Here is a 56,066-nt window from a genome sequence, read left to right as displayed (position 1 = left end):
GGATTAGGAAAAGAAGTGACTCAGCAATGTATGGCTAGCGTCTCTAAAGAGACATCCATCATGCTAATCTCAACGGATGAAGGGAAACCGTTATATGAAAGCTTAGGCTTTAGAACGGTTGATGTTGTACATAAGTTTTTGTGTGAAAATTTTATCTGCGATTCGCTTAAAGATAATAATAAATTTACATTAGACACCTACAAAGTAGAGGATTTTCACCAATTGATTAAATTAGACTCAGCTGCCTTTGGTGATCAGAGAAGCAAATTTTTGTACAATCGAATTGAACAATCGAAACAATGTATCGTTGTAAAAGATCAGAACAGCCAGATTATTGGTTTTGGTCTATCTGTACAAGGCCCTATAAACCTAATAGTAGGACCGATTGTAGCGCCGGACTTTAATACAGCCACTTCTATCATGAAAGAATTAGCTACCAACCATCATGGAAATCTTAGGATTGATGTGCCATCAGGTCATCATGATTTCATGACTTTCTTACATACATGTGGTTATAATAAAGTTAATGAGCCTCCAATAATGATGAAGAATTCAAGCGCAATGCCAAACAGGAACCAAAAATTATATGCAATCGCTGCACAAGTTTTCGGATAAAAAAACAATAGCAAGCGAAAAGACTAACAGGCAAACAAGTGGAGCATTTCTTCAAGAAGGAGAAGTGCTCTTTTTATTGAAGTTAAGAATAAGACTAGTTGTATTGAAACGGAGGTTCTTACGATGAGTGATCTGAAGTTAATTGAAACTTATAAAAGCTTTTTACAAAACTATTCAAACGAACAGCTCAGTTATATTCCTGAACAAGGGGTTTGGTCGATAGGTCAAATGTATGACCATTTGATTGTTGTTGCTCATGAGTATTTGGATAGTGTTGACGATTGTGAGAAAGCAGTTGAAGAGCAACATCAGGGAAAAACCGAATTCGGAGAGTATCTATTTAACATTGGTGGGTTCCCTCCTATTAAAATTAAATTGCCGGAAGAACTAGATGCTCCACCTGACAACACCAAAAGTAAAGAAGAGATTGTGCTTGAGCTAGATCAATTAATGAATAGAATGAAAGACTTGGAATTAAAAGTAGAAGAGATAAACCCAAACTGCAAAATGAAGCATGGTGGCTTTGGGTGGCTGAATGCACAAGAGTGGTTATCTCTTATTGGTATGCATTTTCGTCATCACCTACGTCAGAAGTATGAGCTCGATCACACGCTTAACAATATAGGAGTTTTGTCTAGGGATTAGTTCAATTAATTTTTAAACTATGCTTTTTAGTGCGTGCAAAATTATGATTACGGGTACATACCTTCATATACAGAATGCAAGGATAGGAGAGAGTTAGTTTGATAAAAGCTGTACTGTTTGATTTGGACGGAACCCTATTGGATCGCGACACTTCGGTTAAGAAGTTCGTAGAGGACAACATACTCGGCTTTCATCCGTCCTGTCCCATATACCTAAAAAATTGTATGCGAAACGATTTATCGAGCTAGAAGAAAACGGATATGTGTGGAAGGACAAAGTGTACCAAAAGCTAGCCGAGGAGCTGGCGGTTAGAAGAATGCCTCCAGGAGAATTACTCGATGATTATTTAACGCAATTCAAGCACCATTGCACACCGTTTCCAAATCTTATTAGCATGCTGGAGGAGCTGAAGAAAAAAGGATATCGCCTCGGCTTGGTCACGAACGGTTACGGTGTGTTTCAGTATGACACGATACAAGCACTAGAGATAAAAGAGTATTTCGACACCATCCTTGTATCAGAGATGGAAGGATTGAGAAAGCCTGATCCACTAGTTTTCCAGAGAGCGGCAGAAAGATTAAACGTTAAGATGGAAGAGTGCATGTTCGTCTGCGACCACCCAAAAAATGACGTAGAAGCGGCTAGAAACGTAGGAATGGTTGCCGTCTGGAAAACGAGCCCTCACTGGAATGAAGCGAAGGCAGCCGACTATACGATAAGCGATCTGGCAGAGCTTAAGCTAATTTTAGAAACCCATGAAAAGGCAGTGCAACTTTCAAATTGAAGAGTAGAGTATTGTTCTTTTTTGGGAGATAAATATAATACGCAATATGGAGCACTAATCTTTAAAGGATTAATGCTCTTTTTTATTGAATTAAATAACGCAACAGATTGTTTACTGAATAGACATTTGAGAAATGAAGTGATTTCGAAATGAGATATCATCAAAGAGAGTTTTCAGATGAACTATGCAAAGAATCAACTATAACGAAACAGCTTTAACGACGATACTGAATATTTGGTATTAATGTAAACAATCAAGCTATAGAACAAGAGAATGGTGAAATACAATGAGATATTTAATTTTTATCATGTTATCCCTAGTCAGTTGGTGGATGTTCTTTGTTTGGATTTCTGGCAATATGTATTTTGTGGATCAAATGGAATATGGAGCTTTCCTGTATACTTCTGTTTTTGCTTTTAGTCCCTTTCTATCCGCTACCGTGACTTATTTAACTTACAAATTTTTTGTAAGTTCAAAGTTAATCTTACAAGTTCCAACCATGATCTACATACTTACATCCATTTATGGTATTGATCAATTTTATAAATATTGAGCATGAGTTGCTGCTAAATAAATGTCATTGATAATAGGAGTTATGTTTTGAAAACAAAACGACTGTTTTTCGTAATCTTTCTTTTTTTATTTTGCATGACGGGGTGTACAACTCCATTTGAAAGGAATGATCAAACAACAGAAGAGAGCGAAAATGAATTCCCACCAACGGTTTCAGGATTCATTAAAATCGAAGGTTTCAGACATGAGATGAAATCAGGAAATTATAGATGGGAAAGAAAAAAAGGATTAGAAACGGAAGCTGTAACAACGGATGCAGCATCACCTTACCAAATTGGTGAGGGGTTTGATGCTATAGAAGTAAAACCAGGCGCTGATATTGCAATCGAAACAAAAGACAAACCGAAACTATCTGTTTTTCCGTGGAACGAAGATGGTAGCGGTAAAGAAGTCATATTAGACAACAATCGTTTATCCGCCCCATCAAGTAAAGGTCGATACATCTATGAGGTATTAGCTAAATGGTCTAATGGTGAAGTATCCTACACATTTGTAGTGGAAGTTAACTAATTAACGATGGCAGATATGTAACGAGCAGAATTCAAGGTAAATAAGTTCATTAATTTAATAACTTTTAATCTAGGAGGTTACACGTAATATGACAGCTAAATTTAAACCTATGACGTTTGAGATGGAAACCGATCGACTGTCCCTTAGTCTGTGGAAGGAATCAGATGCATCATGGTATAGGGAGCTTGTTGCCGAACGGGGCAAAGGTATGCCAACTCTAGTTACTGCTCGTGAGAATGTCACAACTTTACGCAATCGAGCATTGGAAAGTGGGATCGCGTTACTCACGATTCGTCGTCGAGATGAAGGGGATTATATCGGATACTGCGGATTAATTATTGGTCGTTCTACACTTGAAGAGCCGGAGATTGCTTACGAGTTGTTCCAAAGAGTACACGGTAATGGCTATGCGACTGAGGCGGCAACCGTGGTCTTAGATGCTGCAGTTGCAACCGGTCGTCACAAGCTTTGGTCAACGGTAGGCGCTTGGAATACTGCATCCTTTCGCGTGCTAGAAAAGCTGGGATTTGAACGTCACCATAGTACGTGGAACGAGAGTGGAGAAATTGTTTGGTGCGTACGTGAACTTTAGAAGATTGGACCTATCTTAAAACTTCTTTCAGTGAATGATTGTTAGAAATTCTTTAATAAAGAAAACCCATAAGCGTACGGAGGATTGTAGAAATGCCAGAAATAAACCATAAAACTTATATTAAAGTACCATTAGAAGATGTGTATCGTACCATTTCAACAGCTCAAGGCTGGAATGCTTGGTTTACGGATGACACGTCTTTAGAGATCAATCCAGACGGAACTGGTGAAATTCGAATGAGGTGGCTGAACTTCGGTAGTGAAAATGTAACGATTGAAGATGGCGGAGAAATACTTGAAGCAATTCCAAACCAAAAATTTGTGTTTCAGTGGTCACCAGGAGAACAAAGTTCAACAGTAACCATTAAACTTGAACCTTATAAAGACGGTACATTAGTAGACCTTAATGAATCTGGCTATTCGAATTCAGAAAAAGACTTGAGTGCCTGCATTGGATGTGCTGCAGGTTGGGGGGAAGCTTTAACCCTGTTAAAAGTCTATTTAGAGCATGGAATAGTTTATAAACAGGACTTAATTCTATAAATGCCAGTAGTAGAGAGTTTTCAAGGAGGTTTAAATTAGATACTAACTGGAGGAAATGTCTCAACCGTACATCGTCTAGAAGATACGGTTCGACGGGAACTTAAACCAGAAAGCCCTAAAGTTCACAAGCTATTAAAGCACCTAAAAAACAAAGGATTCAGTTATGCTCCAAAGTTTTTAGGCATTGATGAAAAAGGGAGAGAAATTCTTTCCTTTATTGAAGGTGAAGCGGGTCATTACCCTTTGAAAGAATACATGTGGTGTAACGATGTGTTAAAAGAAATAGCTAAAATGCTTCGGCTCTATCACGATTCTGTAAGTGATTTTTCATTGGATGAAGGTTGGCAGCCTATCGATTACACTCCAAAGCCTTTTGAAGTACTTTGCCATAATGATTTTGCCATTTATAACATTATTTTTGATAATGAACGACCCGTTGGAATCATTGATTTTGATGTAGCGGGTCCGGGTCCAAGACTTTGGAACATTGCCTATACCCTTTACACGTGCGTGCCTTTAAGCAGATTTTATCTAGATGAAACTGGCAAGAACGTTACTTACAATCGTGAGCAACATGCAGACCGGATCAAACAAAGAGTCCAATGTTTTTTTGAAGCGTACGGTGAGAAAGTAGATAGTGGTTATTTGGAAATGGTTTTGCGTCGATTAGAAGGGTTATGTAGAACGATGATAAGAAAAGCGAGTGAAGGTGACAAAGCTTTTCAAATGATGATAGAAGAGGGGCATCTTGATCATTATCGAGACGATATTGGTTTTATTCAGAAATACGGAACAGAGTGGCTCAAAAAAACGAATGAATAAAAGATGCACAAAACAAAGCTGATCATTTTGATACGGCTTTTTTTATTTACATAAATTATCCAACCAACTCAATACTAACAAGAGAGAATGCAATCTAAGGAGTTGGAATCATGCCTGAGCTGCCAGAGATGGAAACGTATCGTGAGTTTTTAAACCACAATATCCGACATAAGCCGATTACGGATGTAGTGATCAACAGAGAGAAGTCCATTAACACAGGGGTTCAAACTTTTATCGACTATGTAAAAGGGTCCAATATCACCTTCGTCAAAAGAAGAGCAAAGCATCTAATCTTTGAATTAAGTTCGGGTAAGTTTCTATTGCTTCACTTGATGCTAGGAGGACTGATGTTTCTCGGAACTTCTAAAAACAGCCCAGATCGAACGAAACAGATCATTCTTTCCTTTGGAGAGCTACAACTTAACTTTATTGGTCTCCGACTAGGGTATCTACATTTACTAAGTAAATCGGAACTAGATGAAAAGCTGAGCGAAATTGGGCCAGAACCATTTGAACTGCAGCGAGAAGAGTTTTTGCAAAGATTAGAGCGGAAAAAAGGGGCACTCAAACCATTGTTAGTTGAGCAATCCTTTATAGCTGGAATCGGAAACTGTTATTCCGATGAGATCTGTTTCGAAGCGAAAATACATCCTTTTCGAAAAGCGAATGAGCTCTCTGATGGGGAAAGAAACAATCTCTTTGATAGCATCAGACCTGTTCTTGCAAGAGCGGTTCAATTTGGCGGATATATGGATTTTCCAATGTATGAAGGTGATAAGAAGACAGGTAGTTATAACGAAAACACGTATGTGTATGAACGTGAAGGAGAGAAGTGCCCGAGATGTGGAGGGACGATTGAGAGAGTGGATCATTCCTCGCATAAGTCGTTTTATTGTCCGAACTGTCAAAAGTAAATAAGACTCTTTATCAATCTAGATGGGCATTTTTTGTTACATCAAAAAAAGCAAGCAAGGCAAATGAGCGGTTTACTCACTCGCAAAAAACTGTAAAACGAAGTGTTCCGTTTTCTAATAGAAAAGGACAGGTTAGAAGTTATGATGGCTTCCTACCTGTCCTTTTTCTTTAGAATTGCTCCTTCGCTTTTGCTTCTTGAATCATTTTATATACATACAGCGCACCATAACCACCTGCTAAACCAAGAGGCAGGATGATGAAAGGGGCAAAGTTCTTCGTGTGCCATCCTAATAAAAAGAATATCCCATAAATGATCACCATCGACATAATGCTAAACGCTAACCGGATAAAATAAGCTTTCAAACTAACCGCTCCTTCAATACTCTATCTTTCACTTGCTTACGTTCAATGTTTTTTAGACGTTCTGTAACGATACACATACCACCCAATCCATCCTCCAGCTACTCCAAAGGGAATGATAATCTTGTTTGAACCATAACCATCATCTAAGTAAAACAGTATTAGAATTCCATACGTGAGGAGTCCAGTTCTCACAGCAAATAACAATCGAATCAAGAAGTTCTTCAGACAGACCCCTCCCCGTCATTTTCTTATCCCATTTTAACACAACACCGTTATGATATTTGTTTCGATCCAAAATAGAAGGAATTTCTTCAATGACAGAGAACCCCCTTTATAGAGAAGGAGTGTTGAAATATGTCGTATTGCCAAGTACAGAAAGCGAACATCTATTATGAAGAATACGGAAGTGGAACACCGATCGTGATGATTCACGGATTCTCACCCGATCACCGGTTGATGAAAGGCTGCATGGAACCCATCTTTCAAGAGAGGGATGGATACAGACGCATCTATATTGACCTGCCAGGAATGGGGCAGACGAAAGGCTATGAAACCATTCAAAACTCCGATGAGATGCTTCAAGCAATTATTCAATTTATCGATACGTTATTACCAGACCAATCATTCTTACTGGCTGGTCAGTCGTACGCTGGTTATATCATAAGAGGCATCATCGCGAAAAAACCAGAGCGAGTAATGGGTGCAGCGCTTATCTGTCCGATGATTTTACCCAATCACAGTGAACGAACATTACCAGAACAAACCAATATAGAAGTGGATCATGAATTCTTAGCCACACTAACAGAAGAAGAAAGAGAAGACTTTAAGGGCATTCATGTGAAGTTAAATGAATACACGTGGAAAAGGTACAGGGAGGAAGTGGTGGTTGGATTGAAGGTCGCAGATCCAGCGTTCTTAGAGAAAATCTCAGGAGCTTATGGGTATACGTTTAAGATCGACCAGGAAGTGTTTGAGAAACCGTGTGTATTTATAACAGGTAGGCAGGACCATGTTACGGGTTATAAGGATGTTTATGACTTACTTGATAAGTATCCGAGGGCTACTTTTTTGGTGTTGGATGTTGCTGGGCATAATTTGCATATAGAACAAGGTGAACTGTTGAAAGTACATATAAATGAGTGGTTAGATCGTTTAAGCTAAGTTTACTATTCAAAAATCCCGTATTGTTCAAATAATAGAATAAATAATCCAAATAAATCAGAAACTCTGGTCAAAAACTAGTGTTTCTTTTTTGTATAAATAAAGGTTTTATATTCGAATATTAGATTTTGTTTTAGGGGGTTATTTAGAAGAAAAACACATTTCCAACGAAAATTTTATTGAAATAATATTAATTAGACATTACTATTAAATCTGGAAATAAATGAAAAAGCAACAAAGGGAGATAGGGAACATGGGGAAGTATTTAGTTTTTATAATGGCTTTTGTGATATTAGTTCTACCTCACCAAGGGTATGCTCACTCAGGTAGAACTGACGGTAGTGGAGGACATAACTGTTCAGCAAAGTCTCAGGCAAAAGGATTATGTACAGGGTATCACTATCATAATGGTGGAGGTTCAAGCGGTGGATCAACTCCAGCACCTACGCCGGCACCAAAACAGGCTCCTGCAACACGCAGTGATAAAGACTGTACAGATTTTGCTAACTATGAGGAAGTTGTAGCTTACTGGAATGCAAAAGGCTATTCAGCTACAAATGATCCGGAGAGATTAGATGGCTTCGGTAATGCTGTAGATGATGGTATTCCGTGTGAAGTTCCAAGTGGATATGATACTGCGAAAATTAACGGCAGTCCAAAACAAATTGAACAGCAAGACACAGCAAAGGGTGAAAAAGCTGGCTATCAAAAAGGATTGAACGATGGAACAAAAGGTGCAGAAGAAAATGATTCTTCTACTGGTTCAGTAGCTTACCAATCTGGTTATGACACTGGTTATGCTAAAGGGTATTCTGAAGGAATGCAAAAGTTTGAATACCAGAAAGTAGCTGTTGAGAAGGAAGGATATGAAGCTGAAAAGAAACAGGGAAAGTTAGTTCTTCCTGCAAAGTATCAGAATAATGCAGCCTTAAAACAAGAATTCGAAAATGGTTTTAACAGAGCATTAAAAGAGAAAGAAGAAGCACAGATTGTTAGTTTTCAAGAAAAAGGTCTTAAAGATGGAACAAAGGATATTAAGAATACGCCTAAGAATGTAAGTCAAACTTTAATAAACGCATACCTATCTGGATACGAGAAAGGTCAGAATGAATTAAAAGAAAAGTATTTAAAAATGGGTTATAATGCCGCCTTTACCATGATTTCCTATAAAAAGCCTGCTCTTAAGAAAGAAAAATATATCAGTTGGTATAAAGAAGGATTCAAATCGAATAATGAAATTGGAAAAATTGCAGAAGAAGCTTATGAGATGGGTAGCAATGAAGAAAAATATGAAGTCCCTCAAAAATACATGAAAGCTGAAACAGTGTATGAGTATCATTACGGATTAGGAAAACAAGCTGCCCAGGAAGATGATGAAGCTAACACAATGATTTTTGGTTTAGGAATAGCTGCTTGGTTAGGAAGACGATTCTATGTGGCTCGTAAAATGGTAGCTTAAGGAGAGAGTAAGATGGGGATTTATCAAAGAATATGTTATAAAACAGAAGATTTATTCGTAAAGCTTTTAACTAAGAATCAAGATAATGTACTAGTAAAAGAAAAGGTTCAAACTTATCGAAGTAGTAAAGAAGCTGTGAAAGAACAAAAGCGTATGAAAAGAAAACATGCAGCTGAAGAACGCCAGCAACAACTTGAAGCTCAAAAAGCAAAAGAAAAACAAGAGGTTGAAAATCTATTAAAGTCAATAGTAATTGACTCTTACCCGACTTACGAATTTAACGAAGTAAGAAATAATAAGGCATTCTTTCAATCTCTTATCCGAAATGTGTTTGAGCCTGACGAAAGAGGGTTAACATTCTTATTTTGTGAGTTTGATAAAAGCAGTAAAAAAGAAATTAAAGGCTACTTAATCGCTACCAACAAACGAGTATGGTTTGTAGATAAGTCATTAAGCTTCCAACAAAAATTTCGATATCAAACTATTAGGGATATTAAATGGTTTAATGATGGAATGTTAGAAAAGGGTTTATACATGCAATATGGTGTTAAGCGACTTGAATTTGATGAGATCTTTGATAAAGAACAGATGATACGTGTTGCGAATAAGATACTTGCAAATATTTAGGAAGCATAAAATATAAACTTAGAAAGGCTAGAGCAGGTATTGTACTACCGGACTCTAGCCTTTTTATTATTAGGTTTATTGTTTGAACATAGTCATAGATATTCAGACAAAGGCCTTAATTAATAATTTCTACATCCTTAAGGAGCTTTTCTCCTTCAATATCCCTTCCTTAACCATATTCACAATCGTTCCTTTATTTTTGAATTTAAAGTACATAATCAGACGATCCAGGTCTTTCTTAGATAATTCTATATCATCAGATACCATCTCATAATGCTCTAAATTATGTATAAGAGACCTCGCGTATTCTTCTTGTTTAGGTGTAAGGGGAACTCTACGTGAGTCAATCGCTTCTTTAATTATTCCTTTATCGTTAATTGTATCCTCAATGAATCTTGAATAATTTCCGGTTCTTAACCATGTAAGATTCTCTGAACTAAGGGTATACCATTCACCTTTTACACGTTTGTTAGTGAAGTGATCATGAAAGGCAGCTTCTGTTTGATGTTGGTTGCCTGACTTTACAAGATAAATCAGCTCGTTTTTGAAAGATAAGTTCACAGTGAACCCATTCATTCGTTTTTCAATTTGTGTGGTTTTTCCAATCTGGAAATTACCAGTTTGTTGATCCTGTACGAAGAATACATAACCTGTCGCCTGACCTCTTGGAAATGGGCTATTTATTATTTTCTGTAACTCAGATTGATTTTGTTGATAGAGATGAAGAGATCCAGTACTAGGTGTTGTAGTTCCACTCTTAAATAAGGATACTAGGTATTTAATCACAATCGTCACTCCGTTTTCACGAGATATGTATAGGTATAGCATAATAAAATTTGGTAAAGTTTACAAACAATAGTTGATTTTTACTAGTTTTTTTAAGAGAATGATAGAAAGATGTCTAATATTGTAAAAAAATTTTGAATAAAAATGAGATAGGTGAATGTCATGGCATACATGGTTCCACTTACAATACGATCTTCTGCCACAGCCGGCGAACGACTATTATTCCATACACTTAAAAACTACTTACCTGATGATTATATCGTGTACTATGAGCCAGAAACCCAAGGACGGCGTCCAGACTTTGTTATTTTAGGACCAGATCTAGGGTTAATAGTGTTAGAAGTGAAGGATTATACAAGGAACACGTTATATCAACTTAATTCAGATGACTGGGTTATTTCAGCTGCGAATGGATCGCAAGCAACTGTGAAGAACCCTTTAAAACAAGCTAGAGAATACGCATTTCATATAAGTAATGTATTGAAAAAAGATAAAAGCCTCATTCAAACAGAAGGGAAGTATCAATTTCAGCTGAAGTTTCCTTTTGGTTATGGTGTTGTTTTCACCCGTCTCTATCAAAAAGATATGGTGAGAGATAACTTATATTCAATACTTGAACCAAGCTTAACGTTAGCAAGAGACGAAATTGATCCAGAAAATGAACACTTCTCAGAAGAGTTATTGATGGAGAAAATCCTTGATATGTTTATCGTGCCTTACCGGCTAAAAGAACCATTATCAAATGAAGAGATCGCAGCCATACGTTATCATTTGTTCCCTGAGGTGCGAATTAGTGCGGAATTTAAACAAGCCGTTCCTTATCAAGATCAGCTGTTGTTGTCTTTAAAAGATATTAAAGTCATGGATCTTCATCAGGAGAATCTTGCAAAACAATTAGGAGATAAGAATCGACTCATTCGAGGAGTAGCGGGTAGTGGCAAGACCTTAATCCTAGCTTCGAGAGCGAAGATGATTGTGAAAGAACATCCTGACTGGAAAGTATTGATTCTGTGCTATAACATTTCACTCGCTCAAAGCATTCGTCAAATGGTTCATGCTAAACTTTCGGAGCCTGAGGATCTTTTTGATTTTGTACAAATGCCTGAAGTAAAGGAAGTGAGTGACAACATTATGATTCGTAACTTCCATCAATGGTTGAAGCAAGATTTGAAGATTAATGAATATCAAATTCCGACTATACTTGAAAAGATCGATCAAAACGAAGCTATTTTACCCAAATATGATGCGGTGTTAATAGATGAAGGACAAGACTTTGAACCGTCATGGCTAGGATTGGTTAGCCGTTTGTTAAATCCGTATACACAGTCTTTGTTAATCGTAGAAGATCGTGCACAAAACATTTATAAAAGAAAAACAAGCTATGTCCAAGACACAGGAATGAGTTTCCAAGGGCGATCTAAAATTTTGAATATCAACTATAGAAATTCAGCTCAAATTGTAAAGTTTGCCTGGGATTTTTACCGAGAACATTCTCAGTTAAATACAAAAGTGATCCAAGGCCAGACTGAAGGCGTTGAAATTATTCATCCACAAGGAACGAAACGTAAGGGACCAGAACCATTTGTGTTGGAAGCTACCAATTTCACTGAAGAAATGGAAAAAGTAGCACGAACCATAAAGAAGCTTCATGAAATTCGTAAAGTACCATATTCCGAAATGTTGATTCTTTATCGAGTTAGAAAGACGAATAAGCTCGCTGTAACCGATACAATTATTCGCACATTTAAAAAGCATAATATCCCTTACTATTGGTTAACCGAACATGAAGGTTCCAAACGGAATTTTGTAAAAGAAGAAGAATCAGTAAAGATCAGTACAATTGAAAGCAGTAAAGGACTAGACTTTCAATCCGTTTTCGTAGTGAACACCGACAGCATGCCTTTCCCTCTAGAAGAAAGTAAAGAAAAAGAAGTGTCGTTGCTTTATATTGCTATGACAAGAGCACAAAACTACCTTTGTATTTCTTACTCAGGAGAATCAGAGTTTACAAGTTATTTTACAACATTTATTGCTGAATCAAAAAGCCTTAAGAAAAGTGAAAAAACAAGTATGATTAGATGAATAATTATCAAACTGACACTTGTTTGGTGGACAAGTGCTTTTCTTTTGGATTACTTTTTCTGGTATGCATTTACTGGTATTATTGAAATAAAACAATAAAAGGGGAAATAACTATGCCTACATACAACAAGCTTGTCCGTGATCGTATTCCAGAAATCATTGAAAGAACTGGTGCTTCCTTTAACACTACTATTCTATCTGAAACTGACTACATAAAAGAGTTAAAGAGAAAATGTTATGAAGAGCTAGATGAGTATGCTGCAGCTGATAATGACAAGGATGCTGTTGAAGAACTGGCTGACCTTCTTGAATTAATGTATGCATTAGCCAAAGTTCATGGAGTAGACTTCTATGAAATTGAAAAAGTAAGGCAGGAAAAAGCAGAAAAACGCGGAGGATTTCAGGAACGTGTCTTTCTAATCGATGCAGAATAAATCCTATTTACATTGTATTTAATTATACTTATAAATATTGCGATATTAAAGTCAAAACAGGGAAGAGATGTTGGCATTGAGCCACAAATTACAAGTAGGTGAAATGACAGTTAAATATCTGACTGACAAGGAAATCTGGGGACACTTCAATTATATCTTTTCTCCAAAATCTAAAAATTCCACAACATATAAATTCGTCTTGATTAAATCAATTTTGGAGAATCTTTATAATGTAAATGAAAAATTAGAATTAACCTATGATCTTTTATTTAACAGCTTTTCTAAAATATATTGGAATCTAGTAATTCACCATAACCTTAACCAAATTAATATGACTGGAAAAAAAGCTGAGGTACAAAAATTACTTATAGAGATTAAAGAAAAGTATAATGTACCAAATACATTTGTTTTTTATAAACTAGCTGAAGAGCTACAACTTGAAATCATTACAAAAGTAAAAAAGAAGGCAAAGTTGAATGTTATGGGTGCTATATACGGTGATACTAATAGTACAATCTATGATTTTGATAATAAGAAAGAATCTATTAAAATAAATCCTAGCTATTACTCGTTTATGCAACGGTTTCAGAAAGTGCTAACATATTTAACGAACTATCACCTTGTATTATTTTTAGAAAAGTTCAACCAAAAAGGTGATATTACTAATCTTCTTATGAAAGTTGAAAATGTATCTAAAAGATCTTCACTGAATGAATTTTACTTCCTTTTATCATCTTTTTATAATGACAAGTGTTTTTATTGTGGTAAAGAAATTAAGAAAAAAGGGTCTATCCATGTTGATCATTTTATTCCTTGGAGTTTTGTTCAAACTGATCAATTATGGAACTTGGTCATTTCCTGTAGTCCTTGTAATTTATCTAAAAATGATAAGTTAGCAGTAGATACATTTCTACACTTTCTCATAGATAGAAATGTGGAATTAAAAAATAATCCATCCTTAAATCAAAGACCAGACATGAAGGTTTATAATGAAAAAAAATTAATAGAGATTTATCAGTACTCTAAAGAAAATGGGTTTACTGATATTTGGACTCCTCAAAAGAATATTCAATTATAAAAGGTAAGGTTAAAAGAATAATTATCCTTAAGCTTAGGCTGTCGAGAGTTTCTCAACAGCCTGACCATCCGTTCTCACGAGTGGTATTTATTAAGGGGAACTAGGCAATTCCTACCTTCATCAACATACCATCCAACTGCCGTTCCATACTATGTTCTAGCCACTTAGCTGCTTCTACCAAACTCTTTAGGTCTGCCCCTGTCTCCACATTCATCCCTCTAAACATGTTAATCATATCCTCAGTACATACATTACCTACAGCTTTAGGTGCGAACGGACAACCCCCTAATCCACCGATTGATGAATCAAAGCGGGTGACACCAGCTTGATAGCCGGCAAGAATGTTGGCTAATCCCAGTCCTCGCGTGTTATGGAAGTGAAGTCCGAGTGTTAGTTCTTTACCGAATTCTTGCTGAAAGGCTGAAACGACGTTTTGAACTTGCAGGGGATTAGCCATTCCAGTCGTGTCTGCAAGTGTGATCTCGGTACACCCAGCTTTTAAGAATGATTCCGCAACATTTAAAACTTTAGAGAGCGGAACTTCACCTTCAAACGGACATCCGAATGCGGTTCCGAGCACACCAGCCACTCCTTTTGAAGTTGCACCTTCCTCGATGACCTTCGTCAGTTCCTCAACTGCCTGGTCCACCGTTCGTTTAGCATTTCGTAGATTAAAAGAGTCACTTGTTGTTGTGACGACATGAAGGAAGTCTACGTCTGTATGTAGCGCACGTTCAAGACCTGATCGGCTTAGGACAAGTCCTGCATAACGAACATCATCACGTTTCGGAACGAGACGCATTACTTCTTCGGCATCTGCCATCTGAGGGACGACTTTTTTGTTCACGAATGATACAGCTTCAATGATTCTGATGCCAGAGTCTATGAGCTTCTTGATGAGTTCAACCTTTGTTTCCGTAGAGACGAGCTTTGGTTCGTTCTGAAGACCGTCGCGTGGTCCTACTTCACAGATTTCAATCATGAGTATCCTCCTTCAATACATGGATTTTTTTTATTTCCTCCAGATGAGCAAGGACTTGATCACGACCTTGATAGATGTGCTCAGTCATCGCAACCCGTGCGCGTTCTGAATCCTGATTTTGAATCGATGAAAGAATCGTTTTATGAACCTCTAAAGAACGCTTCAGTTCAAATGATTCATACCAATAGAACGAACGGAACACCAGAGGTACTACGACTACTTTTGATAGATGAAAGTAGATGTGGGGGTTGTTGCATGCTGAAATGATAGCTTCATGAAACTGCTGGTTAAAGTTCACGATCTCTTTAATAGAATCTAGGTCTGCTTCCTTATAGCGCTCAATCGCTTCTTCGTATCGTGAATTTGCTTCTTTCATGTTTTCGATATCTTCCTCTGTACGGTGAAGAGCAGCCTGGCTTGCCGCGTATCCTTCTAAGAGTGTACGAAGGTCATAGATTTGCTGAATGTCTTCGCGTGTAAAGTTACGTACACTCACGCCGCGCTTTAAAGGAATCACAAGACCTTCTGATTCCAGCTGCTTAATCGCTTCTCTGATCGGAGTTCTGCTCAAGCTTAGCTCTTTCGCGAGAGACTCCTCTCCAAGCCTCATCCCAGGCTCGTATTTTCCGTGTATGATAGCTTCTTTTATATATTTATAGGCATCCATATATAACCACTCCTTAATCGTATTGTATACAAACATAAAATGAGTTGCAATAATTTTCTGAAAACTAATATTTTGAGTTCAGTAAAATCAAGGGTTTGTAGAAGTTTTTAAAATAAAATCAAAATTACCCATTGACTGTTTGTATACAAAGCGTTAATTTGATATAAATATTAAGAAAATTATGATTATTATAAAAATAATGCAATGGAGGGATAACATGTCCGATCAACTTCCTTTAGAAAACATTCGTGTAATCGAGCTTGGAACACTTTTGGCCGGACCTTTTTCGGGAAGACTTCTCGCGGACTTTGGTGCTGAAGTTATTAAGGTGGAACCCCCTGGAAAATCAGATCCGATGAGAAACTGGGGACAGTCCAAGGACGGCGTCGGACTATGGTGGCCGATTCAGTCACGTAACAAAAAGTCCGTCACGCTAAACTTAAGGGTCGAAGAGGGTCAGTCCATCCTAAAAGAGATGGTCAAAGACGCTGACGTAATCATCGAGAATTTCAGACCGGGAACGATGGAGAAGTGGAACATCTCCTATGAAGTGTTATCTGAAATCAATCCGAAGCTCATTATGGTCCGGACATCCGGATACGGACAGACTGGACCTTACAAACATCGCGCTGGTTTCGGAAGTGTCGGAGAAGCGATGGGTGGACTGCGTAATGTCACTGGTTTCCCAGATCGGCCGCCGTCACGAATCGGAGTATCCATTGGGGACACGCTCGCTGCACTCTTTTCAACGATCGGCTGTTTAGTCGCTATCCACGAAAGAGAGCGTTCAGGAGTGGGGCAGGTGGTAGACACAGCTCTTTATGAATCGGTTTTCTCAGTTATGGAAAGTCTGATTCCAGATTATCTGTTTGCCGGCTATATCCGCGAACGCATGGGCAACATTCTCCCAGGTGTCGCACCTTCAAACATTTATTTTACGAAAGATAAGACGTACATCGTAATTGGGGCGAATGCAGACGGTGTGTTCCGCCGGTTATGTGAAGCCATGGGAGAGCCGTATCTTGCCGATGATCCGCGTTTTGCGACCCATCATGCACGAGGCGAGAACATGAAGGTGCTCGACATGCTGATTGAAGATTGGACGAAATCGATGGACGCCCAAGATGCGTTAGATATTTTAGATGAAAAAGGCGTTCCATCCGGGTTGATCTATACAGCAAAAGAGATCTTAGAAGATCCTCATTATAAAGAACGCGAGATGATCTTGAACATCGAACATCCAGAACTCGGTGACTTCTCGATGCCAGGTATCGTACCGAAACTAAGCCGTACTCCAGGAAAAGTAAAGCATGTCGGTCCTGAAGTGATGGGTAAGCATAATGAAGAAGTATATCGAGATTGGCTCGGATACAGCGAGAACGAAATTCAAAGGTTGAAAGAAACGAACGTCATCTAAAAAAGGAAGGAGGAAAACATAATGGGGAAAACACTATACGATAAAATTTACGACAAACATGTGGTTTATTCAGGAGAAGATCAGCCTTCAATTTTGTACATTGATCTGCATCTTATCCACGAAGTAACATCACCGCAAGCGTTCGAAGGGCTCAGGCTGAACAATAGACATGTCCGGAGACCAGACTTAACCGTAGCAACGATGGACCATAGCATTCCGACAACAGATCGTTCGATACCGTTTCGGGATGACGTGGCGAAAAAGCAAGTAAGAACGTTAGAAGAGAACTGCCATGACTTTGGTATCCGATTGTTTGATCTCACTAGTGAGCATCAAGGAATCGTCCATGTGATAGCGCCTGAACTAGGGATCACACAGCCCGGTCAGACGATTGTATGTGGAGACAGTCATACATCCACACATGGTGCTTTCGGTGCACTTGCTTTTGGAATCGGAACGAGTGAAGTGGAACACGTTCTCGCTACACAGACGCTGAAACAAGATAAGGCAAAGACACTGGCGATCAATATCGAAGGAGAACTTCCAAAAGGAACGTCCGCAAAAGATCTGATTTTGTCTCTGATCGGAAAGCTTGGTCACGATTTTGCGACAGGGTATGTGATTGAATACCGAGGAGAAGTCATTCGTCACTTAACGATGGAAGAAAGAATGACTGTATGCAACATGTCAATCGAGATGGGTGCACGAGCGGGTCTAATCCAGCCGGACGACGTCACGTTTAACTATATAAAGAATAAGAAGTACGCACCAAAAGACGAGCTTTGGGATGACGCACTTATAGAATGGAGGTCATTGTACACAGATGATGATGCCGTTTTTGATAAGACGGTGGACTTTGATGTGAGTGTTGTCGTGCCTCAAGTCACGTGGGGAACGAATCCGGGTCAAGTAGCAGGGATTACAGATGTGGTTCCGTCAATAGATAGCCTTCCTTTCGACCAAAGAAAAGCAGGAGAAAAATCTCTACAATACATGGGGGTATCATCTAATACGCCTTTTGAAGAAGTTAAACTTGATAAGGTGTTCATCGGTTCATGCACGAACAGCCGTATCGAAGACCTCCGAAAAGCGGCTAAAATCGTAAGCGGTTACAAAGTAGCTGATTCTGTTACAGCACTTGTTGTGCCAGGATCGCAAAGGGTGAAACGGCAAGCGGAGGAAGAAGGCATAGATCAAATTTTTATAAAGGCTGGCTTTGATTGGCGTGAATCAGGCTGCAGCATGTGTCTCGGGATGAATGAAGATATTGTATTGGAAGGTGAACGTTGCGCATCTACGTCAAACCGAAATTTTGAAGGCAGGCAAGGAAAGGGAGCACGCACACATCTTGTTAGTCCTGAGATGGCTGCAGCGGCTGCGATTACAGGGCATTTTGTGGACGTTCGAAATTGGGTCACAAGAGAACGTGAGGAGGTGCGCTCATGGTGAAGCCATTTACATCATTAACAGGTACCGTTGCACCCCTTGATGTGGATAACGTCGATACGGATGCAATCATTCCAAAACAGTTTCTGAAACGAACAGAGCGAACAGGCTATGGCCAGTTTCTGTTCTATGATTGGCGGTTTGAGGACGGAGAGGAAAGACAGGATTTTGTCTTAAATGAACCACGTTATAAGGGTTCGTCCATTCTGCTTGGGAGGAAGAACTTCGGCTGTGGTTCGTCTCGTGAACACGCACCTTGGACATTAGCCGATTATGGATTTCAAGTAATCATCGCGCCATCATTTGCGGACATTTTTTATAACAACTGCTTTAAAAACGGAATGTTGCCGATCGTTCTTTCTGAAGACCAAATCAACCAACTGTTTCAGCTCGTAACAACGAAATCAGGTTATGAAGTCACCGTCGATCTAGAGAATCAGACAGTTACTGATTCCCATGAATTTCAAGCGCATTTCGAAGTGACTCCTTATCGGAAAAGGTTATTGCTAAAAGGGCTCGATGAAATTGGTTCTACGCTCGAACATCAAAGCAAGATTGATAGCTTTGAAGATCGTCACCGCATCTATTACAAATTAGAACACGGTTCAATCTGACACACTAAGCTTTGCATCATAGATTATCAGCTCCAAGGAACTCAAAAGTTAAAAGGAGGGTAATTTTATGAAAACCAAGTCTATCAAAGAACCGATCCGCAAAAAGTGGATATGGGTCTTACTCTTCATCAATGTTGTACTAATCGTCCCGTGGTATTTTCCTGAAGGTGCAGTGGAACCGTTCATCTTCGGTTTTCCACTTTGGGCGTTCATCTCTACATTCTTCACCCTTGTTATGGGAGCTTACTTGAGCTGGCTTTGCATCTCACAATGGAACATCGTGGAAGAGGAAGAAGAAGCGGCAAAGAGAGAGGAGGAGGTCAAGCATGGATAATTTAACGTTTGCCGGTATGGACGGCATCATCATATTAAGTGTATTCGCGATAGTTATGCTATTAATCGGGTATTTCTCTGGTAAAGGGGACTCGAACCTGCATCATAGTCTTTCAGGTTATTATTTGGCAGGACGAAATCTAGGATTCATCGCGTTATTCTTTACTCTCTATGCGACGCAGTACAGTGGAAACACCATTGTTGGGTATGCACCGACCGGATACCGGACAGGTTTCTCTTGGCTGCAGTCGATCTCCTTTATGACGATCATCATCGGAATCTATCTTTTGTTTGCACCAAGACTGTACGTGGTGTCAAAGCGCAGGAACTTCGTAACGCCTACGGATTGGCTGGAATTTCGTTTTAAGTCGAAAGCCGTAACGTTATTAAGTATCTTTCTCATGTTATGGGGGCTAGGAAACTATCTATTAGAACAATTGGTCGCGATCGGACAAGCGGTAGCGGGTATGACTGGCGGAACGATTCCTTATGAGATAGCTGTTGTTGTATTCGTACTGGTCATGCTTGCTTATGAGTGGATGGGAGGCATGAAGGCAGTAGCCTTCACTGATGTTATGCAAGGAATCGTGCTCATGATAGGAATATTTGTATTCTTAGCTGGTGCATTGTATTTAGTAGGTGGAAACTTTACCGAAGTAACAAAGTATATTGCCACAAACGAGCCCGATAAGCTAGGTGTGCCTGCAATGGAGGTATCGGTGAACTGGTTTAGCATGTTAGTGCTCGTTGGACTAGGGGCCTCGATCTATCCACATGCGGTTCAGCGGATTTATTCAGCACAAAGTGAAAAGACGCTGAAAAAATCATTCGCTCGAATGGCATGGATGCCGCCGATCACAACGGGTCTTGTATTTGTTGTCGGAATCGTTGGAATCATGCTTTTTCCTGGACTTGATGCAGCGGGATCTGAACAGCTCGTAGGGTTAATGGCAAATAAGATCGCTGCGATCAATGGCTTTTATTATTGGATGATGATCATTTTCTTCGGTGGAATAGTAGCGGCAATCATCTCGACCGCTGACTCTGTTCTATTAAGTTTCTCATCTATGTTATCAAACGATGTTTACGGAAAGTTTATCAGCCCTAACGCATCAGAACATCGAAAAGTGATGGTCGGGAAAATCGGAGGTATCATTGCGATCTTCTTTCTTTTATGGATTGCATGGAATCCTCCAGGAACGCTTTATGAAATCTTTGTTTTGAAATTTGAGCTGCTCGTGCAAGTGTTCCCAGGTTTCGTGCTCGGGTTGTACTGGAAGCGTCTCGCGGCAAAACCGGTTTTCTGGGGAATGCTTCTCGGTGCGATTCTTGCGGGACTGCTCACACTTACTGGGTATAAAACCATATACGGAATTCATGGTGGCGTTCTCGGGCTGACTCTTAACTTTATCGTCTGTGTAGTCGGCTCCATTCTTGTTCCAGTATCATCGGAACAAACATTGAAGAAAGATGAGTTAGCAGTATTGGAGCTAAAGGCATAATACTATAGACAAAAAGAGTTGAAGTAAACATGGCAAATTTGATTATGAATATGAAACGAATGCTAATCGAGCCACACTGGCAGATGTTAATTTGGCTATTGATTGTTCAAGTATTAGTTGCCTTTGTCGGAAGAGGCTTAGTCCCCCTTGGTGTATTGATTGGAGCTGATCTGTCACTTTCAAAAGCTCAGATCGGCATGCTCCCTGCGGGTCTCTTTTTAGGACAAGCATTAGCGTCCATTCCTGCAGGATTCTTAGTAGACAGGGTTGGATCTCGGAGACTCCTCCTCGTTCTGTCGACATGTTTAGGAACAGGGTTTATCCTCTCGACATTTTTCACCCACTTTTGGTCCATGCTCCTTTTCGTCGTAATAGGTGGTCTAGGTTATGGTGCGATGCATCCCGTCTCTAATAGAGGCATCATCTACTGGTTCTCGCAAACGCAGCGAGGCACAGCGATGGGGATCAAACAGATGGGGGTAACGCTAGGTTCGGCACTTTCAGCAGTTATCTTACTTCCTGTAGCTGTTTCATACGGGTGGCGAACGGCGATGATCGGTGCAGCAATGCTGCTGATCGTAACAGGTATTCTATCTTTCTTCCACTATCGTGACTCTGAGAACGCTCCTGCAAACAATAGTAAGCAGAGGTTGTCAGTATTTTATAGATCGATGTGGGGGATGATTCGTAACAAGTCATTGCTCCTCGTCAGTTTAAGTGCACTCGGGCTTAACGGAGCACAGATGTGTTTGAACACATATCTTGTTCTTTTCGCTTATGAAAAATTAGGAATTTCGTTGTTTCTATCCGGTTTGTTGCTCGTTATTTCTGAAGCGTTCGGATCATTTGGCAGGGTAGCATGGGGTGTGATTAGCGACAGGATTTTTAATGGAGAACGAATAATCATTATCATTGTCATCGCGATTGTTTCATCAATAGCTAGCACGACAATGGCGCTTCTGCCAAATCATACGCCATTCGGAGTTCTTGTTCCAATCGTAGCTGTCTTCGGTTTTGCTGTGTCTGGGTTCAACGGGATTTGGATGAATCTTGCAAGTGAACTCGTTCCACCAGAACAAGCTGGTATATCAAGCGGGTTAAGTATAACGATTGGTTCACTCGGTGTCATGGCAGCTCCGCCAATCTTTGGACTCATGGTTGATTTAAACGGAAACTATTCTTCTGGATGGTTATTCATAACGTGCTTATTAGGTGTTGTAATGGCGATCCTAATCGTTCTGCTTCAAATAAATAAAAACAAAAAAGCGAGGGTGAATGAACATGCAATTTGACCCAAAGGAGCTAAATGAAAAAGACGTATACAAACTCTTGATTGGTTCTGTTGTGCCAAGACCTATTGCTTGGGTATCGACCATATCAACAGATGGTATTGTAAATCTAGCGCCTTTTAGTTTCTTTAACGTAGCGTCTAGAAACCCTCCTATGCTTTGTATATCGATTGGACCTGGCGTGGGTGAGAGAGAAGGCACAGAAAAAGACACGCTTGTAAATATTCGGAATCAAAAGGAGTTTGTTATTAACGTCGTACCATCATATTTGGGAAATGAGATGCAAAAAACATCTGAAAATCTCCCAAGTGATGTAGATGAATTTAATGCAGCGGGACTTACTACAATGGATAGCACCATCGTCAAACCAAAGCGAGTAAAAGAAGCGCCTATCCAAATGGAATGTCAGGTAGACCAGATCATCAAACTTGGAAGCGATCATTTAGTGATCGGAAGAATGGTTCGCTATCATATTAATGATGACTATTACCTCGGTAACTATAAAGTGGATTTAGAAAAGTTACAGCCACTGGGTCGATTAGCTGGTAATTATAGCGAGAGCAGAAAGTTCTTTTCATTACCTAGATAAAAAAAGCTTAAGGAGCAAGTGTCTCCTTAAGCTTTTTTACGGGTTATTTATTTTCATCCACACTTTTTGAATGGGTGCGTTAAAGGTTGCGGTTTGTTTAATATCTGGTAGTGTTGACACAAGCATTCATCTCCTAGTCTGAATATGTAACCATTTGGTTGTATGCCAATTCATTCTGAGGTGATTGGATAAATATGCTAAAATATAGGAATACAACGTGTTCATGAAAAGAGGCTAACGGAATGACCCAAACGCAAACAAGAAATGAACCAAAACGTATACCTGAAGAAGTAAAGGTAGTATTGGACCTTTATTTTGAAAGAATAGAGAAGAAGCTGCCAAATAAATTAGAGTCCCTTTATCTATTCGGCTCTGTTTCCATTGGAGCTTATCAAGAAGGATTAAGTGACATTGACTTTTACGCGGTAACAAAAGAAAAGCTAACACAATCAGATGTTGAGAAATTAAAAGAAATTCACCATGAGATGAGAAAAGAGTATCTGAAGCCGAGCTTAGATGGCATGTATCTGACGCGAGAAGATCTAGAGAGTGAAAACAACGGTAATTCTTCATGTCCCTATTTTAATGAAGGAAAGCTTCAAAGTTATCGACCTTTTCACCGTAATTGGATCGACACGTACCAACTTCAGACATATGGCATCGTCGTTAAAGGACTGCCGATTGAAACATACAATCTATCTGTAGATTGGACAGAATTGAAATCAAACTTGGTCGAAAACATTAACGGTTATTGGCTGAACTGGGTGAAGAACGGTGAGCGTTTTCCGTCTCTTCAATATATAGGATTATACATGAGTGCGAACATGACCGAGTGGGGAGTGCTCGGTGTGACGCGTCTTTATTATTCGTTAAGAGAGGAAGATATTACTTCAAAAACGGGTGCCGGTGAATACGCACTCCAAAAGGTACCTGAAGAATATCATCAAATCATCCGAGAAGCGCTGCGCATCCGAAACGATAATAAATTTTCGCGTTACGGCTCTATGAGGAAGAGAAGAAATGATGCATTGAACTATATGAAGTATATAATTAAAGAATGTAATAACTTGTAAGATTCATAGAAAAGGATGGGACGAAAATGGCGAAATTAGTATTTAAGAGAGACAGTCAGTTCATGAACAAGATGAGAAAGTTTGATATTTACCTGAACGAGAGCAAGACAGAACAGATCAAGGACGGAGAAACGAAACAACTGGACGTAGCACCTGGCGAGTATATCGTGAAGATGCAGATCGACTGGGTGGAAAGCGCAACGCACAGAATTCAGGTCGGTGCAGATGACACGGTTCATTTTCAGTGCGGCAGCCGATTGAAGGGCATGAAGATCTTGAAAGCCTCTTCTGCTATGAACACGGTGGATGAGTACATCTATTTAGAAAAGAAGTAAGGGAAATGAGGAGGGATTTCCGATGAACAGACTGCAGCACCTGCTTTTTGGATTTCTAGTAGGTATTGTGTTTCTAGCATTAGGAATAGTGGATGCTGGACGTTATGGTGCATTTGGCGATCTGTTTTATTTTATAAATGCCATATTGTTCTATGTAGGTTACGGAGTTGTGGTCTTTCTCGGAGTTTGGATCCTGTTCATAGTCATGGGACAACTTGGGGATGAATCACAAAAGGAGCGGGAGTAGTGGATAGCAGAATACAAGCATTCGTAGATCTAGCCAAAACAACGTTCGGACTAGGAAACTACTATTTACATCATCATAGTCTCTGGCGGGACGTGAATCATTTTAGCGAAACGAGTTACACACTTTGTTTGGAGTGGTTTCCGAATGGAACGGAGTCTGATGAAGATGGTTCCAATCCAGAAGGTACAGCAAGCATTGAATACAACGTGAACACCGGAAAATTAAAGAATGCGATCTTTGTTATGGGTGAGACTTATGCACAAGATGGAATCACGTTTAATGGTGGAACAGAGGAAGTCATTAAGTGGATCGAACAAAAAACAGGTTTAACATATAACGAGCAGTTCCAACTACATAACGAAACAGAAAATGAAATAGAGTTTAGAGCTATTATAGACGGTATTCCAGTCTCACCGGCTGGTTACATTGAAGTGAAATGGAATGATAATCGAGAGCTGACCTTCTTTTCGGTTCATGGAGAGTTTCCGACATGTGATCAAGTAATACGTGAAACCTATAATCTTTCATTAGAGAAAGCGAAACACGTTGCTAAGGAACAAGTGAGGAGACTAGAATTTCCGTCTTTTGAACAAAAGAAGGTATTTTTCGTGTATGGGGTAGAAGAGATCTACATAAAAAACAAAGATCAGATAACCAAACCGTTTGAAATGCTTCAAGATGGCGGGACTTCTAAAAAAGTGAATCATATTTTGCATTGGGATGAACCGATCTCTGGTGCTTTTGAACGTAAAGAGATCGATTGGCAAGAAGAGATTACGGCAGATGAAGCCTTTTCCTGCTCGCCTTCTCCAACAACCCGACCTATTACGGAGGAAGATGAGAAGAAGTGTGTGAAAGCAGTAGAAGGCTTGTTAAGGCAGGAATACCCGGAAGACTCTGGGATATGGTGTGTGACAACTCTACATCGAGACAAGAAGTTTCTAGTTGCGACACTCGGAACGGATCAACATGAAACACGGGTTTTTAAAAGAAAACTGTCAGTATTCCTTGACCCTCATACCATGGATGTTGTGAACTACATCGACAACCAGTTCATGGTAGAGATGTATGATTCCTTTGAAGCACCTGGCGATGTAACGGTCACACAAGACGAAGCGTATGAGAAATTGAAAGGTTTGTTTGAGCTCCATCCTTTTTATGTGTATGACGATGATGAGAAGCAGTATATTCTATGTGGGAAATTAGACTGTCATCACGGAGTGAACGCTGAAACAGGTGAAGTGGTTTTGTTGGATAATTTAGAATAAGTTCTACTTTCTCTCAAGAAAAAGGTCTATATCATACAGATACAGGAGGTCTTACATATGTATATTACCATTGCGGACTTTATTCGAGAATGGAATCGCGAAGCAACGCTAACGCAAAAGGTGTTAGATGGTTTAACCGATGAATCGTTGGAACAAAAAGTTTACTCGGAAGGACGTACGTTAGGAAGAATCGCGTGGCATCTAACGACTAACATTCCAGAGTACTTAGCTCATTTTGGTTTAAAAGTTGATGAAGTAAAACATTCGGAAGAGGTTCCAACATCAGCGAAAGAGATTGCTGAGACCTTTAAAGGATTAAGCTCTGCTGCAAAGAGAGCTATCGAAGAGCAGTGGACAGACGAAACTTTGAAAGAAGTGCAAATGGCCTTTGGTAGAGAAGAGTCAAACGCTCAAATTTTAATGGGACTCATCAAGCACATTGTTCACCATCGTGGACAAGTAACAATCCTAATGCGTCAAGCAGGAATTAAGCCATTTGGGGTTTATGGACCACCGAAAGAAGACTGGATTCATTTAGGTGTAGAAAATCCACCTCTTTAAATAGAAAAAGCAAGAAACAGAGGATTGCTAGGAAATTTTATGACGAAACACAAGTGAAAGTGTATTTCACACTTTTTGGGCGAATTAGTCAATACGTATACCTTTAAACATTTAAAAGACACCGTATTCATGCCTGAGGATTGGTTGCGGAATTGGTTTCAGAAGATGAAAGCTGGAGTGTGAATTGAATAGTTTTATCGCTGTTTTCAGCATTATTATGGAAGGGTTTTTTCAATATGAGAAGATATTTGCAATCAATTGTTTGGGCACTAATCGCAATTGGTTTGTTTATATACTGGTACATAACAAAATAGTGGTTGAATAGATGTATATGAGGTGCCAAAATGATTAACTACTCAGGAACACCCGTAATAGAAACAGAACGCTTACTTCTTCGTCCTTTGAAACAATCTGACACTCAAAGCGTATTTGACCATTGGCTTTCAGACGAACGGGTCGCAAACAATCGAGTGAACGCAGCTCACACGAGCATCGCTCAAACAGAAGAGCGTGTGAAAAAGATTGTGAGTCATTATGAAAATAAGGACTTTTGTTATTGGGGAATCGAGTTGAAAGATACAGGTGAACTGATTGGAGAAATTGATATTTACGATTTTGATAGCTCGACAGATAACTGCGAGGTAAGTTATTCGCTTGGATTCAAGTGGTGGAATCAAGGATATGGGACCGAAGCACTGCAAGCTGTTGTAGAGTTTGGCTTTCGTCAGATGAACATCCACAAAATCTCAGCTGCACATAACACTGACAATCCCGCTTCTGGCAGAATTATGGCCAAAGTAGGAATGAAACCAGAAGGCGTAATCCGGCACATGATTCGAAATGCGAAGAATCAATATAAGGATTGTGCGGTGTATGGAATTCTTCGGGATGATTAATAAAGATTATAAGAAAAAACTATAAAGCACATCAAATTAATGATGTGCCCATTTCATTTTATCAATCGCTAATGGCTGTACCTGAAAAAGTTTCTGGTCCAATACGAATTGTGCCTAAAAGATTAGAAGAGACGAACATTGTGTAAATTTGTTGTGGACCTGCAGGTGGATTGAAGTCAGATGCGTTGAAAGATATGAGTTGAGGCGCTAGAACATCTAAATTAAATGTTTGAGTCGCTGAGAATATCGTTTCATCTGTAGGAAGTGTACCTCGAACAACTGTAATTGTAATCCCAAGAAGTGCCAATGGAAGTTGTAATGCGATCGTACCTTGTAAAACTACACGAAGGTTAGGACCAGCGTTCTCAGTGTTTAAGCCAATTTGTCCAACTAATTGTGGAGTATTAATTGCAAGAATCGGAATGGCAATAGAGTTGGCATAACTAGCATTCTGACTTGTTCTTAAATCTAGAAATTGAGTCAAATTATCACCCCCTTTCTAATACTAGTGTATGACGCTTTTGTATAAGTGCTTGTACATGTTAAAAAATAGGTTGATTAGTAAAAATAGTTACTTTTCCTAACAAACAGTTGATATAATGACATCTGGAGAAATGCAAAGCCTCCGTTTAAGATCTTTAAACCATGTTGCTGATCGGCTTTCTCATCCTATGGTAACTGGTATACCGCTGAGGAACCAGTTTTGGGTTCGAAGCCCTAAATGAAGCCATTCACAGACTTTTAGGATTGAACAATTTTGCAGGTAAGACCTCCATTGTTCTCTCCATGTCTGTTGGGTGGTTTCCTATGTATTAAGTAAGGGGAATTGGGATGAAATCATTTTTAGAATATCTTGTAGTCATTGGGTTTGTATCTATTGTTGTGTTTGCCATTCTATCGATTATCAAGAAATTTTTTGCTTCGGTTACAGTGTATGAGTATGAACGTGGTGTGAAGTTTCAACATGGAGCTTTTCAGAAGATTGTGGGTCCTGGTAAGCATAAGTATTCTCCGTCTTCTACGGAAATCATGGTTTTTGACATGAGACCAACAATTCTGCAGCTGAACGGACAAGAGTTATTAACGGCTGATCAACTTAGTGTAAAGATTAGTGTTGCCGTAAAATATCAAATTACAGATCCGCAGATTCTGATCTCTGAATATGAAGATTATGAAGAACACATCTATATGAACGTGCAGCTCAAACTGCGTGATGTTGTATCATCATTAGAATTAGATGATCTGTTAGGAAAGAGGAATGAAGTAAATGATGCGCTTCAACAACTGCTTGTTGATAATGCGTTTGCTGGTTTATCCATCCTCTCAGTAGACATAAAAGATATTATGTTATCTGCTGAACTAAAAAAAGCATTCCTTGAGGTAATCAAAGCGAAAAAAGAAGCTCAGTCTTCACTGGAAAGAGCAAGAGGAGAAGCAGCAACTTTAAGAAGTCTGGCGAATACGGCTAAAATGCTGGAGAATAACCCAGAGCTGGCAAAACTTCGCCTGATGAAGACGATCGAGAATGCGAAAGGCAATACGTTTGTAATCGATATGTCAGATGGTAATCATAGTACGAAAGAGCAATCCAACGCGTAACAAAGAACGTGCATTTCTTCTAGAAGGAGAAGTGCACTTTTTTATGGAAAGAGTTAGTAGATTATGTGAGGAGTGGTTAGTATGAATCATCCGTTAGAAGCGGGATTAAAAAGAATGTTGCAAGAAGCATTTGATGGACCACAAAAACCAGTGACCGTTAGCTGGTTTACGAATACAAAACCAGACTCAGGCATATTTGGAGTTTTATCTCAACTATCTGCTGCTGATGCATCAAAACAAATCTATGGATCAACACTCGCCGCTCATACTGATCATGTTCGATATCATATGTGGGGAACTAATGAATGGTTGTATGATGGGACATTTCCAACAATGGATTGGAATAAAAGTTGGGAAATTCAAAGTGTCAGCGAAGAAGAGTGGCTTTCCTTTCAAGCAGGGTTGCAGCATGAATATCATCGCCTTTTAGAAAAGATTGATCACATAGAGTGGAATGAGGATTTAGCAAATGAAGTAGTAGGTTCGTTGGCGCACTCTGCATATCACCTTGGCGCAATGCAACAGATGATAAAATTTATGAAAGATCAGGTGAAATGAGATGTTTATCGCTGGAGTCTCAATCTTAGTTATCGTGGTTTTTACTTTGCTTGGTATTGACGTACAGTTGAGAAAAAATAATAAACAAAATGAAGAAATCATAGAGTTGTTGAAAGAGATCAATGAAAAATATTGAATGGTTTAGGTGCATGTTATGGAAATTAAAGTTCAAGCAGAAATCTATCGTCTAGGTCTTTTTATCGGCTTCTTTCAAGTGAAAAATGTCATCGAATGGGCCGATCAATTAATAGAGAAGTTGGATCAACCTCCATACGAAATTCTTGAAATCTCGTTATCTTCTAACTCAACAATAGCTTCGGTATGTTCAAAGTTAACCGATGTAAAAGGAAAGTATGATCAGGCGCTTCCGATCCAAGGAATTCTGAGTCTACTTAATGACGAACTAATTCAAACAAGTGATGTAACGCAAATATGTACCTATATGTATCGTCTTGTTGGTCACATTCCAGAGAGCTGTGATGATATTGAAAGGTCGATTATTAATCTAACAGATAGGTGGGAAATGGCAGTTGATGGCTACTATGGGAATGAAGAGGAAGCTCGTAATGATATTAATGAATTCCTAAAAGAATTTGGATCGTTAGAAGGTTGATTCTTATAAACTTGTAAATCATTTGAGCGAAAAAGGGATGTTTTATTAGAAATGAAAAATGTAATCAAATACACTACTATCTTTATTTGGGCTGTATTGTTTCTTTACTATTATGATAAATTTATGCCAGAAGGAATACTCTACTTGGTTATCGGAATTCCTGCGCTTTATCTAAGTGTTAGGGCAATTCTTTACCTTTTTAACAAGGAGGATAGGAAAGAGAGTAAAGGAAAAAGCGAAAAAAGCAGTTAGCTTTCTTCGCTTCAACACTTATTTCATCTCTGCTAATAATTCTTCTAACTGGTTCCAAGTCATTGTTACACCTTCGAGCATACCCATGTCTAGAACTGTCTTCACATCATCAGCAGATGCATATTCTGCACGGTTGATCAGTTTTGTTTGGTTGCCTTCTGAAACAAAGGTTAATGTAACTTCGGTTTGAGGCAATTCTTCAGAAACATTACCTTCAGCATCAGAAAACGCGTCTACGCTCTTGATTTTCTCTGGTGCCACGATCTCATGAAATACCGCTCTGCCCCAAGATTCGTGTCCGAAGTATTCTTGACTCTCATCTGTGCATTTCATGCAATAATGCCAAACACCTTCAGGACGGAATTCGAACTGTTTGATCGACATTGTCCAGCCACCAGGAGCCCACCAGCGCTTCAAATGTTCTTCTTCAGAAAAAGCTTTAAACACAAGTTCGCGAGGTGCATTAAAGGTACGTTCTAACACCAGTACATTTCCTTCTACTTTAGAAGTTAATTGATTCGTTTTATTTTCAACAGTCATTAATAGTTCCTCCTTCATTTATGTAGTGCCAAATATCGTTTATTTCATGTCTTTTAAATAATCATCTAAGCGGTCGAACCGATCTTCCCAAATGTTTCGAAAGGTATCAAGCCATTCTTCTAGTTCTAAGAAAGGTTGTGACTGCAGCTTATAGATTCGACGATTCGCAATAGGTTGAACCTCAACAAGTCCAGAATCACTAAGTACACGTAGATGCTTCGATACCTGCGGTTGGCGCAGCTTGAGGCTGTCGGCAATTTCTCCTACAGTGAGAGGACCAACTCTCAAAAGCTCAACAATGTGAAAGCGATTGGGCTCGGCAAGTGCATGCAAAGTTGTTAGTTTCTCGCCCATAAACTGTTCCTCCTTTCACATATAATATAACTCATAAGGAATATTCTTGTAAAGGAATATTCAAAAAGAACTTTTCGACATGAAGCAAACCTAGTGATTTTAAATGAAGCAGGTCATATGCTACATATTGAGCAGCGAAAAACTGTTCAACAACTAGTTGGAGATTGGTTTTAATAAGTCAACACTTGTTTCGAAGCTGCTTGCTAACACCAATAATTAAGTAAATCACGCCAATAATAAACACAACATGCACAGGAATTTTTATAGACGAGTTACTGTTAATCAGATATACGTACAAAGTAACTAATGCTGCTGTAATTGTAAACGAGACCCACCATTTTCTTATTCTAAATGTTGTATAGCCTACTATAAATGCTAAAAGGAGAAGTGTTGATGTGAGTATTAACCAATTTGTAAATGTAAGAAAGGGAAGAAGAAATAAACATATAATGAAGTAGATGCATACTACACAAAGGGCTTGTTTCAAATCGCATCTTCCTTATATTTGATATTAGGTACAAATCAAGAGCAATCATGATAAACCTGATGAAACCAATTTCAGTTTTATAACGCCTACTTGTATATAGAGTTTTTAAAATAGGGGGTTTTAGGATGAACAAAAAAGGGGTTCTTGCTCTTGTGCTGGCATTTTTATTCATCACGAGTTTCTTTACGTATTACATCATGAACGCAAAGCCGCCACCGGCAAGTGCTAAAACAGAAACAAACGTCACGATTCCAACTAAGCAAAGCACTTATTGCTGGGATGGATTTTTAAGTGGTGCGTGTGTAGATTATGCCGAGCCATTTATGATGAATGAAATAAAAGCTGTTTCCGTGTCACCAGGCGAAAAGATTGCTATATCGTATAAACGCAAACCGATTAAAGTATCAAAAGAAGTAAATGTATGGACCAAGGGGGAGTCTGATTTTAAAACTGTGACTTTACTAGATGGAGATCTTTATGTGGCTCCAAGCGAAAGTGGCACTTATGCTGTTAGTACGAACGGAACTTGGAAAAGAGGATCTTCCTCACAAGTATTCTTTATTATAGTGCAATAGAGTAAAACAAAAAAGTAACCCATCAATGTTTGCTAGGGATGGGTTACTTGTATAGACTTTTAACGTTTTTATTTCTTCTTCCTTTTTTCCATTTCTTTTTTAACTAAAGGAACGACTTTGTCTTTAATTCCTTTTTGCACTTTTGGATTGCTGAGTACTTTTTTGATTTGATCTTTCATGAATCGTGCCCCCTAAAATCGTGATAAAACTATGTTTCCCTTAAAGAGAGGGCAATTAAACCTGTATGAAAAAATGTATGTAGTAGTGTTTTGTAATATGAAAAGCCGCCCTGAAAGGCAGCTCATTGATTAACCGATTCGCTTTTTGTTTTTCTTGCTCTTACGTGCTTTCTTGCAAGCCAATAAGCCATCTAAAATACTAATGAAACTTCTCAAAGAAGACACCCCCATCTATCCCATGTTGAGAAAAGAATAAAGACTAAAATCTCTATTCCTTATATCATATGTGAGCTTGTCTTATTGGTTTGTACATTTGTTGAATCTATTAAAATTACTATAGAAGAATAGAGAATAGCATATGGAAATTAGAAGATATGCTAGGGGGTATTTCAATGGATGAAGAAATGGATAGAGTGAAAAAACGTGTAGATAAGCGTCTTGAACAGCATGCTAATCCTAAACATAGTGAAGTGCCATTTAACGATGCCATGGAACACTATGGAAAGATCGAGGGCTATCCAACTAAGAATCTTTCAAAGGTAAATCTCCAGGGGCTGCCACTGCCTATCCGTATACTCGGTTATTTCTTCATTGGAACGATGAGTGTGGGGATGATCACTGTTTTCCTTTTGTCGTTATTTAAATAAATCGTACAAAATTATGGCGAGGTGCTAACAGATGGATAAACGTGTTCAATTCGATTTTGAAATTGATTTTACCAATGGCGGGGGATTACAAGGACAGGAATTTCGTCTGGATCTCCATGGAGATGATATTTCAGATGAAGAGCTGGCGAAATATATCGTGGAGGATATGAGACTGTTGATGGTGGGAGAAGTACGGATCTTGAATAAGAAGATTATTGAGGAAAAGCATAAGCGGAAATTGTGATTGATGATTACAAGGATTCATGTTTGCGAATGTAAAGCGAAGTGGTGTCTCTGATTCCACAAACGAACAGGTGACTTTAGGATAACTCTATAGGAAGGTGAATAGAATCTTAGGATTTTCTTTAACTGCTGTGTTTAATTTCCTCTTTGGGTATTTATTTCATTATATGTCTGTTTTATTTGTGTTACTTTATTTGTACATTGCAGAAGCTCTTGGCTGGACATTAGATCCTACATTAGAAAAAGGTTTATTAATTCCAATTCTCATTGCAACAATATTTGCAAGTTTGATTTACTTCTCAATAATTGTTATTACAAACAAATACTTGTGGAAGAAAACTCACTTGAAAAAATCCTATTTCTTATTAATGATCTTAGTAACTTTCTCATTAGGAGTCCTTTCTAACGGAGAAAGAATTAATATCTTATTCAGCTAGCGGTTACCTTGATAAAGGCATTAGAAAACGACCAAACTCTGGTCGGTGTTTTTGATGGTATTTACATATCCAATTATTACGAGAATGCCTCTGAATAGTGCACAACACCTTGAACTTGAGCTAAGGAATTCTCAGTTAACTCAAGCGCCAAAAAGACTTCATCTGGAACATCAAAAGGAGCTTTAATTCCCCATGTGCTGGCCCTCTTGAATCCAAACTTCGGATAATAATCTTGATGACCTAAAACGATGACTGACTGATAGCCTAAACTCTTGGCAGACGTTAGGGCTGCTTTAATAAGTTGACTCCCGATACCTTTATTTTGATACACGGGAACAACAGAAACGGGTGCAAGTGCTAGTGATTCAACGAACTGTTTATCATTAACAATTTTCACTTTTGAAAGAAGAACATGCCCGATGATTTCATGTTTCTCATTTTCAGCGACTAAAGAAAGTTCAGGAACGAATGCTCCTGTCTCCCTGATTCGATTTACGAGAATATGCTCTTTTTTATCACTGAATTCCTCTGTTTCAAATGCTTTTCTAACCACTTCTTCAGTCTTTTTAAAATCTTCAATCCGTTCGATGCGAATTTTCCAATCCATTTGTAGTCTCCTCATCTTATCTTCTATGAATGGCACCTACTTTCTGTAAACGAAGAAAGAAGGTTTACTTACGCAGCTCTAAACATAAGTTGATCAAACAAAAACCTCCATCTGAAATATGTTCTATCGTATTAAGTTATTGATCTGACGTCAACTCTGAGAGATTGTTAATGAAGTTAGCTTTTTCAAAAGGAATTATTGTGTTTTCATAGAAATGATAGAAGTTGATCAAATAAAAAATGATTAGGGGGCTGCTCTATGCCAAAAAGTATGTTGAATCCTAAAGTTGATGAATTTTTGAAGGAAGCAAAATCGTGGAAAGAAGAGTTTGAACAGTTGCGAAGAATCGTATTAGACTGCGGCCTCACTGAAGACTTTAAATGGATGCACCCGTGTTATACGTTAAATAACAAGAATGTTGTTTTGATTCATGGATTCAAAGAATATTGTGCTCTATTGTTTCATAAAGGCGTTCTGTTGAAAGACGAAAAGAAGATTTTGATTCAACAAACAGAGAATGTGCAATCAGCTCGTCAAATTCGATTTACGAATGTTCAAGAGATCCTTGATTTAGAAAGCACGCTCAAAGCTTATATACATGAAGCGATTGAAGTAGAAAAATCTGGGGTAGAAGTGCAATTGAAGAAAACGGCGGATTATTCTATACCCGTTGAATTCCAAAATAAAATGGATGAGATCTCAGATTTAAAAGAAGCTTTCGAAGGTTTAACACCAGGGAGGCAAAAAGCTTATATTCGGTATTTTGCTGAAGCAAAACAGTCTAAAACGCGAGAAGCTCGCATCGAAAAATATATGGACCAGATCCTTGATGGAAAAGGGTTAAATGATTGCACGTGCGGGCTATCCAAACGAATGCCTAATTGCGACGGCTCACATAAAAGTATTCGATAAAAAAGCTAAGAAATCTGTAAAAGTGAAGGAGCTATGGAATGTCTAAGTGACAGACGAAATTAGTACCTACATCAAGAGGAACATTTGAATTATTTATAAAAGGTGAGGGCAAACCAGTCTGCGTGACTCACCATTATTCGGAGTTTAACGATTCTGGTGATTATTTTGCGGACTCTTTTACAGACCGTTATCAAGTGTATTTAGTCAACCTAAAAGAAGCGGGGAATACTTCAAAAGCTATTCATCCTCACGAGTTGAGCATGTTTGACGCTGTATACGATTTAGAAGCTATTAGAGAAGCGTTAGGTATCTCTGTCTGGACATATGCTGGGCACTCAACTGGTGGCATGATCGGATTGTTATACGGTATCCACTTTTCTTCATCACTTTCGTCTTTAATTATCGTCGGATCGGCTGCGAGAAAATATGCAAATTCTTCTCCCGCGTGTATTTATCATTGTGAGCACCCGAAGTTTGATTACATGCAACAACTCATTGAAACACTTAAGGATCCAGATTTATCTCCAGTCGAAAGGGCTACCATTTCTAAAAAGCGAACAAAGCTTTCTCTACATACTCCCGAGAAGTATGACGAATATTTCTCCTTACCAATTACGAAAAAAATGTCGGCATCTCGTATGAATTTTTTTATTAGAGAAGAAATGATATTTGATGTTTCGAGGCAACTGCATAACATAACGACTCCCACATTAATTATGGGTGGAGTGCATGATGTTCAATGTCCTATAGCGTTTTCAGAGGAAATGAAAGAGGCGATTCCTCAATCTACTTTTGTTCGTTTCAACGAAAGTAATCACTATCCTTTTCTTGAGGAATCACGTTTGTTTAAAGAAGAAATTCAGAAGTTCATGAACAAGGTTGTTGAAATGAAAATCTAGTGTAATCGCTTAGGAGAGAGTTGTAATGTACACACATATGCCGCCGGACTACACGTGTCCTTTTTGTTTAGTAGTTCAAGGAATTGAGGACCCCAATAACAAACTGGTTCAAAGTAAGCAGCAAGATATTATTTATCAGGATGAGTATGTGACGGCACTCATCGCAGCGTTATGGTGGCCAAACAACAAAGGTCACGTGATCATCATCCCTAATCGTCATTATGAAAATATTTTTGATCTGCCACTCGATATTGCTGCTCACATCCATAAGATTGCTCAGCGAGTTTCTTACGCTCTTAAAGATTGCTACAAAGTGCGATGGAATCTCCACTAGGCAGCATAACGAACCAGGTGGAAGTCAGGATGTATGGCATTATCACCTGCATGTGTACCCGCGGTATTTTAACGATGATCTTTATCTGACCCATGGCAGTCTTAGCGACCCAGCAGACCGTGCGGCTTATGCAACAAAACTTAGAACTTGGTTTCAGTCACATACATAGTTAAAACGCTAGTCATTACATAAAAAGAGGATGTCATTCATGAATACACATACCGAGTTAAAAGAGATTGAAGCTTATTTACTGAAGAAATATGATTGCCACACCATCATTTTGTACGGATCATATAGTCGTGGAGATCATACAAAAGAAAGCGATGTTGATCTTATATGTTTTTCGGATTCCGTTACCGAGGATAGGAATGAAGTTGAGTTTATAGATGGAAAGCAACTAGATGCGTGGATCTATCCGACAGAAAAGATGAAGCAGTCTGAACCCTTTTTGCGGGTACATAAAGGCGAAATTTGGATCAACAAAAAAGGTCTAGCGGAAGACTTTTTGACTGGTATTCAAAACACTTTTGAGCAAGGTCCGAAACAGTTAACTGATGATGAAAAAGACTTCCAGAAAAGTTGGCTTAAAAAGATGCAGGTGAGATCGGCTAAAAATGATATAGAAGGAAACTATCGATTTCATTGGATGCTAAAAGACAGTTTGGAAATCTATTTTGAATTAAAAGGTGAGTGGTTCCTCGGACCAAAGGTTTCTTTTAGATGGTTGAAAGAGAACGATCCTATGGCTTTGAATCTCTTTGAACGTGCATTAGCTGCAGGTTCAACTGATAAGAGTACAAAGAAATTAATAGATTACCTATGTGAGTTGTAAGAATGAGAATAGACCCACAGTACCTAGTGCATAACGGCTATGAGTTTGTTGATTTTATTAGTGTGACGGAAGAACAGTTACATAATTTCGCTCCACTTTCAGGCTCATATGCTGTCATCAAATGTGAAGGCAAATATCTTATGTGTTTTAACTCTTTGAGGCAGCAATGGGAATTGCCAGCCGGAAAGAGAGAAACGGGTGAAACACCAAAAGAGTGTGCAGTTAGAGAGCTTTTTGAGGAAACGGGACAAAGGGTTGCAGAACTCTGTTTAGTAGGTCTATTAATTTCAAAGAATATAGTTAATGGATTCATTAAACGAAATCCAGTGTATTTTTCTGAAGTCGGACAGGTCCAACCGTTTATTGAGAATGCTGAAACAACAATGATCACGCTTTGGGATACGAAGATACAGATTGGTAGAGTGGATGCTCTAGATTTGAGAATACTAGAGTATGTAAGCTGAATGTTGTAGGATGAAAGGAGGAAACTAGACAAGGAAGGGAATGTTCATATGACTGGCAGAAATGAACCTTGTCATTGTGGCAGCGGAAAAAAGTATAAAAAGTGTTGTTTGGCGAAGGATAGTAATTTTAAAGTGCTAACAGGTGGTAAGGGGAACTCAGTTCGTTCTACCCCTTTAACACCTGAACAAATTGAAATTGCAGAGCTTCTTCATTTGGATCAAGAAGTTTACTACGCAAGTGATTTAACAGAGTTCTATCTTGAGAGAACAAAAGGTAAATCTAAGGGAACTATTTTAAAATATCGTAACTCGCTCGAAAGTATAGGGTGTGGACTTTCTAATCATAAATATGCAAACCAATGGATTGAATTGAGTCCGGAATTCTGGGAACAATTGATTGTGTATGATTTCTTTGTAATGAGCCTAGAACCGAGCTATAATCAAGCAGAAAATTTGTTCTCTGTTCTCAAACAATTTACCAAGTGGACAGATAAAAAATATGGCTTGGATAATGGAGAGCTGGTTAAATTTCTGACCGATAAGAATCGGTATGCTGTAATGGATGCCATATATAACTATAATTTCCTGTTGCGTGAAGTTTTGATGCAAAATGCAAAGGACAAATGGTTTGGTAGTAACAGAGTCGGCCCTCTTGTTGAAGAAGGTGGATGGTTTGTTGTAAATGACATGACAGCAACATCCATAAAGACTATTGAACTGACAAGTGGTGACCAATTTACGATTTCCATCCCAAAGGAAATGCTAACCCAAGAATCCGTACATTATGGAATGATTTTTGTTGGAGTGCTTGAGAAAGAAAGTGGAAAGCGAAACTGGAGGTTTGTTGAATTAGAAAATGTATACCCGCCTAAAGCTTTTTCCTTTTTGAAGCGAGAAGTTCTTGAGTTTATCTAAAGATAGCAAGCTTGCTCATTTATGAATTTAGTGACTTATTTTTATGTCCCTACTCATTTACAATGATGATACAATCGGACCATATTGTGGCTACTCTACTTAAAATCACCCATCAATCTGTTAAATATTGATGGGTGTTTTTTTTTATATTTACACTGTAGCTTTCTCGATGTCTGCCTTTAATTCTTTAAACCATTTTAAGTTCACTAAATGGTGGGAACGAGAATTTTCGTTCATACGGCGAAAGTAATCAATTCTGCCAGGTAATTCCTTATTGTTAGCTAAGTATTCATCAAGTAGGGCAATCCTCGCTTCCGTCTGATCAATCTGGGATTGAATACATTCCAATAATTTATTTGTATCGAATACATCTGCAAACAGCAACGTTCCATATAACGGTAATTTAATATACTCGGATTTAGTTCCATATTTGGCCATTAATTTATCAAATTCTGCTAATCCTAAAGACGTGATTTTAAAGGTATGAATTTCACGACCATTGTTTGGACGTGTTTGATGTGTTTGTTCGATCAAACCTTTTTCTTCGAGTTGTTGCAAATTGTAATAAAAGGATCCTTTAGTAAAGTTAACGATATATTGATAATGTCGTTTTTCCATTAAACTTAATAGTTCGTATCCATGAGCGCCGGGGTTTTGAATAAGTAAGCCAAGAATTAGTAAGGGAATCAAGGTTGCATCACCTTCGCCACTTGTGCTTCAAATTCCTCGTATGTGATTTTACCTAGAGCCAAATTCATACTGTGAATATAAATATGTTCAGTTTTCGAATAGTTATTGTCTATTTTTAGTGATTGATTTTCATCAGCAAGGGGCTCTAAGATATGCGTCTTTTTCGAAAAAGCTTCGAAATACCGAAAACCGAATTTTCGTTGGGAAACGGCGTTTAAATGAATACCATCCGGATTGGAAGTTAGACCTTCTGCCGATACATAATAACAATTTTGCTGCTCATGAGCGAATCGACGTAATTGCTCGTTGATTTCTTGAAACTCTGATGAGTACTTTCCGAAGCCTGTTTTTCCTAAGAAATCACCAAGCTCACCAATGATTAATGGGACATTTTGAAGGTTTAATTCTTTACGTAAAGTGTCAATGATAAGAGATAACTTTTCATAATACGTTTCATGTAGAGAATTATTGCTATCACTTTCACCTTGATGCCAAAGTATACCGCAAATTTGACTAGTTTCAAGAGCAAATCGAGCTTCAGACAAAGCATGTTGAAAAAGAGTACCTTCTGGATGCCAATCGTTCAAGGAACTGCCACCTTCAGCACAAGGGATCAAACCAATTTCTTCATCAGGGTTAGCTTTCGAATATGCCTCTGCAAAAGATGCTGCTAAACTTACACCAGCAACAGGACGGTCATAATTTACTGGCTCTGTCATCATTTGCCACTGTCCATTGCGGAGCATTTTTATTTTTTCATTAAAGATAGGTTCTACTTCATGCAAGAATCCACGACCTGCCATATTTGATTGCCCTAACATCAAAAAAGATTTTATCATTTAATTTTCATTCCTTTACATAATAGTCTAATTAGACTTAAATATTATAGAGTCTAATTAGACTATCGTCAACTTGCCTTGCTAGTAAAATTATTTATTACGATATAAGAAAAGTAGCTTCTTTTTGTAATTAACCTTAGGAAAAAGAAGCTGAGAGGTAGTGCCAATTAATTTACATTGCTATTATTTTTTGAGAAAGTAAAGGTACAATTTATACTTATATAATTACTGATGATAAAAGAAAATGAGGTAGGAAAAAAATGATTGCAAAAACAGAAGAAGATTTTAATGGTTTGAAGGAAATCGGCAAAATTATTGCCTCCATTAGAGATGAATTAGTACAAAGAACAATTCCTGGCGTAACGACCAAAGAACTTGATGATATAGCCGGAGAACTTTTAGAAAAAGCAGGGGCAGTGTCAGCTCCTAAAGGTGAATATGACTTTCCAGGCTATACGTGTATAAGCCTTAATGATGAAGTGGCTCATGGTATTCCAGGTCATAGGGTTATTCAAGAAGGGGACTTAGTAAATATAGATGTATCTGCTTCAAAGAACGGTTATTTCGCAGATACAGGAATCTCATTTGTAGTCGGAGAAGGGGAAGAAGTTTTAACTAGATTATGCGATGTTGCAAAAAAAGCATTTGAAGCAGGTCTTAAGAAAGCTAAACCTGGTTCCAAAAAAAGTAGAATCGGAAAAGCAGTATATGAAACAGCGAAACAGCATGGATTCACGGTTATCAAAAACCTTACAGGACATGGTGTCGGACGTAGAATACACGAAGAACCAGACCATATTTTAAACTATAATGATCCTTGGGATAATGAAATATTAAAGGATGGGATGGTTATCGCATTCGAACCATTTATTTCAACCTTGGAAGAAGAAGTATTCCAAAAAGAAGACGGTTGGACCTATGCTACAGAAAAAAGCTATGTAGCACAAATAGAACATACGATCATCCTTACAAAAAATGGTCCGATTATAGTCACGTTATAATTTTTAATAGGATTTTCAGCCTACAAAATGGGTGCATTTCTCTAAGAAGGAGATTTGCACTTTTTTATTGAACTAATTGAAGAAAGTAACAGGATTGTTGAATCAGCACGAGTGAATTAAGGGAAGAAAATGACATATGAAGTAGGAGAAAGTATGTAAATGAACAAAAGCAGATACAGGAGATCTATTAGAGGTGTAATCAGGGAAATTAGAGGTGAATTAATATTTGAATTGCTATGGAGCATCTTAACTTTTATTCCAAGAATGATATTCCGCTTAATAAAAAGCATCTTTAACCACTATTAAGCAATCGTAGCCGTTTATACAAGAAGGATTTACCGCCTTTTTTTATGGAACTTATTTACAAATGATTCGGATTATTGAATAAGCACGGAGATTCTGAAAAAATACTACCATATGCAATTTATGAAGTATAATGAAATAGATATTAAAATGTATGGAAATAAATTATTAAATTTTATCATTGTATTCCTATTACTAATGAAGGAAGGGGACAACCTATGAAGGATAAAATTACTCAACAAACTAAAGAACTTCAGCAATCCAACGGTGGTCATATCTTCTACGAGTACCAGAATATTGAATCTTATATAAACAACACTGTTTCTTATGTTTTAGCAGGGATTGAACAGGGAGATTATGTTATCGTTATAGAGAACGATCGTCTTTATCCACTGATTGAAGAAGCAATAAAAATGGAAGTAAGTAAAGACGATCTACATAAAATCCACCGTGTAAACAACTTTGATTTTTATTGTTTCAAAGGTGATTTTAATACTGAAACCGTCATCTCGTATTTTAAAAAGTACGTTGAACCTTTTCTGGAAAAGAACATTTCTATTCGAACTTGGGCGCATGTTGAATGGGCTGATAAGGAGCAATTGGCTTATTACGTAGGTGAATATGAGAAGGAAGTCGATAAAACGGTGATTGAATTCGGATTAACGACTATTTGTGCTTATGATCAAATAAGAGTTACAGATGAACTCCGACAAACTCTATTAAGCTGTCACCGCTATTACATGACAGATAATGAAGTCCATTGTATCTCTAAAGACTTAAAACCTTACCGTATGTTGAACGATCTTTGATTGGAAAGGCAAAATTCAAAAAGAAATATACTTCATTTCATAAAAGATGCATTTCTTTAATAGAGAGCTGCATTTTTTATTGTATTAAAGAACAAAAGGGGCAGGGTTGCGGAAGAAAATTTAAAAGGGGTTACAACTTTGCATTTCTTTAAGAAGGAGAAGTGCCTTTTTTATTGAACTATATGGTGTTAGTAGATTATTACATCTTTTTTAAGAACTGAGGCGAAATGAATGTCACACGATGGCATTGTTTTAGTTGTAATGGCATCGATTATAAATGATGATAAAGTTTTAATTATAAAAGAGAATAAACCAAACGCCTTAAATAAATGGACTTTTCCTGGTGGACATATTGAATATGGTGAGGACATTCTTGTTGCGGCCAAGAGGGAAGTAAAAGAGGAAACAGGTTTGGACTTAAAACTGGTAGGTACCACTGGTGTCTACAATTTTATTAGTAGTACGAACGATCAAGTAATCCTATTTCATTTTATTGGTGAAGTCACTGATGGTCACATAAACCTTGAAGAAGAGGGGATTACTGAAAGTATGTGGATTATGGTGAATGAGCTTGCAAAATTTAAAAAAGAGGATTTACGAGAACCACAGGTATTAAATCAAATAATCGATAACTTACTAAAAGAAAAGGTACATTCTATCAGTCTTTATAACGAAAAAAAGTTTTAACTTATTTTGAACTAAACACAACACGCTCCAAATCATTTCGCGGCCATAGAGTTAATTAAGTAGTTCTAGTATAGATATATTTAATTTCAAGGATGAGTACATTTCTTTAAGAAAAGGAATGTACTCTTTTTTATTGAATGTATAAAGGCTTGTACTTAACTCGCAATAAAGGAGATTACTATGTTAACAAAACAACAACTTCTAGATATAAAAAAATTACAAAAAGAGTGTGAGATTCATGATCGTATACAGCTTAAACTTAACTGGAATATGCTAGAGAATCGTGAATCAAATCAACTAGATTATTTTCACTATGAAAACGACGAACTCGTCGCGTTTCTTGGCATGTATCCTTTTGGTTCTACAGTCGAAGCTTGCGGCATGGTGAAACCAAGTGATCGACGTAAGGGACATTTTCAGAATTTGTTTCAAAAAGGGATGGAATCAGCTAAACAATGCGGATATCAAAAAATCTTGTTAAATGCCCCAGCTGGTTCATGGGCAGCAAAAGAGTTTTTACTTAAAATAGGTGCTGAATATGCATTTTCAGAAAATCAAATGGTGTGGGAAGAGAAATCCATACAATCAGTAGAAGGAATCACACTTCGACAAGCAAAAGAAGAAGATTTAGACATGTCCATTCGTATATCGATAGAAGCATTCGGAATGACCCGAGAAGATGCAACATTAATGCAACGTTCATTTAAAAAAGAAAGAAACACGGATATGTTAATGATCGATGTGAACGAAAGTACAGTAGGAAAAATACGTGTCTCACGGAAGGATGGAGAGGCATGGATCTATGGGTTTTCCATTTTGCCAGAGCATCAAGGGAAAGGTATCGGCAGGAAAGTGTTACGTCAGGTTATAAAAGAGCAGATTTCAGCAGGGTATTCGGTACACTTAGAGGTAGAAACCAAAAATGACAATGCCCTTGGCTTATATCAAGCAGTAGGGTTCAAAGTAGTACATGCACAGGATTATTATACGTATGTAATATGAAATAATGCTTTTCGTAATTACAGCACATAGGAACAGATGAAAAATTCAGTTGTTATTTGATGGTGGATTAACTCTTACTTAGCGATATGTCTAATGAAAAGATTAAAGGTTATAAGAAAAAATATTAACATCCTGTCGATTATACAGATTGTTGATCGTCGTATGAGTGGATACACAATTTGAGTAATCGAGGAGAGATGATCATGATATTTTTATGTATGGGCTATTACAACCCTGAAAAAATGGATGCACGACCAAGGACAGAGATTGAAGCAATCATGAGTGAATGTCAGCCGCACATTGAGAAATTTTATGATAACGGTGAGGTTCTGCTTGATGCCGGTCTCGACACAGAGTCCAAAAGCTTGCGCCGTGTAGACGGCACGGTAATCGTAACAGATGGGCCATTTACAGAAACTAAAGAAATGATAGGAAGTATTTTCATTTTTGAAGCAGAAAACATGGATGAGGCAATCCAACTTGCTTCTTTACATCCAACAACTCAAGTGAGCAAGGGAGAAGAGTTTGGTTGGCGCATAGAAATTCGTCCTGTGCATTACTTGAAAACCAATAAATGAATAGGGGAGAATATTATATTCAAGTGAGACACGATAACACAATAATCTTTTGAAGTTGATTTGTTCAACAAATAATTATAAGGTTTCTTTTAGCAAACTAAGGTATAGTATATAAGGTGAATTGAAGATGAAAAAGTAGGTGAACATTTTGGGGAAATATCAATTGGATGACAAAGCTCAGGTAGCCGTTACAAAGTTTCATGAAAAACAGACGCCTGCCAGATTTGATAAAAAGAAGCATCTTGAAAAACTACGCACGGAGTTTTTGAAAAAAAAGCAAAAACAAACAGATAAATAATAAGAATGAAAACATAGGAAGAACGAATGCTTCCTATGTTTTTTCTTATCCAATTAAATAGGGTTATGTTATTCTGTATTTCTAATTATTACTGGAGACATGAAACTGTTGTTTCTCAGTATAATATTCTTTTTTAGTCGGCTGCGTATTAAAGATAAATAATATCAATGTTACTGCAAACATGGTTAAAGTTCCTAATATGACCACAAACCGAATGGATATTAATTCTGCTAAGATTCCAAAAATCATGGTTCCAATAATAATGAAAAAGGCTTCGATGAAACCATATAAACTACCAACCCGCCCCATGACTTCGACAGGAACATTATTTTGATAAAATGTGTAAAATCCTGTGTTAATAAATGCCATCGAAAATGATAGAACGAAAAAACCAACTGCGGCAATTACAAAAGTACTCGAAAATGCATAGATTAGATAACCGCTGGAAACCAATATGGCACCAAGACCAATTAGCCAGGAGGTAGCTACTTTTTCAACAACTATCATGTTTATTGAGGCGCCTACAACGATTCCAACACCAGCAATACTTACAAGTAAACCATAATCTCCCTTGGATAACGACAGAACTTCTGTAGCAAATGCTGCTTCCAGTGAATCTACGGCAGTTGCTAAGACCATTACTGCACTAAAAAGTAAATAAATGACCATAACATAAACACGCTTACGACTAAAATCAACTACTAATCTCCAGTCTTTTTTCAATACTTTTAAGGTGATTCTTTCATCTTCTGTTTCTATAAAATCATTCTTTTCGATATTGGGCATGACCAATATAATCATTGCTGACAAAAAAAGAGCGATGGCATTCATATAAATTGCGGAATTTGGAGTGCCGATCATAAAAATCATCCCAGCAATCGCGGGTCCAGTAACAAATGCTCCAGAATCAATTAAGCTACGGAGAGAATTGAATCGTTTTCTTTTATCAGCGGGAATTAGCTTCGTAATGTAAGACATTGATGTCGGCTCATAAATAGAACTAGCCACACTGATGAAAAAGACAATACCATACATTCCCCAAAGAGAGGATAGTAAAGGCAATAAGGCAATAAGCATTGCCTGGAATAGAGTTAGCCCAACCATAAGATGCTTTTTGTTCATGCGATCTATTATGCTGCCACACCAAATGTTAGTAAATAATGTCGATAGAGCTCTAAGTATATAGAGTCCTGAAACAGCAAGGACACCCATCCTGTCAAGAACGATTAAATTGAGTGCTATAAAATACACCCATGCTCCAATACTCGAAATACCAATACTGGACAATAAAATGGTTGGGTATTTCCACGACCTAATAGACTTGTTTAAACGCATTTTTATTTTCACTCCTCCATGACTCTAAACTTGGACAATAAAAAAACTCACCCCCAAGACATTTGTCTTGAGGACGAGTTATTGCGCGTCGTGGTGCCACCTCAGTTTGGAAATATGTCACCATATTCCCCTTTTTAGGTACATTAAAAATTCCATACATATACCCTAGCTCTATAACAGGAGCTCCTGTAACACTATCACCTTCAAGGATCCAATGCGCTGCTCAGAGGCTTGCTTCTAACCATTAATCCTTACTCCTTTTCACCAACTGGAGCTCTCTTTGAAGAATTGCTGATTATACTCTTCTCTTCATAGCATTTCATTTAATTGTGGATAATTTTACCAAATATATAGTGGTAAAGTAAAGAGTTTTTAAATTAAGTTGTTGGAAATTAATTATAGAGTGGAATTAAAATGACAGGTTACTATTTGTCTATAATGACCTATACGGGAAATATAAAAAAGATGATCTGGATGTAACCAAATCATCTTAAAACATGCAATATCATTCTTTCTACTTTAATTATACTCCGAATGTTAGATAATTAATAGACTACTCTTTCTAGGATTTTACTCATATACTGTTGTAAACAAATCATAAAAAAGTTAGAGGTGTCTATGGATGAATGATAAAAAAGAAGTCTTAGATAAAGGTCCTTTCTTTCATGGTACTAAAACCGAATTGAAAATTGGAGACCAATTAGAACCGCTATACCTATCAAATTATCAAGACAAAAAATCTAACTATATCTATTTCACTGCTACATTAGATGCTGCAAAATGGGGTGCTGAATTGGCACGATCTCAATCGAAAGAGAGAATCTATATCGTAGAGCCTCTAGGTGAATTTGAAAACGACCCGAACTTGACCGATAAAAGATTCCCCGGAAACCCAACAAGATCCTACAGATCCAAATCCCCATTGAGAATCATAGCTGAATTAAAATCATGGGAAAGGCATTCAGAGGAAGAAATCAATCAAATGCTTACACACTTGAAGACTTTAACTGAACAAGGTAAGAATGTAATATACGATTAACAACTTTTAAAATAGATTAATTAGATACAGCAATTTCCCTATAGATTTTTAGACAACCCCATTTCAGATTAAATTGAAATGGGGTTTGTCTTACGCTCTGTCATCCTCACTGATAAGGTGAGGATGTTTGTGTTAAAGGTTTAAAATGTAAAAGTTGACATAATTTTAAGGTTTATGTAATATATAAATTGCATATGTAAACTATATCTAACATCCAGCTGGGGTGAGAAATGAAGAATAACGTTAAAATGACTAGAATGAATGCCTCCATTACTCAGGAACAATTAGCGAGAAAAGTTGGTGTGACTCGACAAACGATCGGTCTTATAGAAAAGGGCGAATTTAATCCTAGTCTTCAATTGTGTATTGCAATAGCTAAAGAACTGCAGAAAACGTTGGATGAATTATTTTGGGAGGTCGATGCGAAATGAAATCTTGGATGTCCTTTTTACTACCGGATGATGAATACAAAGAAAGAAAGATGTTATATTTTTTCTCTGAGGGTGCAATCCTTCTTTTTCTTTCCCTTTTTGTCATGCTTATCGGCAACAAGTCTTTACATCTGGATGCACAAACGATCTTATTAGTAGCTATGGGTATCTTCCTTTTTTATGTGTCAGGCAGATATATCTTATCTGGCATTGAATACACAGATATTTCAACGGAGAGAGCCTATAAAAAAGAATTAAAAGCAACAATCATGAAAACAGTTGGTTTTATTGCTATCTTTTTAACAATCTATCTAATAATTATTGGTGTGCCTACGAGTTTAAACAAATGGCTAGAAATATCGGGGTTGTTAGCAAGTGTTAGTGTAGTAAAGTTTTTATCTACATATATTTCATTAAAACGCTCTTATCAGAAGAATAAGGAACTATTATAAATTTCTTTTGTACTAACATATGCAATGATTATGGATTTTCAACCTTACGAGATCATGTTTTCGTAAGGTTTTTTCTTCTTGTGATACTAACTACAAGCATAAAATTTCTAATAATTCCTTCTGTGATTATAATCTGAGTTAGAGAGATAGGAGGGGGAAATATCATGCATAACTATATTTGTAAGACGTGCGGGGTTCAATATGAAGCAACTTTACATGAACCAACATCATGTTCCATCTGTAAGGAAGAAAGACAGTATGTGAGTTCCAAAGGACAATCGTGGACAACATTAGAAGCGATGGTGGAAAGCGGCAACTATAAAACAGAAGTTAGTGTTGAAGAAGAGAATCTGTATCGTGTTCAGACGAGTCCTAGCTTTGGAATCGGCCAGACGGCATACCTCGTGAAGGGTAAGGGATATAACGTGTTATGGGACTGTGTGACTTACATAGATGAAGGTACGATTAAAGCCATTCAGCAGCTCGGTGGAATTGATGCGATCGCACTATCACATCCTCATTATTATTCCACTCAAGTGGAATGGGCTGAAACATTTGATGCTGCACTATATATTCACGAAGATGATAAGAAGTGGGTAACGAGAATGAGTGAAAGGATCGTGTTCTGGTCGGGTGACACGCTCGAACTCAGTGAAGGCGTCGTCCTTCAGAGAATCGGTGGTCATTTTAAGGGAGGCACCATCCTTGAATGGAAAGAAGGGAGCCAGCAACAAGGTGTTCTTCTTTGTGGTGATATTGTTCGTATAGTAGCGGACCGGGAATGGGTCAGTTTTATGTATAGTTATCCTAACTTTATTCCTTTACCAGGTGCTACGGTTGAGAGGATCGCTCAGCGTATGAAAGAACTACACTTTAATCGTATCTATGATGCTTTTAACCGAGTGATCAAAGAAGATGCTGCAGAGTCGGTTCAACGATCAGCGAAAAGGTACGTTGATGCGCTAAATGGAGTATTGTTCCAAACATAATTATTAAAAACAGAGCTCAGTATAACTTTTCACGAAGAACGATGGCTCATATCAATTTTGAATAAAGTAACCTACCCTATTGTCTGGATGGACACAGGGTGGTTACTTTTTTATTTAGACGTCAACTCGGGCAATTAGAATATAGGTGTGAATTCACAGTATTATTCAGCGAGCTGCTTCAGCTCATGCCTCTAATTTTGGTTAATTTAAGTTAAATTATAAGCAATTTATAATAAAGTATAAGTTTACTTTACTTTTTGTAAGAAATTAATTTATAATTAATCAGAAGAGGTGATGTCATGAAGAAAGATTTTGGTGATTCCATTTCAAATAAGGTTTATGAATATCGTGTACTTGCCAGATTGTCGCAGCAAGAATTAGCAGAAAAAGTCGGGGTCTCCAAACAAACCATTTTTGTAATGGAAAAGGGAAACTATGTACCCACTCTGTTGTTAGCTTTTCGAATTGCTGAATTCTTTAAAGTTGATGTAAATGATGTTTTTACTTATATGAAAGGAATTGATAAAGATGGAAATTAAGTCGATCTCAGATATCCCTGTTGCAGCTTTTTACCCTTTGAAGTCATGGGCGGAACAGTCTACTGGAAATTGGAACATTCTCTTAGGCATTGGTTTTTTATTGTTAATGGCTAGTATGGTATTCGCCTATGTGTTCTATAAGAAGATGGGGAATGAAGATGAACGCACAAAAAATATTTATCTGAAGAGCAGTTACTTTATGCTGTTGACTATCATTCTATGTGACATCGTTTTTCCTACAGAGTATATGGTGAACCTATTCTTCTTATACAAATATGGGCTAGCCATTTTAGCAGGTGGTATTTATTTAGCCGTTCAATATAAAAGGGATTTCTCATAAAATAAATAGTTTGAAGGACCTCGCAACGTTAATCGTTGCGTTTTTTTTGAAGGGGCTTTTTTCCTGCATCACAATCGGCCAGATTGTTGAAAAAGGATAATAAAATCAGATGTCGTATTTATTTCTAAAAGATCATCACTTAGGAGGAATTTAATGCCACTGTCTAAAGATAACGTAGAATACATAATTCGAGATGTGAAATTAGAGGATGCGGAGGTACTTTTGGATATTGAGAAATCTGTTATTTCTGAAGGCAGATATTTCATTGTTGTATCAGAAGAGGTAGAAGAAAAGCCATTACAGGAGGAGAAGGAACGACTACAAAGGAGTCTACTTCTTTTTCGATAATCGGGTGCGTTTTGACTAGAAAAATAATTTACAAGAGGACTCTGTGAATGATAAATATAATAACTTAATTAGGACTTAAATGATATTTGGAAGAGATAGGGGATATTATAATCGTGTTAGTATTTCTACTTCATATTTTGATAAGTTTCATGGTGTTAGGAATAACATTAGTTCTAGGTCGAATAGTTGAATTTAAAAGAAGTGCTCTAAATAATATTGTTGGGATAACTGGGATATCAGGGATTTTTATAGTAGGTACAGGTATTTTCATTGGAATAGGCGATTCTTTACATGCATATCTCTATATAACCTTTGTATTACAGTTAATTATTATTTGTCTTTTATTTTTTAACTATCGTCATTTTAAAAAGGTAGGTTATTCAAATTTCATAAACATCTTTTCCATGATCCTACTTATTACTAGTTACTTAACTTATGTTTACTATATTATAGGGAGCTTTTTGTATTAGTAATAGCTGCGTTAATTCAGGAAGGATTTACCGCCTTTTGCCCAAATATGAGATATTACTGTAGCTGAACAAGGAGTATACTAATGAATGATTATATTGAACGTATCAAAGCAGTCTATCCTGAACTTATAATTGAGGATGTTTATCTTAATGATATTGGTCAAAATAACGATGTTCTAATAATAAACAATTCTCTTGTATTCAGATTTCCCAAATACAAAAAAGGAATTGGAAGTTTAGAAGAAGAAACTAAAATCTTAGAACATATTAGGGACACAATATCAATCCCAATTCCATTTCCAAAATATAAGTCATTTGAACTGTTAGAACCCGGTAAAGTATTTACTGGCTGTAAACGAATTGAAGGTAATCCACTTTGGAATGAACATTTAGTTAAAGTTAATAAAGTGGATTCCATAAAAATTGCAAAACAACTCGTAACATTTCTAATTGAAATTCATTCTATATCAAGAGAAAATTTGCATAAGGATCTAAAATTAAAAGATAGTAACCCTTATGAAGAAATGAAAGAACTATTTTTTAATATACAGGACAAGCTTTTTCAATTTATCAATGAGAAAGCTCAAATGGATATTATTTATTCGTTTGAGAGTTTCCTTAATAATGAAGAATATTTTAAAACAACCCTTATACATGGAGATTTTGGAGCTTCAAATATCTTATGGAACCCCGAAAATTGTGAAATTCCAGGAATAATAGACTTTGGTAATTCTGGTATTGGTGATCCTGCATATGATTTTGCAGGGATACTATCAAGTTACGGTGAGGATTTTTTTAACAAGTGTATAGATCTTTATCCAAATGGTTCCGAAGTAGCTAAGCGTGTTACATTTTATAAGAGCACATTTGCTTTACAAGAAGCTTTGCATGGTTTAATAAATAACGACACTCGTGCATTTGAAAACGGAATAAAAGAGTATCGCTAAGAATACTGTCGCTTTATGAACATAGTTTCATAGCTAGTCATTACTTATTTAACATTAACTGTCATAACAAATTTTTATTCAACAAAACGGCTGCATTGCTTTTAAGTGTTGCTATAAGGTTGGACACAAGTGAGTGATCCAGGAGGTTGCTACAAGAGAAAGAATGCATGATTTGTGAACGGATAGAAGTAGATGAATATAGAAGGCAGTGAATCAATTGAAAGTCGCAACATTTAATGTTTGGAATAATAACGAGACATGGGATATTAGAAAAGAAATTATTATCCAGGAAATCACAAGAATAAATGCAGACATCATTGCTCTTCAAGAAGTACCAAATCTTAAGGAACTTCAATCTATTATAAAGCAAGTTGGAATAGATCATTACTCTTTTCATAAATATCCAGGTGATGACGAAGGTCTTGCTATTTTATCAACATTTCCAATAGAAGAGGTAAGTAAGGAAAATGACGTTTTAAATAATTGTTCGATGAGGACTATTGTTCGAATAAATGAATTAACAATTGGTTTGACAAATGTCCACTTAACCTGGAAAAGTGCTTATAAAAGAGAAAAGGAAATAGTGGAAGTGGTAAAATGGATTTCGGAAAGTAAAAATACTGACTATGAGCTACTTTGTGGTGATTTTAACAGTAAACCCAATTTATCAAGTATCTATAATTTTTTAGTTGGCGAACTTTCAATTGAATCATTTGATACAAGTTGGGTGGATCTAGGACAGTCAGATAAATCCCCAACCTTAGACTATGAAAAAAATAGATGGCTACTGAATAGAGAAAACTTAAATAGTATCAGAGTTCCCGTAAGGTATGATTGGATACTATTAAAATCATGCTATCCCAAGCAAGAACCAAAGCTTCTAAATATAGAACTATTTGCTAACGAAGTATCCCTAACACAACAAGTTTTTCCAAGTGACCATTATGGTGTAATAGCTGATTTGAGTTTATAGATTCATCTTAAAACTTAGATAACCCTTGAAAGCTTTTTTTGTTCAAAGTAACGGCTTTTATTAAAAAAATTTATACAAATTTAAAGCGATTTTGAACTGCTCCCCAATAGTTATTCACAGCTAACAATTGGAGGTGCAGTTTTTTATTACTAACATTCTTTGGATATCCAGCTGGCTACTTTTCAAGCTTACTTAGAGGGAAAAGATACGATAACGGCACAGCTCAAAGGCCATATATAATCTACAACATAAAGATTAAAATAGCGTACTTAGAAACAGGAAAGTACTAGTCTCTTCTTTCACTTTTAGACACCAGTATTATGATAGAGGTGTATTTGAATGCATGCTCTAGATATAAAGGATGAAAACCAATGGATGCATACTTCCTTAAAGGGATATGGTAACTGTTTATTGAATTAAAGAGTAGGTTACAAATATTTAGAAGTACGGCTAAGTGGATATAAAAAATTTTTATTCGTTTTCTTTATAGTGAGGTAATAAAGAGAGAAAAATATAAGTCTGAGTGATACAGGAGAGATGACAATGATATTTTTATGTATGGGTTATTTTAGTCCTGAAAAAATGGATGCACGCCCGAGGGCGGAAATTGAAGCAGTTATGAATGAATGCCAACCTGTCGTTGAGAATTTTTATAGAAGTGGCAAGGTACTGCTTGATGCTGGCTTGGATTCTGAGACCAAAAGCTTACGTCGAGTAAACGATGAGATAATCGTAACAGATGGTCCGTTTACAGAGACGAAGGAGCTTGTCGGCAGCGTATTCATTTTTGAAGCAGAAAATATGGAAGAGGCGATTCAGTTAGCTTCTCTTCATCCGACAACACAAATAAGTAGAGGGGAAGAGTTTGGATGGCGTATCGAGATCCGTCCTGTTCATTTCTTTAAGAATGAAAATTGAGTCATCGAGTAGATCTAGAGGTAATTTAGTTTTTATTACGAATCCGAAACAATGAAAATCAACATTCCATTTTGCAGGAAGCAATTACGTATATATTTTCTAACTTTTGTAATAAATATACTACTTAACACTGTATTTAGACGTATTGCTAGTCGTATTCAAACAAACGAACTTTTACAGGGAGATGTTTTTATGATGATTGGAATTAGTAAAGTTCAGGACGTACTCGAAAATTATAAATCCTCCGTATATGAAAAAGATGTTAATAAATTTCTAACAACCTATGCTTCTGATGTACATATTTATGATTGCTGGGGAAACTGGGAGTGTAAGGGTATTTCTTCATGGAGAGAGAATGTGGTGATGTGGTTTAATAGTGTGAGTGAAGACGGAAACTTATTAAAAGTAGATTTTAATGATGTAACCATTGAAGAAAATACTAATGTTGCATTCGTTCATTGTGCGGTTTCGTTTGTTGCATACAGCGCAACATCTGGAGAAAAACTTCGTCAAATGACAAACCGTTTTACATTTGGCTTAAAAAAAGTAAATGAGTCTTGGCTCATAACACACGAACATTCATCGTTGCCAATAGATATGCATACAGGAAAAGGTATGTTTAACCTAAAATAAAGAGGATTACATTACTGGCTGGCATACATGATTCATTAATACTATCATTGTTATTCGAAGGTTTATTTTTGCTATTTTTTGATAAGCTACCTTATCAAGTTGTTAAAACTTTATATTTTTTAATAGGTATTAGTGGTAGGTTATATGAGTCGATAAGAAATCAGCTTGCAGAGAAATACTTTCTCTGCAAGCTGACTTTAATGATCATCTTTCATAAAATGCTGGCGGATCTATCCCTAAGATCCTTAAATATGTATACCCTTGTCCCCTGTGGTGTATCTCATTTTCTAAGCCGTACTGAAGTCTCGCAAAATGACTTTGTACTTCACCGAAGAACGAATCCTTCATCACGATTTCAAGTCTTTCTTGGGACATTTCATGCCACTGCTTTCTCGTATTGTCCCGTACATCATGACAGATCTTGATGAGTTCTATCTTGGTGGAGACTCCTTCAAAAACATCTTTATACTCCCACACATCTAATGCAACACCACTCATATAACCATTTTCAATGTTCACAATCTCTTTGATCATCTCTGCAAACGGTCTAAGCTTCTCATCAGGAGAGTAACTAAACAGTTTATCCTCCGGAAAGACTTCTACGATACGCATCGTTAATCTTCTGTTTCCTTCCAACATCTCAAAGAAATCGTCTTTTGTTAAGAACATTTTTCATCCCCCGTTATTTTAACTATTATTGATATTCCCTAATTAATCAGAAAATCCTACAAAATAAGACGTTGATGTTGCTTCTTTTATTGAAAAAAACTTGTCTAGGGAAGTATTGCTAGGCAATTCAATAAAGCTTCCTTGAAAAAGTACCTGCAGCTGAAATAATTACAGACGTTACGGATATAACATCTATTTTAAAATCTTTTAATTAACGTTTGTAATTTCAATAAATTTGAGTTGCTGATCTGTGTAAGAGGTCAGTATATATGACTTATTCATCACTCGGGTGCGATTCTAGAAGAAGGGTTATTAAAATGTGAAGAGAATATCCTATTGGAGGTGCTATTTTATGAATGAAATATCCTTTGTAATCTCGCAAATAACAATCGCTTATAAACGAGAAGTAGAGATGGTTAACTTTTATAATGAGGTTTATAACGCGAATTTAAGCTCTTTCAAGTCGGGAGATTATACATTCTATAAAGGGAAACTAGGAGAAGTTGTTTTGTTGTTTTGCCCAAATGAGATGTTAGGGATTAAAGCTGAAAAAAATAATATTCAATTTACTGTACAAGTATCAAATTTGGATGAAGTCCTTGCTAAAGTTTTGCAGTATGGTGGTGTACCAATACAGGAAATTATTCAAGAAGAGACTCAATACAAAATAGGAATCTTAGACCCGGATGGCAATTCCATTGAATTGTTGGAGAGTATAGATACCTGATTTGATGAAAATGAATTAGGGTTTTCCTTTATCCAAAAAGGCTTGAACCTGACTTTCACCTTTTGAAACATCCAGACCTACTACTGGATTTATCTATGATTCTCCTCCTAGAAATAAATTAGTCGGTAACCCCCTAAGCTCCTTGTAATGTCATAGGTTCGCTTGTTAAACGGAATCCTTCTTGTCCCAACCAGCCTGAACATGTTTATACAAGTAGGGGGTGAACAGTTTTGCTGACGGGATATATTCCGACGGGTGCTGCGTTCTACCCCGACTACCGCTATAATAAGACCAAATAGAAAAAGGTCAACCAGTAAATAGACTGTACCCTATAGAGTAGACACTTGAAAAAGGTCTGCCCTATAGGGGTATTTTTATGTAGACTAATAAAAATG

The 56,066-nt window shown here is 37.4% G+C and carries 69 protein-coding genes and 1 other annotated feature (1 of these 70 running past the window's edge); of the genes, 57 read left to right on the top strand and 12 right to left on the bottom strand.

The features are described 5' to 3' along the window. The 8 genes from H9648_RS17735 to H9648_RS17700 all read left to right on the top strand — a co-directional run. Positions 1-615: the 3' portion of a GNAT family N-acetyltransferase gene (locus H9648_RS17735; RefSeq protein ID WP_191755130.1), read on the top strand. It extends 255 nt beyond the left edge of the window; 615 of the gene's 870 nt are visible here — the last part of the coding sequence; the start codon falls outside the window, past its left edge; it ends in the stop codon at positions 613-615. Positions 616-738: 123 nt separating this feature from the next. Next, positions 739-1,260 carry a DinB family protein gene (locus H9648_RS17730; RefSeq protein WP_191755129.1) on the top strand — a complete coding sequence of 174 codons (522 nt, stop codon included), beginning with the start codon at positions 739-741 and terminating at the stop codon, positions 1,258-1,260. A gap of 277 nt (positions 1,261-1,537) precedes the next feature. After that, positions 1,538-2,044 carry an HAD family hydrolase gene (locus tag H9648_RS17725; RefSeq protein WP_404825769.1) on the top strand — a complete coding sequence of 169 codons (507 nt, stop codon included), beginning with the start codon at positions 1,538-1,540 and terminating at the stop codon, positions 2,042-2,044. Positions 2,045-2,644: 600 nt separating this feature from the next. Next, positions 2,645-3,127 carry a hypothetical protein gene (locus H9648_RS17720; protein WP_191755128.1) on the top strand — a complete coding sequence of 161 codons (483 nt, stop codon included), beginning with the start codon at positions 2,645-2,647 and terminating at the stop codon, positions 3,125-3,127. A gap of 88 nt (positions 3,128-3,215) precedes the next feature. Continuing rightward, complete coding sequence (locus H9648_RS17715; RefSeq protein ID WP_191755127.1) at positions 3,216-3,719, top strand: GNAT family N-acetyltransferase; 504 nt, start codon at positions 3,216-3,218, stop codon at positions 3,717-3,719. A 92-nt stretch (positions 3,720-3,811) separates the two neighbouring features. After that, positions 3,812-4,261 carry an SRPBCC family protein gene (locus H9648_RS17710; RefSeq protein WP_191755126.1) on the top strand — a complete coding sequence of 150 codons (450 nt, stop codon included), beginning with the start codon at positions 3,812-3,814 and terminating at the stop codon, positions 4,259-4,261. Between the two features lie 39 nt (positions 4,262-4,300). Then, positions 4,301-5,083, top strand: coding sequence for a phosphotransferase (locus H9648_RS17705; protein WP_191755160.1), 783 nt, complete (start codon positions 4,301-4,303; stop codon positions 5,081-5,083). 110 nt (positions 5,084-5,193) lie between these two features. After that, entirely contained in the window at positions 5,194-5,997 is an 804-nt protein-coding gene (locus tag H9648_RS17700) for an Fpg/Nei family DNA glycosylase (protein ID WP_191755125.1), read from the top strand. A gap of 169 nt (positions 5,998-6,166) precedes the next feature. On the opposite strand, the gene H9648_RS17695 is transcribed toward H9648_RS17700, so the two are convergent. Then, positions 6,167-6,361 carry a hypothetical protein gene (locus tag H9648_RS17695; RefSeq protein ID WP_191755124.1) on the bottom strand — a complete coding sequence of 65 codons (195 nt, stop codon included), beginning with the start codon at positions 6,359-6,361 and terminating at the stop codon, positions 6,167-6,169. Between the two features lie 354 nt (positions 6,362-6,715). On the opposite strand from H9648_RS17695, the gene H9648_RS17690 reads away from it, so the two are divergent. The 3 genes from H9648_RS17690 (at position 6,716) to H9648_RS17680 (ending at position 9,608) form a co-directional block, all read left to right on the top strand. After that, positions 6,716-7,522, top strand: a complete 807-nt coding sequence (locus H9648_RS17690) for an alpha/beta fold hydrolase (protein WP_191755123.1) — start codon at positions 6,716-6,718, stop codon at positions 7,520-7,522. Positions 7,523-7,775: 253 nt separating this feature from the next. Further along, positions 7,776-8,981: a hypothetical protein gene (locus H9648_RS17685; protein WP_191755122.1), complete on the top strand. Its 1,206-nt coding sequence runs from the start codon at positions 7,776-7,778 to the stop codon at positions 8,979-8,981. 12 nt (positions 8,982-8,993) lie between these two features. Then, positions 8,994-9,608, top strand: a complete 615-nt coding sequence (locus tag H9648_RS17680; protein ID WP_191755121.1) for a hypothetical protein — start codon at positions 8,994-8,996, stop codon at positions 9,606-9,608. A 129-nt stretch (positions 9,609-9,737) separates the two neighbouring features. On the opposite strand, the gene H9648_RS17675 is transcribed toward H9648_RS17680, so the two are convergent. Further along, entirely contained in the window at positions 9,738-10,394 is a 657-nt protein-coding gene (locus H9648_RS17675; protein ID WP_191755120.1) for a GIY-YIG nuclease family protein, read from the bottom strand. A 162-nt stretch (positions 10,395-10,556) separates the two neighbouring features. On the opposite strand from H9648_RS17675, the gene H9648_RS17670 reads away from it, so the two are divergent. The 3 genes from H9648_RS17670 to H9648_RS17660 all read left to right on the top strand — a co-directional run bounded on the left by H9648_RS17670 (position 10,557) and on the right by H9648_RS17660 (position 13,988). Next, positions 10,557-12,476 carry a 3'-5' exonuclease gene (locus H9648_RS17670; protein WP_191755119.1) on the top strand — a complete coding sequence of 640 codons (1,920 nt, stop codon included), beginning with the start codon at positions 10,557-10,559 and terminating at the stop codon, positions 12,474-12,476. Positions 12,477-12,589: 113 nt separating this feature from the next. Continuing rightward, complete coding sequence (locus H9648_RS17665; protein ID WP_191755118.1) at positions 12,590-12,910, top strand: nucleoside triphosphate pyrophosphohydrolase; 321 nt, start codon at positions 12,590-12,592, stop codon at positions 12,908-12,910. A 76-nt stretch (positions 12,911-12,986) separates the two neighbouring features. Then, on the top strand, positions 12,987-13,988 hold the full coding sequence (locus H9648_RS17660) for an HNH endonuclease (RefSeq protein ID WP_191755117.1): 1,002 nt from the start codon (positions 12,987-12,989) through the stop codon (positions 13,986-13,988). A 100-nt stretch (positions 13,989-14,088) separates the two neighbouring features. On the opposite strand, the gene H9648_RS17655 is transcribed toward H9648_RS17660, so the two are convergent. Both H9648_RS17655 and H9648_RS17650 read right to left on the bottom strand, forming a co-directional pair. Beyond that, positions 14,089-14,970 (bottom strand): hydroxymethylglutaryl-CoA lyase, encoded by an 882-nt coding sequence (locus tag H9648_RS17655; protein WP_191755116.1) that lies wholly within the window; start codon positions 14,968-14,970, stop codon positions 14,089-14,091. Continuing rightward, on the bottom strand, positions 14,963-15,637 hold the full coding sequence (locus H9648_RS17650; RefSeq protein WP_191755115.1) for a GntR family transcriptional regulator: 675 nt from the start codon (positions 15,635-15,637) through the stop codon (positions 14,963-14,965). The genes H9648_RS17655 and H9648_RS17650 overlap by 8 nt, the downstream gene beginning before the upstream one ends. Positions 15,638-15,854: 217 nt before the next feature. Between H9648_RS17650 and H9648_RS17645 the strand changes: the two genes are divergently transcribed. The 13 genes from H9648_RS17645 (at position 15,855) to H9648_RS17585 (ending at position 27,207) form a co-directional block, all read left to right on the top strand. Further along, on the top strand, positions 15,855-17,054 hold the full coding sequence (locus H9648_RS17645; protein WP_191755114.1) for a CaiB/BaiF CoA transferase family protein: 1,200 nt from the start codon (positions 15,855-15,857) through the stop codon (positions 17,052-17,054). Between the two features lie 21 nt (positions 17,055-17,075). Further along, positions 17,076-18,503, top strand: coding sequence for a 3-isopropylmalate dehydratase large subunit (gene leuC / locus H9648_RS17640; RefSeq protein WP_191755113.1), 1,428 nt, complete (start codon positions 17,076-17,078; stop codon positions 18,501-18,503). Next, positions 18,500-19,114, top strand: coding sequence for a 3-isopropylmalate dehydratase small subunit (leuD, locus tag H9648_RS17635; RefSeq protein WP_191755159.1), 615 nt, complete (start codon positions 18,500-18,502; stop codon positions 19,112-19,114). Before leuC ends, leuD begins: the two co-directional genes overlap by 4 nt. A 67-nt stretch (positions 19,115-19,181) precedes the next feature. Further along, positions 19,182-19,448, top strand: a complete 267-nt coding sequence (locus H9648_RS17630; RefSeq protein WP_191755112.1) for a hypothetical protein — start codon at positions 19,182-19,184, stop codon at positions 19,446-19,448. Continuing rightward, a complete protein-coding gene (locus H9648_RS17625) occupies positions 19,441-20,949 on the top strand; it encodes a sodium:solute symporter family protein (RefSeq protein ID WP_191755111.1) in 1,509 nt (502 codons plus the stop codon). Before H9648_RS17630 ends, H9648_RS17625 begins: the two co-directional genes overlap by 8 nt. A 29-nt stretch (positions 20,950-20,978) precedes the next feature. After that, the gene (locus tag H9648_RS17620) at positions 20,979-22,241 is read left to right on the top strand and encodes an MFS transporter (RefSeq protein ID WP_225218975.1); all 1,263 of its coding nucleotides are present in this window, start codon (positions 20,979-20,981) and stop codon (positions 22,239-22,241) included. Next, positions 22,231-22,827 carry a flavin reductase family protein gene (locus tag H9648_RS17615; RefSeq protein ID WP_191755110.1) on the top strand — a complete coding sequence of 199 codons (597 nt, stop codon included), beginning with the start codon at positions 22,231-22,233 and terminating at the stop codon, positions 22,825-22,827. The genes H9648_RS17620 and H9648_RS17615 overlap by 11 nt, the downstream gene beginning before the upstream one ends. Positions 22,828-23,069: 242 nt before the next feature. Then, positions 23,070-23,900, top strand: a complete 831-nt coding sequence (locus tag H9648_RS17610; RefSeq protein ID WP_191755109.1) for a nucleotidyltransferase domain-containing protein — start codon at positions 23,070-23,072, stop codon at positions 23,898-23,900. A gap of 26 nt (positions 23,901-23,926) precedes the next feature. Then, positions 23,927-24,235, top strand: coding sequence for a hypothetical protein (locus H9648_RS17605; protein ID WP_191755108.1), 309 nt, complete (start codon positions 23,927-23,929; stop codon positions 24,233-24,235). Between the two features lie 22 nt (positions 24,236-24,257). Then, on the top strand, positions 24,258-24,482 hold the full coding sequence (locus H9648_RS17600) for a hypothetical protein (protein WP_191755107.1): 225 nt from the start codon (positions 24,258-24,260) through the stop codon (positions 24,480-24,482). Next, positions 24,482-25,750 carry a hypothetical protein gene (locus H9648_RS17595; RefSeq protein WP_191755106.1) on the top strand — a complete coding sequence of 423 codons (1,269 nt, stop codon included), beginning with the start codon at positions 24,482-24,484 and terminating at the stop codon, positions 25,748-25,750. Before H9648_RS17600 ends, H9648_RS17595 begins: the two co-directional genes overlap by 1 nt. Before the next feature lie 57 nt (positions 25,751-25,807). Beyond that, positions 25,808-26,311 (top strand): DinB family protein, encoded by a 504-nt coding sequence (locus H9648_RS17590; RefSeq protein ID WP_191755105.1) that lies wholly within the window; start codon positions 25,808-25,810, stop codon positions 26,309-26,311. Between the two features lie 344 nt (positions 26,312-26,655). Then, a complete protein-coding gene (locus tag H9648_RS17585) occupies positions 26,656-27,207 on the top strand; it encodes a GNAT family N-acetyltransferase (protein WP_191755104.1) in 552 nt (183 codons plus the stop codon). 61 nt (positions 27,208-27,268) lie between these two features. Here H9648_RS17585 and H9648_RS17580 read toward each other — a convergent pair whose 3' ends face one another. Then, on the bottom strand, positions 27,269-27,691 hold the full coding sequence (locus H9648_RS17580; protein WP_191755103.1) for a hypothetical protein: 423 nt from the start codon (positions 27,689-27,691) through the stop codon (positions 27,269-27,271). Positions 27,692-28,038: 347 nt separating this feature from the next. On the opposite strand from H9648_RS17580, the gene H9648_RS17575 reads away from it, so the two are divergent. The 3 genes from H9648_RS17575 to H9648_RS17565 all read left to right on the top strand — a co-directional run bounded on the left by H9648_RS17575 (position 28,039) and on the right by H9648_RS17565 (position 29,977). Further along, entirely contained in the window at positions 28,039-28,806 is a 768-nt protein-coding gene (locus H9648_RS17575; protein WP_191755102.1) for a slipin family protein, read from the top strand. Positions 28,807-28,887: 81 nt separating this feature from the next. Further along, positions 28,888-29,364, top strand: coding sequence for a hypothetical protein (locus tag H9648_RS17570; RefSeq protein WP_191755101.1), 477 nt, complete (start codon positions 28,888-28,890; stop codon positions 29,362-29,364). Between the two features lie 154 nt (positions 29,365-29,518). Beyond that, a complete protein-coding gene (locus H9648_RS17565; protein ID WP_191755100.1) occupies positions 29,519-29,977 on the top strand; it encodes a hypothetical protein in 459 nt (152 codons plus the stop codon). A 270-nt stretch (positions 29,978-30,247) separates the two neighbouring features. On the opposite strand, the gene H9648_RS17560 is transcribed toward H9648_RS17565, so the two are convergent. Continuing rightward, positions 30,248-30,769, bottom strand: coding sequence for an SRPBCC domain-containing protein (locus H9648_RS17560; protein ID WP_191755099.1), 522 nt, complete (start codon positions 30,767-30,769; stop codon positions 30,248-30,250). A 39-nt stretch (positions 30,770-30,808) separates the two neighbouring features. Then, positions 30,809-31,123 (bottom strand): ArsR/SmtB family transcription factor, encoded by a 315-nt coding sequence (locus tag H9648_RS17555; protein ID WP_191755098.1) that lies wholly within the window; start codon positions 31,121-31,123, stop codon positions 30,809-30,811. 612 nt (positions 31,124-31,735) lie between these two features. On the opposite strand from H9648_RS17555, the gene H9648_RS17550 reads away from it, so the two are divergent. From H9648_RS17550 to H9648_RS17540, 3 genes are all read left to right on the top strand, one after another. Beyond that, the gene (locus H9648_RS17550) at positions 31,736-32,185 is read left to right on the top strand and encodes a hypothetical protein (RefSeq protein WP_191755097.1); all 450 of its coding nucleotides are present in this window, start codon (positions 31,736-31,738) and stop codon (positions 32,183-32,185) included. 571 nt (positions 32,186-32,756) lie between these two features. After that, positions 32,757-33,011, top strand: coding sequence for a hypothetical protein (locus H9648_RS20785; RefSeq protein ID WP_225218974.1), 255 nt, complete (start codon positions 32,757-32,759; stop codon positions 33,009-33,011). Positions 33,012-33,042: 31 nt separating this feature from the next. Next, entirely contained in the window at positions 33,043-33,255 is a 213-nt protein-coding gene (locus H9648_RS17540) for a cyclase (RefSeq protein ID WP_191755096.1), read from the top strand. Between the two features lie 512 nt (positions 33,256-33,767). Here the strand turns inward: H9648_RS17540 and H9648_RS17535 are convergent. After that, positions 33,768-34,298, bottom strand: a complete 531-nt coding sequence (locus H9648_RS17535) for a GNAT family N-acetyltransferase (RefSeq protein ID WP_191755095.1) — start codon at positions 34,296-34,298, stop codon at positions 33,768-33,770. 258 nt (positions 34,299-34,556) lie between these two features. Here H9648_RS17535 and H9648_RS17530 point away from each other — a divergent pair, with 258 nt between their 5' ends. From H9648_RS17530 to H9648_RS20775, 6 genes are all read left to right on the top strand, one after another. Then, complete coding sequence (locus H9648_RS17530) at positions 34,557-35,210, top strand: DUF1801 domain-containing protein (protein ID WP_191755094.1); 654 nt, start codon at positions 34,557-34,559, stop codon at positions 35,208-35,210. A gap of 95 nt (positions 35,211-35,305) precedes the next feature. Continuing rightward, entirely contained in the window at positions 35,306-36,109 is an 804-nt protein-coding gene (locus tag H9648_RS17525; protein WP_191755156.1) for an alpha/beta fold hydrolase, read from the top strand. A gap of 25 nt (positions 36,110-36,134) precedes the next feature. Further along, positions 36,135-36,443, top strand: a complete 309-nt coding sequence (locus H9648_RS20780) for an HIT family protein (protein WP_225218973.1) — start codon at positions 36,135-36,137, stop codon at positions 36,441-36,443. 208 nt (positions 36,444-36,651) lie between these two features. Beyond that, the gene (locus tag H9648_RS17515) at positions 36,652-37,275 is read left to right on the top strand and encodes a nucleotidyltransferase domain-containing protein (RefSeq protein ID WP_191755093.1); all 624 of its coding nucleotides are present in this window, start codon (positions 36,652-36,654) and stop codon (positions 37,273-37,275) included. A gap of 2 nt (positions 37,276-37,277) precedes the next feature. Beyond that, positions 37,278-37,739, top strand: a complete 462-nt coding sequence (locus tag H9648_RS17510; protein WP_191755092.1) for an NUDIX domain-containing protein — start codon at positions 37,278-37,280, stop codon at positions 37,737-37,739. Positions 37,740-37,787: 48 nt separating this feature from the next. Next, on the top strand, positions 37,788-38,654 hold the full coding sequence (locus H9648_RS20775; RefSeq protein WP_225218972.1) for a YecA family protein: 867 nt from the start codon (positions 37,788-37,790) through the stop codon (positions 38,652-38,654). A 150-nt stretch (positions 38,655-38,804) separates the two neighbouring features. Here the strand turns inward: H9648_RS20775 and H9648_RS17500 are convergent, their stop codons facing one another. Further along, positions 38,805-39,344 carry a PadR family transcriptional regulator gene (locus H9648_RS17500; RefSeq protein WP_191755091.1) on the bottom strand — a complete coding sequence of 180 codons (540 nt, stop codon included), beginning with the start codon at positions 39,342-39,344 and terminating at the stop codon, positions 38,805-38,807. Continuing rightward, positions 39,341-40,183 (bottom strand): sialate O-acetylesterase, encoded by an 843-nt coding sequence (locus H9648_RS17495; protein WP_191755090.1) that lies wholly within the window; start codon positions 40,181-40,183, stop codon positions 39,341-39,343. Before H9648_RS17495 ends, H9648_RS17500 begins: the two co-directional genes overlap by 4 nt. 260 nt (positions 40,184-40,443) lie before the next feature. Between H9648_RS17495 and map the strand changes: the two genes are divergently transcribed. From map to H9648_RS17465, 6 genes are all read left to right on the top strand, one after another. Beyond that, a complete protein-coding gene (gene map / locus H9648_RS17490; RefSeq protein WP_191755089.1) occupies positions 40,444-41,184 on the top strand; it encodes a type I methionyl aminopeptidase in 741 nt (246 codons plus the stop codon). 521 nt (positions 41,185-41,705) lie between these two features. Further along, positions 41,706-42,296, top strand: a complete 591-nt coding sequence (locus H9648_RS17485) for an MEDS domain-containing protein (protein WP_191755088.1) — start codon at positions 41,706-41,708, stop codon at positions 42,294-42,296. Between the two features lie 231 nt (positions 42,297-42,527). Next, entirely contained in the window at positions 42,528-42,983 is a 456-nt protein-coding gene (locus H9648_RS17480) for an NUDIX hydrolase (RefSeq protein ID WP_191755087.1), read from the top strand. Between the two features lie 180 nt (positions 42,984-43,163). Then, positions 43,164-43,985 (top strand): GNAT family N-acetyltransferase, encoded by an 822-nt coding sequence (locus H9648_RS17475; RefSeq protein WP_191755086.1) that lies wholly within the window; start codon positions 43,164-43,166, stop codon positions 43,983-43,985. 203 nt (positions 43,986-44,188) lie between these two features. Beyond that, positions 44,189-44,563 carry a YciI family protein gene (locus H9648_RS17470; RefSeq protein WP_191755085.1) on the top strand — a complete coding sequence of 125 codons (375 nt, stop codon included), beginning with the start codon at positions 44,189-44,191 and terminating at the stop codon, positions 44,561-44,563. Positions 44,564-44,711: 148 nt separating this feature from the next. Next, a complete protein-coding gene (locus H9648_RS17465) occupies positions 44,712-44,861 on the top strand; it encodes a hypothetical protein (RefSeq protein WP_191755084.1) in 150 nt (49 codons plus the stop codon). A gap of 81 nt (positions 44,862-44,942) precedes the next feature. Here the strand turns inward: H9648_RS17465 and H9648_RS17460 are convergent, their stop codons facing one another. Continuing rightward, positions 44,943-46,196 carry an MFS transporter gene (locus H9648_RS17460; RefSeq protein ID WP_191755083.1) on the bottom strand — a complete coding sequence of 418 codons (1,254 nt, stop codon included), beginning with the start codon at positions 46,194-46,196 and terminating at the stop codon, positions 44,943-44,945. 66 nt (positions 46,197-46,262) lie between these two features. Next, positions 46,263-46,518 (bottom strand) — a binding site (T-box leader). A gap of 300 nt (positions 46,519-46,818) precedes the next feature. Here H9648_RS17460 and arr point away from each other — a divergent pair. From arr to H9648_RS17405, 11 genes are all read left to right on the top strand, one after another. Continuing rightward, a complete protein-coding gene (arr, locus tag H9648_RS17455; protein ID WP_191755082.1) occupies positions 46,819-47,235 on the top strand; it encodes an NAD(+)--rifampin ADP-ribosyltransferase in 417 nt (138 codons plus the stop codon). A 230-nt stretch (positions 47,236-47,465) separates the two neighbouring features. Further along, on the top strand, positions 47,466-47,666 hold the full coding sequence (locus H9648_RS17450) for a helix-turn-helix transcriptional regulator (RefSeq protein ID WP_191755081.1): 201 nt from the start codon (positions 47,466-47,468) through the stop codon (positions 47,664-47,666). Continuing rightward, a complete protein-coding gene (locus H9648_RS17445) occupies positions 47,663-48,118 on the top strand; it encodes a DUF3278 domain-containing protein (protein WP_191755080.1) in 456 nt (151 codons plus the stop codon). Before H9648_RS17450 ends, H9648_RS17445 begins: the two co-directional genes overlap by 4 nt. A 164-nt stretch (positions 48,119-48,282) precedes the next feature. Beyond that, positions 48,283-49,107, top strand: coding sequence for an MBL fold metallo-hydrolase (locus tag H9648_RS17440; protein ID WP_191755079.1), 825 nt, complete (start codon positions 48,283-48,285; stop codon positions 49,105-49,107). Positions 49,108-49,406: 299 nt separating this feature from the next. Continuing rightward, entirely contained in the window at positions 49,407-49,646 is a 240-nt protein-coding gene (locus H9648_RS17435) for a helix-turn-helix transcriptional regulator (RefSeq protein ID WP_191755078.1), read from the top strand. Further along, complete coding sequence (locus H9648_RS17430) at positions 49,636-49,986, top strand: DUF2178 domain-containing protein (RefSeq protein ID WP_191755077.1); 351 nt, start codon at positions 49,636-49,638, stop codon at positions 49,984-49,986. The genes H9648_RS17435 and H9648_RS17430 overlap by 11 nt, the downstream gene beginning before the upstream one ends. 153 nt (positions 49,987-50,139) lie before the next feature. Beyond that, the gene (locus H9648_RS17425) at positions 50,140-50,334 is read left to right on the top strand and encodes a hypothetical protein (protein ID WP_191755076.1); all 195 of its coding nucleotides are present in this window, start codon (positions 50,140-50,142) and stop codon (positions 50,332-50,334) included. A gap of 553 nt (positions 50,335-50,887) precedes the next feature. Next, entirely contained in the window at positions 50,888-51,751 is an 864-nt protein-coding gene (locus H9648_RS17420; protein WP_191755075.1) for a phosphotransferase family protein, read from the top strand. A gap of 217 nt (positions 51,752-51,968) precedes the next feature. Continuing rightward, positions 51,969-52,724, top strand: a complete 756-nt coding sequence (locus tag H9648_RS17415; RefSeq protein ID WP_191755074.1) for an endonuclease/exonuclease/phosphatase family protein — start codon at positions 51,969-51,971, stop codon at positions 52,722-52,724. Between the two features lie 543 nt (positions 52,725-53,267). Continuing rightward, the gene (locus tag H9648_RS17410; protein WP_191755073.1) at positions 53,268-53,642 is read left to right on the top strand and encodes a YciI family protein; all 375 of its coding nucleotides are present in this window, start codon (positions 53,268-53,270) and stop codon (positions 53,640-53,642) included. A gap of 192 nt (positions 53,643-53,834) precedes the next feature. Further along, positions 53,835-54,275: a YybH family protein gene (locus H9648_RS17405; protein ID WP_191755072.1), complete on the top strand. Its 441-nt coding sequence runs from the start codon at positions 53,835-53,837 to the stop codon at positions 54,273-54,275. 204 nt (positions 54,276-54,479) lie between these two features. Here H9648_RS17405 and H9648_RS17400 read toward each other — a convergent pair whose 3' ends face one another. Then, positions 54,480-54,944 (bottom strand): DinB family protein, encoded by a 465-nt coding sequence (locus H9648_RS17400; RefSeq protein ID WP_191755071.1) that lies wholly within the window; start codon positions 54,942-54,944, stop codon positions 54,480-54,482. Between the two features lie 352 nt (positions 54,945-55,296). On the opposite strand from H9648_RS17400, the gene H9648_RS17395 reads away from it, so the two are divergent. Then, a complete protein-coding gene (locus H9648_RS17395) occupies positions 55,297-55,671 on the top strand; it encodes a VOC family protein (protein WP_191755070.1) in 375 nt (124 codons plus the stop codon). Positions 55,672-56,066: the final 395 nt, after the last annotated feature.

The organism is Fictibacillus norfolkensis, assembly GCF_014836645.1.
GTDB classification, from domain to species: Bacteria; Bacillota; Bacilli; order Bacillales; family Fictibacillaceae; genus Fictibacillus; species Fictibacillus norfolkensis.
The sequence above is the reverse complement of the archived record's forward strand: the minus strand, read 5'-3'. Positions and strand labels throughout refer to the sequence as shown.

What these genes read in the sequence shown, in the direction of transcription:
- H9648_RS17730 (WP_191755129.1), top strand. Translation starts at nt 739, where the DNA reads ATGAGTGATCTGAAGTTAATTGAAACTTATAAAAGCTTTTTACAAAAC.
- H9648_RS17715 (WP_191755127.1), top strand. Translation starts at nt 3,216, where the DNA reads ATGACAGCTAAATTTAAACCTATGACGTTTGAGATGGAAACCGATCGA.
- H9648_RS17710 (WP_191755126.1), top strand. Translation starts at nt 3,812, where the DNA reads ATGCCAGAAATAAACCATAAAACTTATATTAAAGTACCATTAGAAGAT.
- H9648_RS17700 (WP_191755125.1), top strand. Translation starts at nt 5,194, where the DNA reads ATGCCTGAGCTGCCAGAGATGGAAACGTATCGTGAGTTTTTAAACCAC.
- H9648_RS17690 (WP_191755123.1), top strand. Translation starts at nt 6,716, where the DNA reads ATGTCGTATTGCCAAGTACAGAAAGCGAACATCTATTATGAAGAATAC.
- H9648_RS17685 (WP_191755122.1), top strand. Translation starts at nt 7,776, where the DNA reads ATGGGGAAGTATTTAGTTTTTATAATGGCTTTTGTGATATTAGTTCTA.
- H9648_RS17680 (WP_191755121.1), top strand. Translation starts at nt 8,994, where the DNA reads ATGGGGATTTATCAAAGAATATGTTATAAAACAGAAGATTTATTCGTA.
- H9648_RS17670 (WP_191755119.1), top strand. Translation starts at nt 10,557, where the DNA reads ATGGCATACATGGTTCCACTTACAATACGATCTTCTGCCACAGCCGGC.
- H9648_RS17665 (WP_191755118.1), top strand. Translation starts at nt 12,590, where the DNA reads ATGCCTACATACAACAAGCTTGTCCGTGATCGTATTCCAGAAATCATT.
- H9648_RS17655 (WP_191755116.1), bottom strand. Translation starts at nt 14,970, where the DNA reads ATGATTGAAATCTGTGAAGTAGGACCACGCGACGGTCTTCAGAACGAA.
- H9648_RS17650 (WP_191755115.1), bottom strand. Translation starts at nt 15,637, where the DNA reads ATGGATGCCTATAAATATATAAAAGAAGCTATCATACACGGAAAATAC.
- H9648_RS17645 (WP_191755114.1), top strand. Translation starts at nt 15,855, where the DNA reads ATGTCCGATCAACTTCCTTTAGAAAACATTCGTGTAATCGAGCTTGGA.
- leuC (WP_191755113.1), top strand. Translation starts at nt 17,076, where the DNA reads ATGGGGAAAACACTATACGATAAAATTTACGACAAACATGTGGTTTAT.
- H9648_RS17630 (WP_191755112.1), top strand. Translation starts at nt 19,182, where the DNA reads ATGAAAACCAAGTCTATCAAAGAACCGATCCGCAAAAAGTGGATATGG.
- H9648_RS17625 (WP_191755111.1), top strand. Translation starts at nt 19,441, where the DNA reads ATGGATAATTTAACGTTTGCCGGTATGGACGGCATCATCATATTAAGT.
- H9648_RS17620 (WP_225218975.1), top strand. Translation starts at nt 20,979, where the DNA reads ATGGCAAATTTGATTATGAATATGAAACGAATGCTAATCGAGCCACAC.
- H9648_RS17615 (WP_191755110.1), top strand. Translation starts at nt 22,231, where the DNA reads ATGCAATTTGACCCAAAGGAGCTAAATGAAAAAGACGTATACAAACTC.
- H9648_RS17610 (WP_191755109.1), top strand. Translation starts at nt 23,070, where the DNA reads ATGACCCAAACGCAAACAAGAAATGAACCAAAACGTATACCTGAAGAA.
- H9648_RS17605 (WP_191755108.1), top strand. Translation starts at nt 23,927, where the DNA reads ATGGCGAAATTAGTATTTAAGAGAGACAGTCAGTTCATGAACAAGATG.
- H9648_RS17600 (WP_191755107.1), top strand. Translation starts at nt 24,258, where the DNA reads ATGAACAGACTGCAGCACCTGCTTTTTGGATTTCTAGTAGGTATTGTG.
- H9648_RS17590 (WP_191755105.1), top strand. Translation starts at nt 25,808, where the DNA reads ATGTATATTACCATTGCGGACTTTATTCGAGAATGGAATCGCGAAGCA.
- H9648_RS17585 (WP_191755104.1), top strand. Translation starts at nt 26,656, where the DNA reads ATGATTAACTACTCAGGAACACCCGTAATAGAAACAGAACGCTTACTT.
- H9648_RS17575 (WP_191755102.1), top strand. Translation starts at nt 28,039, where the DNA reads ATGAAATCATTTTTAGAATATCTTGTAGTCATTGGGTTTGTATCTATT.
- H9648_RS17570 (WP_191755101.1), top strand. Translation starts at nt 28,888, where the DNA reads ATGAATCATCCGTTAGAAGCGGGATTAAAAAGAATGTTGCAAGAAGCA.
- H9648_RS17565 (WP_191755100.1), top strand. Translation starts at nt 29,519, where the DNA reads ATGGAAATTAAAGTTCAAGCAGAAATCTATCGTCTAGGTCTTTTTATC.
- H9648_RS17560 (WP_191755099.1), bottom strand. Translation starts at nt 30,769, where the DNA reads ATGACTGTTGAAAATAAAACGAATCAATTAACTTCTAAAGTAGAAGGA.
- H9648_RS17555 (WP_191755098.1), bottom strand. Translation starts at nt 31,123, where the DNA reads ATGGGCGAGAAACTAACAACTTTGCATGCACTTGCCGAGCCCAATCGC.
- H9648_RS17550 (WP_191755097.1), top strand. Translation starts at nt 31,736, where the DNA reads ATGAACAAAAAAGGGGTTCTTGCTCTTGTGCTGGCATTTTTATTCATC.
- H9648_RS20785 (WP_225218974.1), top strand. Translation starts at nt 32,757, where the DNA reads ATGGATGAAGAAATGGATAGAGTGAAAAAACGTGTAGATAAGCGTCTT.
- H9648_RS17540 (WP_191755096.1), top strand. Translation starts at nt 33,043, where the DNA reads ATGGATAAACGTGTTCAATTCGATTTTGAAATTGATTTTACCAATGGC.
- H9648_RS17535 (WP_191755095.1), bottom strand. Translation starts at nt 34,298, where the DNA reads ATGGATTGGAAAATTCGCATCGAACGGATTGAAGATTTTAAAAAGACT.
- H9648_RS17530 (WP_191755094.1), top strand. Translation starts at nt 34,557, where the DNA reads ATGCCAAAAAGTATGTTGAATCCTAAAGTTGATGAATTTTTGAAGGAA.
- H9648_RS20780 (WP_225218973.1), top strand. Translation starts at nt 36,135, where the DNA reads ATGTACACACATATGCCGCCGGACTACACGTGTCCTTTTTGTTTAGTA.
- H9648_RS17515 (WP_191755093.1), top strand. Translation starts at nt 36,652, where the DNA reads ATGAATACACATACCGAGTTAAAAGAGATTGAAGCTTATTTACTGAAG.
- H9648_RS17510 (WP_191755092.1), top strand. Translation starts at nt 37,278, where the DNA reads ATGAGAATAGACCCACAGTACCTAGTGCATAACGGCTATGAGTTTGTT.
- H9648_RS20775 (WP_225218972.1), top strand. Translation starts at nt 37,788, where the DNA reads ATGACTGGCAGAAATGAACCTTGTCATTGTGGCAGCGGAAAAAAGTAT.
- H9648_RS17495 (WP_191755090.1), bottom strand. Translation starts at nt 40,183, where the DNA reads ATGATAAAATCTTTTTTGATGTTAGGGCAATCAAATATGGCAGGTCGT.
- map (WP_191755089.1), top strand. Translation starts at nt 40,444, where the DNA reads ATGATTGCAAAAACAGAAGAAGATTTTAATGGTTTGAAGGAAATCGGC.
- H9648_RS17485 (WP_191755088.1), top strand. Translation starts at nt 41,706, where the DNA reads ATGAAGGATAAAATTACTCAACAAACTAAAGAACTTCAGCAATCCAAC.
- H9648_RS17480 (WP_191755087.1), top strand. Translation starts at nt 42,528, where the DNA reads ATGTCACACGATGGCATTGTTTTAGTTGTAATGGCATCGATTATAAAT.
- H9648_RS17475 (WP_191755086.1), top strand. Translation starts at nt 43,164, where the DNA reads ATGTTAACAAAACAACAACTTCTAGATATAAAAAAATTACAAAAAGAG.
- H9648_RS17470 (WP_191755085.1), top strand. Translation starts at nt 44,189, where the DNA reads ATGATATTTTTATGTATGGGCTATTACAACCCTGAAAAAATGGATGCA.
- H9648_RS17460 (WP_191755083.1), bottom strand. Translation starts at nt 46,196, where the DNA reads ATGCGTTTAAACAAGTCTATTAGGTCGTGGAAATACCCAACCATTTTA.
- arr (WP_191755082.1), top strand. Translation starts at nt 46,819, where the DNA reads ATGAATGATAAAAAAGAAGTCTTAGATAAAGGTCCTTTCTTTCATGGT.
- H9648_RS17450 (WP_191755081.1), top strand. Translation starts at nt 47,466, where the DNA reads ATGAAGAATAACGTTAAAATGACTAGAATGAATGCCTCCATTACTCAG.
- H9648_RS17445 (WP_191755080.1), top strand. Translation starts at nt 47,663, where the DNA reads ATGAAATCTTGGATGTCCTTTTTACTACCGGATGATGAATACAAAGAA.
- H9648_RS17440 (WP_191755079.1), top strand. Translation starts at nt 48,283, where the DNA reads ATGCATAACTATATTTGTAAGACGTGCGGGGTTCAATATGAAGCAACT.
- H9648_RS17435 (WP_191755078.1), top strand. Translation starts at nt 49,407, where the DNA reads ATGAAGAAAGATTTTGGTGATTCCATTTCAAATAAGGTTTATGAATAT.
- H9648_RS17430 (WP_191755077.1), top strand. Translation starts at nt 49,636, where the DNA reads ATGGAAATTAAGTCGATCTCAGATATCCCTGTTGCAGCTTTTTACCCT.
- H9648_RS17425 (WP_191755076.1), top strand. Translation starts at nt 50,140, where the DNA reads ATGCCACTGTCTAAAGATAACGTAGAATACATAATTCGAGATGTGAAA.
- H9648_RS17420 (WP_191755075.1), top strand. Translation starts at nt 50,888, where the DNA reads ATGAATGATTATATTGAACGTATCAAAGCAGTCTATCCTGAACTTATA.
- H9648_RS17410 (WP_191755073.1), top strand. Translation starts at nt 53,268, where the DNA reads ATGATATTTTTATGTATGGGTTATTTTAGTCCTGAAAAAATGGATGCA.
- H9648_RS17405 (WP_191755072.1), top strand. Translation starts at nt 53,835, where the DNA reads ATGATGATTGGAATTAGTAAAGTTCAGGACGTACTCGAAAATTATAAA.
- H9648_RS17400 (WP_191755071.1), bottom strand. Translation starts at nt 54,944, where the DNA reads ATGTTCTTAACAAAAGACGATTTCTTTGAGATGTTGGAAGGAAACAGA.
- H9648_RS17395 (WP_191755070.1), top strand. Translation starts at nt 55,297, where the DNA reads ATGAATGAAATATCCTTTGTAATCTCGCAAATAACAATCGCTTATAAA.